This window comes from Enterobacter sp. E20, assembly GCF_000801755.2.
Lineage (GTDB): Bacteria > Pseudomonadota > Gammaproteobacteria > Enterobacterales > Enterobacteriaceae > Enterobacter > Enterobacter asburiae_B.
In genome coordinates, this window is sequence record NZ_CP012999.1 from 2,391,343 (window position 1) to 2,449,013 (window position 57,671).

49 protein-coding genes (2 of these 49 only partly in view) are annotated in these 57,671 nt (G+C 57.5%); 19 read left to right on the forward strand and 30 right to left on the reverse strand.

The annotated features are described in order from the left end of the window. The 4 genes in view from silA to NI40_RS11315 are tightly spaced (at most 28 nt apart) and all read right to left on the reverse strand, a layout consistent with a single transcriptional unit that may run on beyond the window. Positions 1-2,932, reverse strand: partial view of a Cu(+)/Ag(+) efflux RND transporter permease subunit SilA gene (gene silA / locus NI40_RS11300; protein WP_039262443.1) — the 5' portion only. 209 nt of this gene lie to the left of the window's left edge; 2,932 of the gene's 3,141 nt are visible here — the first part of the coding sequence; its start codon is at positions 2,930-2,932; its stop codon lies beyond the left edge, outside the window. Positions 2,933-2,942: 10 nt separating this feature from the next. After that, entirely contained in the window at positions 2,943-4,193 is a 1,251-nt protein-coding gene (locus NI40_RS11305; protein ID WP_039262442.1) for an efflux RND transporter periplasmic adaptor subunit, read from the reverse strand. 11 nt (positions 4,194-4,204) lie between these two features. Next, positions 4,205-4,546 (reverse strand): cation efflux system protein CusF, encoded by a 342-nt coding sequence (gene cusF / locus NI40_RS11310; protein ID WP_039262441.1) that lies wholly within the window; start codon positions 4,544-4,546, stop codon positions 4,205-4,207. A gap of 28 nt (positions 4,547-4,574) precedes the next feature. Then, positions 4,575-5,960 carry an efflux transporter outer membrane subunit gene (locus NI40_RS11315; protein WP_039262438.1) on the reverse strand — a complete coding sequence of 462 codons (1,386 nt, stop codon included), beginning with the start codon at positions 5,958-5,960 and terminating at the stop codon, positions 4,575-4,577. Between the two features lie 162 nt (positions 5,961-6,122). Between NI40_RS11315 and NI40_RS11320 the strand changes: the two genes are divergently transcribed. Together NI40_RS11320 and NI40_RS11325 are read left to right on the forward strand one after the other, a co-directional pair. After that, the gene (locus tag NI40_RS11320; protein WP_039262437.1) at positions 6,123-6,806 is read left to right on the forward strand and encodes a copper/silver response regulator transcription factor; all 684 of its coding nucleotides are present in this window, start codon (positions 6,123-6,125) and stop codon (positions 6,804-6,806) included. Further along, complete coding sequence (locus NI40_RS11325) at positions 6,796-8,250, forward strand: Cu(+)/Ag(+) sensor histidine kinase (RefSeq protein WP_039262436.1); 1,455 nt, start codon at positions 6,796-6,798, stop codon at positions 8,248-8,250. The genes NI40_RS11320 and NI40_RS11325 overlap by 11 nt, the downstream gene beginning before the upstream one ends. A gap of 3 nt (positions 8,251-8,253) precedes the next feature. Here the strand turns inward: NI40_RS11325 and NI40_RS11330 are convergent, their stop codons facing one another. Then, positions 8,254-9,159 (reverse strand): LysR family transcriptional regulator, encoded by a 906-nt coding sequence (locus tag NI40_RS11330; RefSeq protein WP_039262434.1) that lies wholly within the window; start codon positions 9,157-9,159, stop codon positions 8,254-8,256. Positions 9,160-9,276: 117 nt separating this feature from the next. Here NI40_RS11330 and NI40_RS11335 point away from each other — a divergent pair, with 117 nt between their 5' ends. After that, the gene (locus NI40_RS11335; protein ID WP_039262433.1) at positions 9,277-10,677 is read left to right on the forward strand and encodes an MFS transporter; all 1,401 of its coding nucleotides are present in this window, start codon (positions 9,277-9,279) and stop codon (positions 10,675-10,677) included. 34 nt (positions 10,678-10,711) lie between these two features. Here the strand turns inward: NI40_RS11335 and NI40_RS11340 are convergent, their stop codons facing one another. The 3 genes from NI40_RS11340 to NI40_RS11350 are packed head-to-tail and all read right to left on the reverse strand — an operon-like array spanning position 10,712 to position 13,422. Then, the gene (locus tag NI40_RS11340) at positions 10,712-11,707 is read right to left on the reverse strand and encodes a DUF2891 domain-containing protein (protein ID WP_039262432.1); all 996 of its coding nucleotides are present in this window, start codon (positions 11,705-11,707) and stop codon (positions 10,712-10,714) included. 9 nt (positions 11,708-11,716) lie between these two features. Next, positions 11,717-12,703, reverse strand: coding sequence for a DUF979 domain-containing protein (locus NI40_RS11345; RefSeq protein WP_039262431.1), 987 nt, complete (start codon positions 12,701-12,703; stop codon positions 11,717-11,719). Next, complete coding sequence (locus tag NI40_RS11350; RefSeq protein WP_039262430.1) at positions 12,700-13,422, reverse strand: DUF969 domain-containing protein; 723 nt, start codon at positions 13,420-13,422, stop codon at positions 12,700-12,702. The genes NI40_RS11345 and NI40_RS11350 overlap by 4 nt, the downstream gene beginning before the upstream one ends. 199 nt (positions 13,423-13,621) lie before the next feature. Here NI40_RS11350 and NI40_RS11355 point away from each other — a divergent pair, with 199 nt between their 5' ends. Next, positions 13,622-14,167 (forward strand): winged helix DNA-binding protein, encoded by a 546-nt coding sequence (locus NI40_RS11355; RefSeq protein ID WP_039262429.1) that lies wholly within the window; start codon positions 13,622-13,624, stop codon positions 14,165-14,167. 2 nt (positions 14,168-14,169) lie between these two features. On the opposite strand, the gene glgX is transcribed toward NI40_RS11355, so the two are convergent. Genes glgX through treZ form a run of 3 tightly spaced genes read right to left on the reverse strand, consistent with a single transcriptional unit; the run spans position 14,170 to position 20,513 of the window. After that, a complete protein-coding gene (gene glgX, locus NI40_RS11360) occupies positions 14,170-16,245 on the reverse strand; it encodes a glycogen debranching protein GlgX (RefSeq protein ID WP_039262427.1) in 2,076 nt (691 codons plus the stop codon). A 15-nt stretch (positions 16,246-16,260) separates the two neighbouring features. Further along, complete coding sequence (gene treY / locus NI40_RS11365) at positions 16,261-18,729, reverse strand: malto-oligosyltrehalose synthase (protein WP_039262426.1); 2,469 nt, start codon at positions 18,727-18,729, stop codon at positions 16,261-16,263. Then, positions 18,726-20,513: a malto-oligosyltrehalose trehalohydrolase gene (gene treZ / locus NI40_RS11370; protein WP_039262424.1), complete on the reverse strand. Its 1,788-nt coding sequence runs from the start codon at positions 20,511-20,513 to the stop codon at positions 18,726-18,728. The genes treY and treZ overlap by 4 nt, the downstream gene beginning before the upstream one ends. A 132-nt stretch (positions 20,514-20,645) precedes the next feature. Here treZ and NI40_RS11375 point away from each other — a divergent pair, with 132 nt between their 5' ends. The 4 genes from NI40_RS11375 to NI40_RS11390 all read left to right on the forward strand — a co-directional run bounded on the left by NI40_RS11375 (position 20,646) and on the right by NI40_RS11390 (position 24,050). Next, positions 20,646-21,173: a GNAT family N-acetyltransferase gene (locus NI40_RS11375; RefSeq protein WP_039262423.1), complete on the forward strand. Its 528-nt coding sequence runs from the start codon at positions 20,646-20,648 to the stop codon at positions 21,171-21,173. 86 nt (positions 21,174-21,259) lie between these two features. After that, positions 21,260-22,009, forward strand: coding sequence for a 5'-nucleotidase, lipoprotein e(P4) family (locus NI40_RS11380; protein ID WP_226852640.1), 750 nt, complete (start codon positions 21,260-21,262; stop codon positions 22,007-22,009). A 141-nt stretch (positions 22,010-22,150) separates the two neighbouring features. Further along, complete coding sequence (locus NI40_RS11385; protein ID WP_039262421.1) at positions 22,151-23,137, forward strand: MBL fold metallo-hydrolase; 987 nt, start codon at positions 22,151-22,153, stop codon at positions 23,135-23,137. Between the two features lies 1 nt (position 23,138). After that, a complete protein-coding gene (locus NI40_RS11390) occupies positions 23,139-24,050 on the forward strand; it encodes a LysR family transcriptional regulator (protein ID WP_039262419.1) in 912 nt (303 codons plus the stop codon). Here NI40_RS11390 and NI40_RS11395 read toward each other — a convergent pair. Next, positions 24,041-24,925, reverse strand: coding sequence for a LysR substrate-binding domain-containing protein (locus NI40_RS11395; protein ID WP_039262418.1), 885 nt, complete (start codon positions 24,923-24,925; stop codon positions 24,041-24,043). The two genes, NI40_RS11390 and NI40_RS11395, sit on opposite strands and share 10 nt — an antisense overlap. A gap of 113 nt (positions 24,926-25,038) precedes the next feature. Between NI40_RS11395 and NI40_RS11400 the strand changes: the two genes are divergently transcribed. Next, positions 25,039-26,526 (forward strand): UbiD family decarboxylase, encoded by a 1,488-nt coding sequence (locus NI40_RS11400; protein WP_039262417.1) that lies wholly within the window; start codon positions 25,039-25,041, stop codon positions 26,524-26,526. Between the two features lie 74 nt (positions 26,527-26,600). On the opposite strand, the gene NI40_RS11405 is transcribed toward NI40_RS11400, so the two are convergent. Beyond that, entirely contained in the window at positions 26,601-27,935 is a 1,335-nt protein-coding gene (locus NI40_RS11405; RefSeq protein ID WP_039262416.1) for a J domain-containing protein, read from the reverse strand. Next, positions 27,936-29,630, reverse strand: coding sequence for an Hsp70 family protein (locus tag NI40_RS11410; RefSeq protein ID WP_039262413.1), 1,695 nt, complete (start codon positions 29,628-29,630; stop codon positions 27,936-27,938). Positions 29,631-29,795: 165 nt separating this feature from the next. Between NI40_RS11410 and NI40_RS11415 the strand changes: the two genes are divergently transcribed. Then, entirely contained in the window at positions 29,796-30,083 is a 288-nt protein-coding gene (locus NI40_RS11415) for a VF530 family DNA-binding protein (RefSeq protein ID WP_033145603.1), read from the forward strand. A gap of 7 nt (positions 30,084-30,090) precedes the next feature. After that, on the forward strand, positions 30,091-31,383 hold the full coding sequence (locus NI40_RS11420; protein ID WP_039262622.1) for a glycoside hydrolase family 10 protein: 1,293 nt from the start codon (positions 30,091-30,093) through the stop codon (positions 31,381-31,383). Positions 31,384-31,424: 41 nt separating this feature from the next. On the opposite strand, the gene dsbG is transcribed toward NI40_RS11420, so the two are convergent. The 7 genes from dsbG to NI40_RS11460 all read right to left on the reverse strand — a co-directional run bounded on the left by dsbG (position 31,425) and on the right by NI40_RS11460 (position 37,662). After that, positions 31,425-32,183 (reverse strand): thiol:disulfide interchange protein DsbG, encoded by a 759-nt coding sequence (gene dsbG / locus NI40_RS11425; protein WP_039262411.1) that lies wholly within the window; start codon positions 32,181-32,183, stop codon positions 31,425-31,427. 41 nt (positions 32,184-32,224) lie between these two features. Then, the gene (locus NI40_RS11430) at positions 32,225-32,836 is read right to left on the reverse strand and encodes a DsbA family protein (RefSeq protein ID WP_039262410.1); all 612 of its coding nucleotides are present in this window, start codon (positions 32,834-32,836) and stop codon (positions 32,225-32,227) included. A 7-nt stretch (positions 32,837-32,843) separates the two neighbouring features. After that, on the reverse strand, positions 32,844-34,868 hold the full coding sequence (locus tag NI40_RS11435; protein WP_039262409.1) for a protein-disulfide reductase DsbD family protein: 2,025 nt from the start codon (positions 34,866-34,868) through the stop codon (positions 32,844-32,846). Positions 34,869-34,915: 47 nt separating this feature from the next. Further along, positions 34,916-35,287, reverse strand: coding sequence for a hypothetical protein (locus tag NI40_RS11440; protein ID WP_033145608.1), 372 nt, complete (start codon positions 35,285-35,287; stop codon positions 34,916-34,918). Between the two features lie 87 nt (positions 35,288-35,374). Continuing rightward, a complete protein-coding gene (locus NI40_RS11445; RefSeq protein ID WP_080277788.1) occupies positions 35,375-35,935 on the reverse strand; it encodes an RNA polymerase sigma factor in 561 nt (186 codons plus the stop codon). Positions 35,936-35,940: 5 nt separating this feature from the next. Then, positions 35,941-36,360, reverse strand: a complete 420-nt coding sequence (locus NI40_RS11450) for a hypothetical protein (protein WP_039262408.1) — start codon at positions 36,358-36,360, stop codon at positions 35,941-35,943. Between the two features lie 654 nt (positions 36,361-37,014). After that, positions 37,015-37,662, reverse strand: a complete 648-nt coding sequence (locus NI40_RS11460) for a hypothetical protein (protein ID WP_039262792.1) — start codon at positions 37,660-37,662, stop codon at positions 37,015-37,017. A gap of 667 nt (positions 37,663-38,329) precedes the next feature. Here NI40_RS11460 and NI40_RS11465 point away from each other — a divergent pair. After that, complete coding sequence (locus tag NI40_RS11465; RefSeq protein WP_039262794.1) at positions 38,330-39,091, forward strand: hypothetical protein; 762 nt, start codon at positions 38,330-38,332, stop codon at positions 39,089-39,091. 99 nt (positions 39,092-39,190) lie between these two features. Here NI40_RS11465 and NI40_RS11470 read toward each other — a convergent pair whose 3' ends face one another. The 8 genes from NI40_RS11470 to NI40_RS11505 form a co-directional block, all read right to left on the reverse strand. Then, on the reverse strand, positions 39,191-40,741 hold the full coding sequence (locus tag NI40_RS11470; RefSeq protein WP_039262795.1) for a methyl-accepting chemotaxis protein: 1,551 nt from the start codon (positions 40,739-40,741) through the stop codon (positions 39,191-39,193). 89 nt (positions 40,742-40,830) lie between these two features. Further along, positions 40,831-41,847, reverse strand: a complete 1,017-nt coding sequence (locus NI40_RS11475; RefSeq protein ID WP_039262797.1) for a LacI family DNA-binding transcriptional regulator — start codon at positions 41,845-41,847, stop codon at positions 40,831-40,833. A 28-nt stretch (positions 41,848-41,875) separates the two neighbouring features. Then, complete coding sequence (locus tag NI40_RS11480; protein ID WP_039262799.1) at positions 41,876-43,282, reverse strand: sucrose-6-phosphate hydrolase; 1,407 nt, start codon at positions 43,280-43,282, stop codon at positions 41,876-41,878. Then, positions 43,282-44,652 carry a sucrose-specific PTS transporter subunit IIBC gene (locus NI40_RS11485; protein WP_032656958.1) on the reverse strand — a complete coding sequence of 457 codons (1,371 nt, stop codon included), beginning with the start codon at positions 44,650-44,652 and terminating at the stop codon, positions 43,282-43,284. The genes NI40_RS11480 and NI40_RS11485 overlap by 1 nt, the downstream gene beginning before the upstream one ends. Positions 44,653-44,718: 66 nt before the next feature. Beyond that, positions 44,719-46,236, reverse strand: a complete 1,518-nt coding sequence (locus tag NI40_RS11490) for a carbohydrate porin (RefSeq protein WP_039262800.1) — start codon at positions 46,234-46,236, stop codon at positions 44,719-44,721. Between the two features lie 173 nt (positions 46,237-46,409). Further along, positions 46,410-47,300 carry an aminoimidazole riboside kinase gene (locus NI40_RS11495; RefSeq protein WP_039262801.1) on the reverse strand — a complete coding sequence of 297 codons (891 nt, stop codon included), beginning with the start codon at positions 47,298-47,300 and terminating at the stop codon, positions 46,410-46,412. Positions 47,301-47,388: 88 nt separating this feature from the next. Next, on the reverse strand, positions 47,389-48,600 hold the full coding sequence (locus tag NI40_RS11500) for a diguanylate phosphodiesterase (protein ID WP_039262802.1): 1,212 nt from the start codon (positions 48,598-48,600) through the stop codon (positions 47,389-47,391). Between the two features lie 95 nt (positions 48,601-48,695). Further along, on the reverse strand, positions 48,696-50,177 hold the full coding sequence (locus NI40_RS11505; RefSeq protein WP_039262803.1) for an alpha/beta hydrolase: 1,482 nt from the start codon (positions 50,175-50,177) through the stop codon (positions 48,696-48,698). A gap of 266 nt (positions 50,178-50,443) precedes the next feature. Here NI40_RS11505 and NI40_RS11510 point away from each other — a divergent pair, with 266 nt between their 5' ends. The 7 genes from NI40_RS11510 to NI40_RS11540 are packed head-to-tail and all read left to right on the forward strand — an operon-like array spanning position 50,444 to position 57,278. Then, positions 50,444-51,298, forward strand: a complete 855-nt coding sequence (locus NI40_RS11510; protein WP_039262804.1) for a MurR/RpiR family transcriptional regulator — start codon at positions 50,444-50,446, stop codon at positions 51,296-51,298. Positions 51,299-51,310: 12 nt separating this feature from the next. Then, positions 51,311-51,886: a D-alanyl-D-alanine dipeptidase gene (gene ddpX / locus NI40_RS11515; protein WP_039262805.1), complete on the forward strand. Its 576-nt coding sequence runs from the start codon at positions 51,311-51,313 to the stop codon at positions 51,884-51,886. 15 nt (positions 51,887-51,901) lie between these two features. After that, complete coding sequence (locus NI40_RS11520) at positions 51,902-53,434, forward strand: ABC transporter substrate-binding protein (protein ID WP_039262806.1); 1,533 nt, start codon at positions 51,902-51,904, stop codon at positions 53,432-53,434. Between the two features lie 23 nt (positions 53,435-53,457). Further along, the gene (locus NI40_RS11525) at positions 53,458-54,480 is read left to right on the forward strand and encodes an ABC transporter permease (protein WP_033145620.1); all 1,023 of its coding nucleotides are present in this window, start codon (positions 53,458-53,460) and stop codon (positions 54,478-54,480) included. Next, a complete protein-coding gene (gene ddpC, locus NI40_RS11530; RefSeq protein WP_039262807.1) occupies positions 54,477-55,370 on the forward strand; it encodes a D,D-dipeptide ABC transporter permease in 894 nt (297 codons plus the stop codon). The genes NI40_RS11525 and ddpC overlap by 4 nt, the downstream gene beginning before the upstream one ends. Continuing rightward, complete coding sequence (locus tag NI40_RS11535; RefSeq protein WP_033145622.1) at positions 55,370-56,356, forward strand: ABC transporter ATP-binding protein; 987 nt, start codon at positions 55,370-55,372, stop codon at positions 56,354-56,356. Before ddpC ends, NI40_RS11535 begins: the two co-directional genes overlap by 1 nt. Continuing rightward, on the forward strand, positions 56,349-57,278 hold the full coding sequence (locus tag NI40_RS11540; RefSeq protein WP_039262809.1) for an oligopeptide/dipeptide ABC transporter ATP-binding protein: 930 nt from the start codon (positions 56,349-56,351) through the stop codon (positions 57,276-57,278). The genes NI40_RS11535 and NI40_RS11540 overlap by 8 nt, the downstream gene beginning before the upstream one ends. Here NI40_RS11540 and NI40_RS11545 read toward each other — a convergent pair. Further along, positions 57,275-57,671, reverse strand: the 3' portion of a protein-coding gene (locus NI40_RS11545) for an SDR family NAD(P)-dependent oxidoreductase (protein WP_039262810.1). The gene runs 353 nt beyond the window's last position; only the last 397 of its 750 coding nucleotides appear in the window; its start codon lies off the right edge, out of view; it ends in the stop codon at positions 57,275-57,277. The genes NI40_RS11540 and NI40_RS11545 overlap by 4 nt on opposite strands.

The window sequence follows — 57,671 nt, forward strand, 5'->3', positions numbered from 1 at the left end:
CGGCGCCATGGTAAAGGGCGTCATCAAGCCCCTGTTCGGTGAACGTGTCCCGATGGGACAACGCCGGATGCGCCTCAACGGCATGACGCAAATACATCAGCATGACTACGCCAAATTCTGCCGCCACCCCGGCCAGGGCGATAAAGCCGGTGCCGGTTGCCACAGACATATGGAAGCCCTGCCAGTAGAGGAACCATATTCCCCCGACCAGGGCGAACGGCAGGCTCATCAGGATCAGCAGCGCTTCATCCACACGGCGGAACGCCAGATACAGCAGAATGAAGATGATCATCACCGTCATCGGCACCATCAGCTTCAGTTTCTTGTTGGCGTGTTCGAGCAGCTCAAACTGCCCGGAGAATGACACGCTGGTGCCCGGCCTCAGCTTTACGTTCTGACTGATGGCCGTCTTAATGTCGTTCACCACCGACACCATATCCCTGCCGCGAGCATCGATATAAATCCAGCTCGCAGGGCGGGCATTCTCCGTTTTCAGCATCGTGGGGCCGGAAACCACGTTGATATCCGCCACATCGCCCAGTGTGATCTGCTGTTTCATCGGCGTCAGGATCGGCATTTGCTTTAACGCGTTCGGGCTGTTCCGGTAGTCCTGGGGATAGCGGATATTAATCGGGTACCGGGCGACGCCTTCCACCGTTTCCCCCACCGTCGCCCCGCCGATGGCCGAGGAGACGAACAGCTGCACATCGCCCACCGTCATCCCGTAGCGCGAGGCTTTTTCCCGGTTGATATCGACGTCAATGTAGCGCCCGCCCTCCAGACGTTCAGCCAGGGCTGACACCACGCCCGGCACCGTTTTGGCTACCGCCTCGATGCTCTGCGCCGTGGCGTCGATATCCGACAGAACGGTACCTGATACCTTGATACCAATCGGGCTTTTGATCCCGGTGGAAAGCATATCGATGCGGTTACGAATGGGCGGAACCCAGAGGTTCGCCAGGCCGGGCAACCGAACGGTCTTATCGAGCTCGTCAACGATCTTGTCAATCGTCATGCCGGGCCGCCACTCATTCTCAGGCTTGAGCTGGATGGTGGTTTCCACCATTTCGAGCGGCGCGGAATCCGTAGCCGTTTCGGCCTTACCCGTCTTGCCGAAAACGGAGGCCACTTCAGGGACGGTTTTGATTAACTTGCCCGTGGTCTGCAGGAGCGCCGCCGCTTCTGCCGGAGAGACGCCCGGCAACGTTGACGGCATATACAGCAGATCGCCTTCGTTGATCTTCGGCAGGAACTCGCCGCCCACCTGGCTGAGAGGCCAGATCACCGTGAAGATGGATAAGGCCGCAACCAGCAGGGTTGTTTTTGGCCAGTGGAGCACCTTAATCAGTAGCGGATGGTAGGCTTTAATCAGTAGCCTGTTCAACGGGTTACTGGTCTCAGCGGGAATCTTACCCCGGATCCAGAACCCCATCAGGATGGGGATAACGATTATAGCCAGCGCAGCCGCACCCGCCATGGAGTACGTTTTGGTGAAGGCCAGCGGACCAAACAGCCGCCCTTCCTGCCCCTCAAGAGTAAAGATGGGAATGAAGGACAGGGTGATAATCAGCAGGCTGATAAACAGCGCGGGGCCAACCTCGACAGAGGCGTTGGTGATCACCTTCCAGCGCGTGGCGTTATCAATCTGCTCTACCGGATGCTGGTGATCCCACTCTTCGAGCCGTTTGTGCGCGTTTTCAATCATGACGATGGCGGCATCCACCATCGCTCCGACCGCAATGGCAATGCCGCCCAGCGACATGATATTGGCGTTCATCCCCTGGAAATGCATGACGATAAAGGCAATACACAGGCCAAGCGGCAGAGAGATAATCGCGACCAGCGCAGAGCGGACGTGCCACAGGAACAGTGCGCAGACGATGGCCACCACGATAAACTCTTCGAGCAGCTTGGAACTCAGGTTGTCGATTGCCCGATCGATGAGCTGGCTGCGATCGTAGGTGGTCACAATCTCAACGCCTTCCGGCAGGCTGGCCTTCAGCGTCTCCAGCTTATCTTTCACCGCCGTGATGACTTCACGCGCATTTTTACCCGAACGCAGGATCACCACGCCACCCGCAACTTCCCCCTGCCCGTTTAATTCGGCAATGCCGCGGCGCATTTCCGGCCCCGTTTGTACGCGGGCGACATCGCGAAGATAAATCGGTACCCCGTTCTCTCCGGCTTTCAGGACAATGTTATTGAAATCATCCATCGTCTGCAGATAGCCGCTGGCCCGGACCATATACTCCGCTTCCGCCATTTCAACTGACGATCCCCCCGCCTCCTGGTTAGACGACTCAAGGGCCTGCTTAACCTCCGGCAGGCTAATGCCGTACTGAGCCAGCTTTAACGGATTGACCTGGATCTGATACTGCTTCACCACGCCTCCGACGGAGGCCACTTCGGCCACGTTCGGGATGGTTTTCAATTCAAATTTCAGGAACCAGTCCTGCAGCGAGCGCAACTCCGCGAGATCGTGTTTTCCGCTGCGATCCACCAGCGCATACTCAAATATCCAGCCCACGCCGGTGGCATCAGGACCGATTTCAGAGCTCACGCCGGCAGGCAGCTTGCCCTGAACCTGGTTCAGATACTCCAGCACGCGCGAACGGGCCCAGTACAAATCAGTGCCGTCTTCAAAAATGACGTACACGTATGAATCGCCAAACTGCGAAAAACCGCGCACGTTTTTTGCGCCGGGAACCGACAGCATGGTGGTAGTCAGTGGATAGGTGACCTGGTTTTCAACAATCTGCGGGGCCTGGCCGGGATAGCTGGTTTTGATAATCACCTGAACGTCAGAGAGATCGGGCAAGGCATCGACTGGCGTGTTAATAATCGTCCATGTGCCCCAGACGCTGAGGAACAGCGCCCCCATCATGACCAGGAAACGGTTGGCGACCGACCGCCGGATAATCCATTCAATCATCATCGTCTCCTTAATGGCCAGAATGCGCGTCGTCAGCGGCTTCAGCGTGACGCATGCGCTCCAGCGCGCCGGTAATATTGGCCTCCGAGTCAATCAGGAACAGACCGCTGACCACTACCGACTCCCCCTCTTCCAGTCCGCTACCAATGCCGGACTGCTGCTGAGATTCATGCAGAACGTGGATCCTTTTAGGTACAAAATTCCCGTCCGCATCGACGGTAATCACGCGCTGTTCTTTACCGGTATCGATAACGGCCTGGGAAGGGATCAGCAGCATTTCCTGGCTTTGAGTATTCAGCTTCAGGTACGCGTTCATGCCCGGTTTCAGCAGCTCATCCCTGTTAGAGACCTGCAGGCGCACCTGCAGCGTACGGGTGGTTGGATCCACGCTCGGCAGAAGACTCCATTTATCAACCGGGAAGGATTTATCCGGATAAGCCGGTATCGAAACCGCAAACTGCGAGGTCTCTTTCAGCAGATAAGCAATGGATTCAGGCACTGCCGCGCCGATCCAGACCGGATCCATCCCCTGAATTTGCGCTACCACCTTATCTTTGGAAATATTCATGCCGGTACGCAGATCAAAGGCCGTGATCGCTCCGTCGATCGGCGCCCTGATGGTAAACCGGGTCTGAATAGTGCGGGTCGCACGCAGCCTCTGAATATCCTCATCCGGCATACCCGCCAGCCGAAGCCGTTCCAGAACCCCTTTGATTTGCGTCGGCGTTCCGCCGGTACCGGATAACAGCAGAAACTCGCTCTGCGCCTCTACCCAGTCAGGAATGGTTATATCAACGAGCGGCGTGCCTTTCTTCACCTTATCGCCCGTCGTCAGCGGGTACACTTTTTCCACAAAACCTTCCGCGCGGGCCTGCACAATGACAAACTGATAGTCGTTATAGCTGACGTTAGCCGGGATCGTCTGGGCATAATTAAGCGTTCCGCGCGTCACTTTTTGTGTTTTTAATCCCAAGTTCTGGACCTGCGTCGGGTCAATACGGATACCGGCACTGCTTTTATTGTCGTTTTCATCCGCATATTTCGGTACCAGATCCATATCCATAAACGGCGATTTGCCGGGCTTATCGAATTTAACGTCTGGCTTCATTGGGTCATACCAGAAAAGCACCTTTCTTTCTGGTGCGCTATTTTCTGTTTTTTCAAATGAATGAATCGCCTGCCGTGCCGTCACCGATATCAGCCCTCCCGCAATAAGGCTGCTGGCTATCACGGCGGCATATTTTATTTTTACTGAGGCCATGCCGCGTCTCGCTATTTAATGCTCTTGAGTAAAGAGAGATTGCCCTGCTGAACAAACGAGAAATTCACGTGGTTACCGATTTTTAAGGCATTGATACTCTCGTCAGCCTGAATAAAGGTAAAACGCATGGTCATCGCGGGCCAGCCAATTTCCGGGATCGCTTCATGGGAAATCGTGACTTTTTTATTTGTGAGATCAATGTCCTTCACGATGCCGATTCCCGTGATGACCTGCTCTGAGGTCCCTTCGCTGGCAGCACTCATCATATCGTGCTGATGAACTTCAGCCTGGAGGCCGGCAGAAAACACAATGGAGATTGCACCAAATACAACGGCCTTAAGTGAATTGCGCATGGTTATTTTCCTGTTTAATTAAATAAGATTATTCGACCCAACCGCCGCCGAGCGCGGTGAAGAGATTAATTTCATTAACCTGCCGGGCATAAATAAGGTCGAGAATATTTTGCTGGGTAGAGAAAAGAGAACGCTCCGCGTCAAGCACTTCGATATAGCTGACCGCGCCGCTGGAATATAACCCTCTGGCACGTTGAAGCGTGATGCGGAGCGAATCCAGATACCGCTGTTGTGCAGCAAGCTGCTGGTTAATGCTGTCCCGCAGCGCGAGCGCGTCGGCAACCTGTTTAAAGGCGGACTGAATTTTTTGCTCGTAATTAACCACCGACTGCTGCTGGCGAATTTCGGCCAGCTTCAGGTTGGCCTTATTTCTGCCCGCATTAAAAATGGGAATTTCGATTTTAGGAATAAAATTCCACATCCCGCTCCCGGACGTAAAGAGGCTGGACAACTCCGTGCTGCCCGTTGAAAGCCCGCTGGTCAGGGAAATAGACGGGAAAAAGGCGGCGCGCGCCGCGCCGATATTCGCATCGGCCGCTTTAAGCTGATACTCCGCCTCCATAATATCCGGACGCTGCAGCAGTATCGCGGAGGAAAGATGAGGAGGCAGTTTTACCGGCGCAACGTCGCTGGCGTTCATGCCGCCGTCACCCGGCAGCGCGCGATACGTGCCGAGGACCAGCTGCAGGGCGTTATTGGCCTGCGCCAGCTCCCCCTCTCTTTTGGCAATCTCTGCCTGCGTGCTTTCGATCTGTCCCCGGGCCTGTTCCAGCGCCAGGACGTTCGTACTGCCCGTCACCAGCTGCTGCTCAACGAATGCATAAGACTGCCGGTAATTGTTCAGCGTATCCTGCGCGATACGCAGCTGTTTATACGCCAGCTGCTGGTTGAAGTAGCTCTGGGAAACGTTAGAGACGAGAAGGATATGCACCGCGCGACGGGCCTCTTCGCTCGCGAAATAGTTTTGTCGGTCGGCATCGCTCATATTCTTCAGCTTGCCGAAGAAATCGAGTTCATAGCTAAGCGCAAGGCCCGCGTCGTACTGCTGCGCGGTGGGTTTGTCACTTTTCAGCCCGCCGCTGTACGTGATGCCCGAGGAGGCATTCAGCTGAGGGTAGCGATCCGCATCCGTCACGTTGAACTGCGCCCGGGCCTCTTCGACCTTCAGGGCGGCCATTTTCAGATCGCGATTATTCTTCAGGGCCTCCGTAATCAGCCCGGCAACCTGAGGATCAACGAAAAAGTTGCGCCAGCCGGTATCCTGATACCCTGCCGCCGCGGGCGTCAGGCCGTTACGGGAGAGCGAAAACTGCCGGGGGACAGGTGCTTCCGGCCGCTGGTACTCCGGGGCCAGCGAGACGCAGCCTGCCAGAATAAATACCGTACTGATGCTTAGTCGTTTTAACAGGAACATAACGGTTCAAATAAAGTCCAGAGTAGTTTTAGGGCTACTCTACGCAACGCATCCTGTTTGACGGGTGACAGGATAATGACAATGTTGTCATTTTTAGCGTAAGTCATTGTTAACGGCGGTACGCTCACTAGAATGTCATCAGCAGCCAGTCAGGGGAGCACGATGAAAATACTGATCGTCGAAGACGAAATGAAAACCGGTGAGTACCTGAGTAAGGGGCTGACTGAAGCGGGGTTTGTGGTGGACCACGCGGATAATGGCCTGAACGGCTACCATCTCGCCATGACCGCTGAATACGATCTGCTGATTCTGGATATCATGCTGCCCGATGTGAACGGCTGGGACATTGTCCGCATGCTCCGCTCTGCGGGAAAAGGGATGCCCATCCTGTTACTCACGGCTCTCGGCACGATTGAACACCGGGTTAAAGGGCTTGAGCTGGGCGCGGATGACTATCTGATTAAGCCATTCGCTTTTGCCGAGCTGCTCGCCCGGGTGAGGACGCTGTTGAGACGCGGAAATACGGTGATCGCGGAAAGCCAGCTTCAGGTGGCGGACCTGACGGTTGACCTCGTGTCGAGAAAAGTAAGCCGGGCCGGAAGCCGCATCTCGTTAACCAGCAAAGAGTTCAGCCTGCTGGAGTTTTTCCTGCGTCATCAGGGAGAGGTGCTTCCCCGCTCCCTGATTGCCTCCCAGGTATGGGACATGAATTTTGACAGCGACACAAACGCAATTGACGTGGCGGTAAAGCGGCTTCGGGCGAAAATCGATAACGATTTTGAACCGAAGCTGATCCAGACGGTGCGCGGCGTGGGCTATATGCTGGAGGTGCCGGATGCGCGTTAAGCTTCCCGGGCGCCCTTTTTCGCTTGCCCTGCGGCTGACCTTTTTTATCAGTCTCTCCACGATACTGGCCTTTTTCGCCTTTACCTGGTTTATGCTGCATTCCGTTGAAAAGCACTTCGCCGAGCAGGATGTCAGCGACCTGCAGCAAATCAGCACCGCGATGCACCGCATCCTGCAGTCTCCGGTCGATCCTGACCAAAAGAAAATCAGTAAAATCAAAGAGTCTATCGCCAGCTACCGCAACGTGGCCGTCCTGCTCCTGGATCCGCAGGGCAATATCCTGTTCAGCTCGGCGCAAGGGGCAGCACTGCGCCCTGCGATGAACGCGGCGGACTTCAGCGAACACCGCCGCGCGCAGGATGTGTTTCTCTGGACGGTTGAAGACCCTGCCGCAAACATGCACGCCGGGTCCGACATGAAAATGGAAACGTACCGGATTATCGCCTCTTCAGGCACGGCGACGCTGCAGGGCAAAACGCAGGGCTACGTGATGCTGATCGGGCTCTCCATCAATTTTCATCTGCACTACCTTGAGGCGCTGAAAAAGAATCTCCTGGCGATTGCCGCGGCGATCAGCCTGCTGATTATTCTTGTCATTCGCATCGCGGTTCGTCAGGGACATTTGCCCCTGCGTAACGTCAGCAACGCCATTAAAAATATCACTTCAGAAAACCTCGACGCGCGGCTGGAGCCGTCCCGCGTGCCCGTTGAGCTGGAACAGCTGGTCATCTCCTTCAACCATATGATCGAAAAGATTGAAGATGTCTTTACCCGTCAGGCGAATTTTTCCGCCGATATCGCGCATGAAATCAGAACCCCCATCACCAACCTGGTGACGCAAACGGAAATCGCGCTGAGCCAGAATCGCTCGCAGAAAGAGCTGGAGGATGTTCTGTACTCCAGCCTTGAAGAGTACAACCGGATGACCCGCATGGTCAGCGACATGCTTTTCCTGGCGCAGGCGGATAATAACCAGCTCGTCCCTGACCGGGTGGTGTTTGATTTAAGTGCGGAGGTCATGAAAGTCTTCGATTTCTTCGAAGCCTGGGCGGAAGAACGCAACGTTACGCTGAAATTTAACGGGATGCCCTGCCTGATAGAAGGCGATCCGCAGATGTTCAGAAGAGCAGTAAATAATCTGCTCTCCAATGCCCTGCGCTATACGCCAGCCGGGAAAGCGGTGACGGTCTCCATCAGAGAACAGGATAACGACGTTGAACTGATGATAGAAAATCCCGGTACGCCGATCCCGCAAGAGCATCTGCCAAAGCTGTTTGACCGTTTCTATCGCGTCGATCCGTCAAGGCAGCGCAAAGGCGAAGGCAGCGGGATCGGGCTTTCCATCGTGAAGTCCATCGTCTCCGCGCATCACGGGAAAGTCCGGGTGGAATCGGATGCGGTATCGACGCGCTTCATCCTCATCGTGCCGGGAAAAGTGGCCTGAGCGTCAGCGCACGGCCCGACACACTTCCAGTACTTTTTCCCTGAGCCATCGATGTCCCGGGTCCCTTTCCATGCGCGGATGCCACATCTGTGACACCGTAATGGTCCGGGTTTTAAACGGCAGTTCAAAGACGTGTACGCGCTCGTTCATCGGCTGATTGAGCAGGTACAGCGCCGGCACCATGGCAATCAGATCGGACGCCAGCGCCACGGATAGCGCCGTTGGAAATCCGGGCACCACGCTGGCGACCTTGCGTTTCATCCCCCGTTCCGCCAGCGCGTCATCGACAAACCCGTGTAGCGATCCGTCCGGTGAGGCCACCACGTGGCCCCACGCGACATAATCGTCAAGACTGACGTCAGGCCGTAATGACAGCGGATGTCCCTTACGCACCGCGCCAACAAACCGATCCTCAAAGAGCCGTTGCAGCCGTATTTCAGGCCCCATATTGCTCTGCACGCCGATCTCCAGGTCGACCAGCCCTTCGCGCAAATAGCGCGACGTTTTTTCAGGTTTTGGCGAGAAGCGGATGCACACCCCGGGCGCAACGCTCGCCACCGCCGCAATCAGCAGTGGCCCAAACGCCACCACAAAACCGTCGTTGGCTCTGATGGTGAACAGCCGCTCGAGACTTTCAACCTTCAGCGCGTCGGTGGAGGGCTGCAGCACCGCCCTCGCCTCATGCACGGCAGTTCTGGCGCGGTCCCGCGTGGCTTCTCCCCAGGGCGTCAGCACCATATGACGCCCGGCCCGCACAAGAATAGGATCGCCGGTCACCTCCCGCAGCCTGCTCAGGGTGCGGCTCATGGCGGAGGTGCTGAGGTTCAAACGTCGCGCCGCGCCCGCCACGCTGGCTTCGGCCAGCAGAACGTCGAGCGCAACCAGAAGGTTAAAGTCAGGATCGGACACGGTGACTCCTAAGATAAGGCGTTATACGCAATGATTCAGTGCAGCTGATGCGTCTTCCGCCCTGTATACCGCATGCTTATAGTTTCGTCATCACTATTCTTATGCGGAGTAACGACGATGACGCTTTTTTCAAACCTGCCCGGTGATGAAGGCTTACCCGGTCATGAACGCGCCCGGGTCATGGCCGCCGTCATGACCACCACGCTGATGGGCGTCTTTGACGGCACCATGATCAACATCGCGCTGCCCTCCATGGCAAGGGAGATGCAGGTACCCGCAAACGTTGCGGTCTGGTTCGCCAACGGTTACCTGCTGTCAGCGGCAATGACGCTAGCCATCTTCGCCGCGCTGGCGGCGCGCGTGGGCTATCGCCCGGTGTTTCTTGCCGGGCTTGCCACCTTTACGCTCACCTCGCTCGGCTGCGCGCTGGCAGCGACGCCGGAAATGTTAACCGGCATGCGTATTCTGCAGGGCATCGGCGGCGCGGCCACCCTGAGTATCGCCCCGGCAATCCTGCGATCCGTTTTTCCAGGTCGACTGCTTGGCCGTATTCTGGGGCTGCACGCCCTGCTTATCGCCTCCAGCACGGCGATTGCCCCCGTGCTGGGCGGAACCATACTGGACGCGCTGAGCTGGCAGTGGCTGTTCGCCATTAACATTGTTCCGGGCAGCGTCGCCCTGCTGCTGGCATGGCGGGCCTTGCCGCGGGAAACGGCCGTTGACCGCTCGCCCTTTGACGCGCCGGGCGCCGTGCTCTCCGCCGCGCTGTTAGGTTCAGCAATCATGCTGGCCGACAGCCTTCAGCACGTGACGCAAAACATCAACCAGGCGGCCACAGGCTGGGGGCTGCTCGCGCTGGTCAGCGCCCTCGCCTTTATCTGGCGGATTCGGCGCGCGCGAAGTCCCATCCTGCCGCCCGTCATGTTTAAAAACGGACGCTTTACCCTCGCAGCCCTGACCTCGCTGGCCTCGTTTGTCAGTCAGGGCATCACCTTTGTCGCGCTGCCGTTTCTGTTTCAGAGCGTGTATGGCTACAGCCCGGTGGTCTCCGCGCTGCTGTTCACCCCGTGGCCGATTGGCATCGTGCTGATCGCGCCGCACGCGGGGCGATGGGCAGATACGATTTCCGCGCCGCTGATCTCGACAATCGGGCTGATGATTTTTGTCTGTGGGCTGGTCCTGCTGGCGACGTTGCCGGAAAATCCTTCCGCATGGAATATCTGCTTGCGCAGTCTGGTTTGCGGGATTGGGTTTGGCTGCTTCCAGAGCCCCAATAACCGGGAGATGCTCTCTAACGTGGCGCGAGAATATGCCAGCTACGCCTCCGGCGTGTTGTCGATTGTAAGGACATTCGGCCAGTGTCTCGGCGCCGCCGCGGTGGGCGTGCTGCTTGCAACGACCGAATCAGACCATGACCGGGCCGTGCATCTGGCGCTATGGATAGCCGTGATAGCCTCGACGGGATCGGTGTTGTTTAGCGTGAGCAGGCTGAGCCCTGCGGTTCGGGCGTCAGCCTAGACTGATGCAGCACCTTGCAGCGCAGCGCGTTCTTTTACTTCAGCGCCAGCAGCGCAAAGCTCGCCAGCCAGTGCCCGCCGCTGTAGTGGCTGCCGACCACATGCTCAACGCTTGCCGTCAGGTGTTTCGTCACCGCCTCGCGCAGCGCCTGCTGCGCCGGATGGTTTGCGGGAAGCGCTCTGGCAATATGCTTTATGCACCAGGCGCGGCTGAGGTTTAACCCATCGAGATGGGCAATTTTCGGGTCGGTACGGTCGCTCACTTCCGCCGGGTTCATCAGCGCCGCAATGGTGCTCGCCTCCGGGAGAAACGCGTCAAACCAGGCCGGGAAGTCCTCCAACACTTTGCTCATCAGCAGCGCTTCCGTCAGCGCGCCGGAAATATACTCATCACCGCCGGGCTCGTAGTGGGCCGGATAGCGCGTGTCGGCGAGATAAAACCGCTCCGCCGCCGTGACAATCGCCTGCTCAAGCGCGCTATCTTCTACTGCTCGGGCGTAGTCCAACCCAAGCGCGAGGGCAAACGCCGTGTTGTAGTGCGTCCCGACGCGGATCGGATAGGTGAGCTTGCTGAGGTAATCCACCAGCCGGTTACGAATATCCTGGGTTAACGGCTCAAGCGTCCGGTACCAGACTGCGGCCTGCGGCAGCGACGACTGCTTTAGCTCCTGGGCCAGCGCCAGCAGCCAGCCGTAGCCATACGGGCGCTCAAACGAGGCGCGGAACGGCGCGGTGAAATAGGCCAGCTCCTTCGCCACGTTCTCTTCCGTCAGGTGCTCGTCCACAAGCGCGACGATCGCGTCACGGCTCGGCAGATCCGGGTAGATACGCACGCAGCGCAGCAGCAGCCAGTAGCCGTGCACCGCCGAGTGCCAGTCGAAACAGCCGTAGAAAATGGGGTGCAGTTCGCGCGGCGGCAGAACGTCACCATCATCATTCAGCAGGTGCATGATGTGGTTCGGGTATTCCTGGCGCAAATAGGTCAAAGGCATGCGGGCAAACGCGTCAGCCTGATGTTGCGTTAATTCCATAACAGCTCCTTAGCGAAACACGAGGAAATACATGAGGAACACGTTCACCACCAGCAGGGTTAACGCGGTCGGGATCTGGATCTTGATCACCTGATATTTGTCTTTCAGCTCCAGCAGCGCGGCGGGAACAATATTGAAATTCGCGGCCATCGGCGTCATCAGCGTGCCGCAGTAGCCCGCGTACATGCCAATCGCCAGCAGCGGCGCCGGGTTGCCGTGATGCACGTTGATCAGAAACGGCAACGCTATCCCCGCGCTCAGCACCGGGAAGGCCGCAAACGCATTCCCCATGATCATGGTAAACAGCGCCATCCCCACGCAGTAAATCACCACCAGCATAAAGCGGTTATCCGGGTTAACGAACAGGCTCACCACCTTCTGCACCGAGTCACCGGTATTGGCCGCCACGAACACGCCGCCGAGCATGGCCAGCATCTGCGGCAGGATCACCGCCCAGCCGATGGTGTCGACAAGACGGCGAGACTGACGAATGGCGTGCAGCGGCGTGCCTTTGGTTAGCCACCAGCCGGTGAGGATCGCCGCGACGCAGGCTACGCACAGCGCCGCCAGGGTAAGCTGTTTCTGATCGAGCAGGAACACGCCGCCAACCGACACGCCCTTCAGGAACAGGGTGCCTATAACCGTCACCACCGGGATCATCAGCGCGGGCAGGAACAGCCAGTTTTTGAGGCGGTTTGACGAGGCGAGACGTTCGTCTTCGGTCGACATTTTATAGTGCCCTTTTCCGACCAGACCAAAACCCGCCAGCAGTGCGATAGCGATAACGCCGCCGCCAACGATCCGGTACGCCAGCGATTTACCCAGCTCCTGCACCATCAGGTCACCGAACAGGAAGATCCCGCCGAATAAGAACCAGAACAGCGCGGTGGTAAAACGCTTCGGATTGGCGCGATCGCGCAGGGTCATCACAACCAGCAGCATCACGACGAAGCCGATCAGGTAGTACACGCGGTTAATGGTGATAAGCGTCATCATTGCGCGGCCTCCCGCGTGCTCTGCTCCGCGCGCCAGGCCATGACGTCGCGACGGATGCTGGCATCCAGGCGCAGCAGGCGCGTCATATGAATAACTAATGCCGCAATGGCGGTTGGGATGGCCCACAGGCCGATATGCAGCGGTTCGATGCCCTGAATGCCATTCTCTTTCAGGAACGCGTCGATCAGCAGCACCGCGCCGAAGGCAATGAAGATATCTTCCCCAAAGAAGACCGCAATGTTGTCACACGCGGCGGCATGGGCTTTGATTTTGTCGCGGATGTGCTGCGGCAGCTCGCCGTATTCGTTTAGCGCCGCCCCTTCGGCCATCGGCGCCAGCAGCGGACGCACCGTCTGGGCATGACCGCCCAGCGACATCAGCCCCAGCGCGGCGGTGCCTTCACGGGCGACAAAATAGAGCATCAGAATACGCGCCGAGGTCGCGCTGGCGATCTTCGCCACCCAGGCCTGGGCACGCTCCTTGAGCCCGTAATATTCCAGCAGACCAATCACCGGCAGGATCAGAATGAAGGTCGCCAGCGATCGGCTATTCACGAACTTTTCGCCAAAGGTCTCCAGCAGCATCCCGAAATCCATACCGACCAGCAGACCCGTCGCCAGCCCCGCCACCACGACCACCAGCAGCGGGTTGAAGCGCAGTGCAAAACCAATAACCACGATCGGTATCCCGATCAGCGGCAACAGCGTAGTACCGTCCATAACGTTTACCCTATCCAAAGTGAGCGTTGCGCGCCGACGGCTATTTTTTTATTTTGCGGCGAGCGATGTTGTGTTTTTCGACAGGTTTCGGAAAACCTGCGCTAAAAAGCTATATCTGAACCTCAAAAACATGTAAACAAATTATCAATAAAATGTTCTTATTTTATCGATGAGTTTACATTTCTGGCTAAGGAACGTTATGACCTCGGAAAAGAGTGCTACACCCCCTCACGACGATATCAACGACGGCCGAATCGTCTCGTCCCGCCACCTGGTGTCCGAGCGCTGCGCGGAACTGTCAGAGCTGGAGTACGCGCTGATCATGACCAGTAACGCGTTCAATAAATGGATGGTGCGCTGCATGACCGCAGCCGGCGAGCCCGATATGGGCGCATTTGACGTCTCGCTGCTGCATCACGTGAACCACCGCGACCGCAAGAAAAAGCTGGCCGATATCTGTTTCGTTCTTAACGTGGAAGATACCCACGTGGTGACCTACGCCCTGAAAAAGCTGGTCAAAGCGGGCTACGTGACGAGCGAGAAAGCGGGCAAAGAGCTCTTTTTCTCGACTACCGAGGAAGGGAAAGCGTTGTGCATGAAGTACCGGGACGTGCGGGAGGCGTGTCTGATCGCAATCCACGCGGAGAGCGGCATTGCCGGGAAGTCGATTGGCGAGACCGCGCAGCTGTTACGCACGATCTCCTCCCTGTATGACACCGCCGCCCGCGCGGCGGCATCACTCTGAAGCTAAGGACGTCTGAAGAGGGTAATACTGCGTCCGGCCAGTTCGTACTCTACGGTGTCGGTGAACGCTGTCCCGGCGGCAGCGTCCTCTGCCGTAGACAGCTCCAGCACCCATCCCCCTTCGCCAAACTGCGGGATCTGGAACGGCACGGTGCCTTCAAACGGGTTGAACAGCATCAGCACGTCGTGCCAGATGCCGTCCTCCTGCCTGAGATCTGGCCTGCTGATGGAGACGCCGAGCGTCGAGCCTTCATCCCACTGCTCGGCCTGCTGCGGGCCGCCGCCGGCATTGAACCAGCGGATCTCCAGCCCGTCGCGCCAGCTTTCACGGCGCAGCAGCGGCTGTTGCGCGCGAAGGGCAATGAGCCGTCGGGTAAACTCGCGCAGCGCAGCGTCGTTTTCGGTTATCCCGTTCCAGTCGATCCACGAGATCTCGCTGTCCTGGCAGTAACCGTTGTTATTACCCTTCTGCGTGCGGCCAAACTCGTCCCCCGCCAGCAGCATCGGCGTGCCGTGGGAAAACAGCAGCGTGGTCAGGAAATTCCGCTTCTGCCGTTCGCGGGTAGCAATAATATCCGGGTTCTCCGTCGGCCCTTCTTCGCCATAGTTGTACGAGCGATTATCGTTATGCCCGTCGTTATTGTCCTCGCCGTTGTCGGCGTTGTGCTTCTCGTTGTACGACACCAGGTCATTCAGCGTAAAGCCGTCGTGAGCGGTGATGAAGTTGACGCTGGCCCACGGACGACGCCCGCGCAGGTCGTACAGATCCCCGGATCCCAGCAGCCGTGCGGCAAAGTCGTTGGAGACGTTATCGCCCTTCCAGTACTCGCGTACGGTATCGCGGTATTTGTCGTTCCACTCACCCCAGCCCGGCGGGAAACCGCCAACCTGATACCCGCCGGGACCGATGTCCCAGGGTTCACCAATCAGCTTAAGTCTTGATAACACCGGATCCTGAGTCATGGCGTCGAAGAAACCGCCGCGCGGGTCAAACCCTTCAGGCTCGCGGCCAAGAATCGTCCCCAGGTCGAAACGAAAACCGTCAATATGCATCGACTCCGCCCAGTAGCGCAGGGAGTCCATCACCATCTGCAGCACGCGCGGGTGCGAGGTGTTGACCGTATTTCCCGTCCCGGTGTCGTTGATGTAGTACCGGTGCTGGTCCGGCAGGGTGCGGTAATAGCTGTAGTTATCAATCCCCTTAAACGAGAGCGTAGGGCCAAGCTCATTTCCTTCCGCAGTATGGTTGTACACCACGTCCAGAATCACCTCGATGCCCGCATCGTGATACGCGCGCACCATGTCGCGAAAGCCCTGGATCCCCGCCGGGCCGTAGTAGCGCGACGCCGGAGCAAAAAAGCCGAGGGTGTTATAGCCCCAGAAGTTCTTCAGGCCGCGATCGAGCAGATGCTGGTCGTCCGGGAACCAGTGAACCGGCAGAAGCTCCACCGAGGTGATGCCAAGACTCTTGATGTAGTCGACCGAGGCTTTGTGTCCCATCCCCTCAAACGTGCCGCGCAGCTCCTGCGGGATGGCCGGGTTCATCTGGGTAAAGCCCTTCACGTGGCTCTCATAGACGACGGTATGCGGCCAGGGCACGTTTGGCCGGCTGTTGTCCTGCCAGTCAAAGGCGTTCGGGTCGATGACCTTGCACTTCGGCGTGAACGGCGCGCTGTCGCGCGTGTCAAAGCTGAGATCCAGTTCATCATTTCTCAGCTCATAGCCGAAATGGGCGTCGTTCCAGTCGATATCGCCCACCAGTTCGCGGGCGTAGGGGTCGATAAGCAGCTTGTGTGGGTTAAAGCGGTGACCGTTTTCCGGATCGTAAGGGCCGTAGACGCGATAGCCGTACAGCGCGCCGGGCTTCAGGTCCGGCACATAGCCGTGCCAGACCTCATGGGTATATTCCGGCAGTTCCAGCCGGGCGATTTCGTTTTTCCCGGACGGATCAAACAGACAGAGCTCCACCCGCTCGGCGTGAGCGGAGAACAGCGCGAAGTTGACGCCCTTCCCGTCATAATTCGCCCCCAACTGCTGGCCATGACCGGCCCGAATTTCAAACGTAGTATCCTTTGCCATTTTCGTTCTCCACGATTATTCGCAGGTAAGCAGAACCAGTACACATCCCTTTTCTGACGTTAAATTCAGCGTCTCTTGTAGAATGCGGCTCTCACCGCTGAACAGATCCCGATAGCGTTTCCCGGCCAGTTCTTCCGGTATCGCGACCCTGGTATTGACCCACAGCTGATGATTATCGGTGACATCAAAAACCAGACGCGGCACGGCGACAATCAGCGCCTCCTCGTCCTTAACGCGGGCATAGACAATCAGGTTCTCCTCGCGCTCGCCGGAGACCTTAAGCGGCAGCCAGTCGCCGTAGCGGAAAAGCGCGTCGTAATGCGGACGCAGCCGCAGCAGCGTGGCGGTGACGAACTGCTTAACGCGCCCGTCTCGCCAGCAGGCCGGGTTATCAAACACCGTGGCATCCGCCGCGCTGAGGTTGTGCACCAGCGCGTTGAAGTCCGGCTCCCGTCGGTTATCCGGGTCGACGAGGCTAAAGTTGAGCGCCTCGCTGCCCTGATAGATATCCGGCACGCCGGGAGCCGTCAGCTTGATTACCGTCTGGCTGAGGCTGTTCATCAGCCCGGCGCGGATAAAGGGCTGCATCGCCTCGCTAAAATCCTGCAGGAACAGCGCGTTGTCCGGCGAAAGCAGATGCCGCGCGTAGCTCAGCACCACGCTCTCATAGCTCTCGTTGCTGTCGATCCAGTCGGTGCGCTGTTTTGCCTCGCGCAGCGCTTTCTCGAGGAAGCCGATGAATCGCGCGTCGAGTGCTTTAAGCCCTTCGGCGTCTTCCGGTGACTGCGTGGCGGGCCAGACGCCCGCCAGCGCCTGATAGATCATCCAGGTATCGGCAGCGTTCGGCGCGGTACCGTCATTGAGAAAACGCACCTGAGTCTGGTTCATCTGTCGCCAGCGGGCCAGATTTTCCCCCCAGCGTTCCGGCGCTTCCGTCAGGGTGTAGAGACGCGCCCGGGCGTCTTCCCCGCGCTTGGTATCGTGCGTGGAGGTGCCCAGCAGCGCGTCGGGCTGTCGGGCGAGACGAATGCGCATCTCCTGGTGGAAGCGGGATAATGAAAACGCGCGCGGCGTCGGGTCGGCGCCCACTTCATTGAGCGCCAGCTCGAGGTTGTGGCGAAAGAACAGCGTGTCTTCAACGGACTTCGCCATCAGCGGCCCGGTAAGCTGCTGGAAGCGGGTTCTGAAAAGCGCGGCGGACCCGCGGCAATCTTCCGGCAGGTCGCCGGTAAGAATGCGCACAATCAGGCTCAGCGGCGCTTCAGACGTCTCCACGCTGGCGATCACGCGGTTAAGCAGCGCCACGTCCGGCGGGGTTAATCCTTCCCGGGTGCCGTAGGTGCGGTAGACCGGAAAGGCGATAAGCAGCTCGCGCAGCGCGTGGCGGATCTCCTCGCGCGGTAGCGCAATCTCATTGCGGCGTGCCAGATCGTCAGCAAGGTTAAGCAGCGTGGTGAATTCACCCTCAAAATTGCGATCGGTCATCAGGCCCTTGGCATCGCGCAGTTCCGCGTGGCGATCGACCGTTATCCCCAGCGTTTCGTCGTGGATGGTCTCCAGGCGCGACAGGTTATCGTCGTCGACCAGCACTTCCGCCAGCGAGGCGATAAACTCGTAGCCGGTGGTGCCGGATACCGGCCAGTCGGCGGGGAGCTGTTCTCCCTTCGCGAGGATTTTTTCAACCGTGATGTAGCAGTCGGGCCCGGTTTTCTCCCGCAGGCGCTGCAGATACCCCAGCGGATCGGCCAGGCCGTCGACGTGGTCAATGCGCAGGCCGTCCACCACGCCCGCGTGAACCAGCTCCAGGATCAGCCGGTGCGTATCGTCGAAGACCGCGTCGTCTTCAACCCGAACGCCGACCAGCCCGGTGATCTCAAAGAAGCGCCGCCACGAGAGCTGCTTCGGCGCTTCCCGCCAGGACATCAGCCGCCAGCTTTGCGCTTCATGCAGCTCAGCTATGCTCTTATCCTCGCTGTACGTGCCGGGGTTGAGCGGATACTCGGCGTCGTAGTAAACCAGCGCGACCTTGTTCGTGACAGGGTCACGTTTAAGGGCGATCGCACCCTTCTCCAGCTCCGCCTCAAAGGTGTCGCCGAGGAACGGCAGCGTCAGCGGGCGCGACCCGTCGATATCGAAATAGCGGAAATAGCGGCTCTGCTGGCCGTATTCAATCACGTCCCGCCACCAGGCATTTTCCAGCGAGGTGGACATATGGTTCGGGACAATATCCAGAATCAGCCCCATGCCGGCCTGCTTAAGCGCTGCCGACATGCGGTCGAAACCGTCTCGTCCGCCGATCGCGGGGTCAATTTCATTCGGGTTGGTCACGTCATAGCCGTGGGTGGAACCCGCTGTGGCGGTAAATACGGGCGATGCGTAGAGATGGCTGATGCCGAGATCTTTCAGGTAAGGCACCAGCGCCGCAACGCGGTCGAAGGTCATGCCATTACGGAACTGAATACGGTACGTGGCGGAAGGGATCATAACGATGCTTCTCCATCAGCAAAGCGAACGACAATACCGTTCGGCGGTAAAACGTCAGCGACTTCCGGCCAGGCAAAGCGCGTCTCACCCGCGAGATCGGGCAGCACGACGGGCTTACTACCGATATTCAGCGCCAGAGAGAGCGTCCCCGACGGGAAATGCCAGCTCACCGCCACCATGCCGGGCGCGGTCTTGATTACCTTGCTCTCAACGGCGCCGCCATGACGCAGAAGCGGAACGATATGGCGATGACGCAGCGTCAGCAGGTGGCGCGTGAAGCGCAGCCACGTTTTGCCTTCGTCGGAGGCAATCTTATTCCAGTCGAGTTTTGAACGGATAAACGTGTTCAGGTCGTTCGGATCCGGGACGGTTTCATCGTGCCCGGCATGGCCGGTAAACTCTTTTGCGCGCCCTTCCCGCACCGCCTTTGCCAGATCGCCGTGAAAATCGGTGAAAAACAGGAACGGGTGCGTTTCCCCAAACTCCTCGCCCATAAACAGCAGCGGGATATGGGGAGAAAGCAGCAGCGCGGCAAGCAGCACCCGCGTCTTGTCGGCTCCGGCCAGGGTGATAAGCCGTTCGCCCTGGGCGCGATTCCCGGTCTGATCGTGGTTCTGAATAAAATCGACGAAGAACTGCGGCGGCTGCGTCTGGCACTCCACCCCGCGGGATTCGCCGGTTTGCAGCGAAATCTCGCCCTGGTAGACAAAGCCTTCCGCCAGCGCCCGGGCGAACTTTTTCTCCGGCTCAAAGGCAAAATCCTGGTAGTACGCGTGGGTCTCGCCGGTGGCAAACACGTGGGCAGCGTTGTGGAAGTCATCATTCCACTCGGCGGTGAACAGCGGCGTATTGCCCTGTTCATCGCGCGGATGCAGGAAAATCACGTTGCGGCTGTCTTCCGTGGTCAGGTGAACGTGACGGTGCGGGATCGCGTCGCGGATTTTTGCGGCAATCTCCTCCAGAATGTGCGTCTCCGAGGAGTCTTTAATCTGGTCGATGGCATCAAAGCGCAGGCCGTCCAGACGGTACTCCGTCAGCCAGTAGAGGGGCGCATCGGTGATGTACTGCCTCACCGGCTCGCGTTCGTAAGCGATGCCGTTGCCCCACGGCGTCATCCGCTGTGCATCAAAAAACGCGGGCGACAGCAGCGGCAGATAGTTCCCCTCCGGGCCGAAGTGGTTGAGCACGATATCCAGCACCACGGAGAGTCCCAGCCCGTGCGCGGCGTCGATAAACGCGTGGAAATCCTCCGGCGTACCGTAGGCAGAGTGCGGGGCGTACAGCAGCACGCCGTCATACCCCCAGCCGCGTGTTCCGCCAAACTGAGAGACGGGCATCACTTCAAGCTGGGTAATACCAAGCTCTGCCAGATACGGTAGCTTGTCGATGGCGGCCCGGAAGGTGCCCTCCGGGGTAAACGTGCCGATGTGCAGCTCGTAGATAACCGTGTCTTCCCACGGCCGCCCTGCCCAGTCCCGGTTGACAGGCTGATAGCGTTGGGGATCGATAACGATGGAGGGGCCGTTAACGTCGCCTCTTTGCGCGCGCGAGGCGGGATCGGGCACCGTCATGCCGTCCTGCAGAACAAATTGATATTCTGCACCGTGCGTGACGCCGGATACGTCTGCCTGAAACCAGCCGTCGCCAGCTGCCGTCATCGGCACGTCGGCGGCGGCCAGACGTAGCGTAAGTTCTTTCTGTCCTTCTGCCCAGACGCGAAAACGTACAACGTCATCGGAAATAAACTCAGCACCCCACTGCTTTTGAAATGTCCTGAATTCCATTCATTGTCCTCGAATGACCCACATTTTACGCGGAACGAAGTACAAGCTTAGTTCAGGATTAAAAGTGTGTTAGGCCAGCGGATTTAACCGCTTCGTCTATTCTTTATGAAATAACTCACTACCGGGAATACTATGCAGATTCGAAAAGGACTCAATACCGACCTCGCTCGCCTTGAATGCTGTGACTTTTCTTTCACCATTAGCCACATTGCGCGAGAGCCCTTTATCCACTGCGATTTGCATATCGAAGCCGTCGCTGAGCCCTGGATTAAAACCTACGAGCTCGATATCCAAACCCTTGAAAACCACTGCGTTAATCCGGACGCCATATTTCTTATTGCCGAAACGGATGACGGGGAAATTGCCGGATTTATTACCGCGTCTATCGGCTGGAATAAGTTTATCTCGGTGGATTACATTGCCGTGGAGCGCACGAAACGCAGAACCGGCGCCGCGCAAAAATTAATGGCCGCCGCGCACGTCTGGGCCCGCAGCGTAAACGCGCCGGGATTACGGCTTGAAACACAAAATGTGAACGTCTCTGCCTGTCTGTTTTACCGCAACTACGGGTTTACCCTGGGCGGATACGATCGTTATCTCTACAACGCCTTACCGGAAAAGGACGAAGTCGCCCTGTTCTGGTATTACATGCTGGTCTAACGGCGCGGCCTTCATATTTCTGTCATTGAATTTCATTACGCTTTCGGGATTTTAACCAGGGTGTTGAGGAAAAAAGTGTGAATTCAATGGCTAAGGCATTACTGCTGGCATTACCTGTTTTGAGTGCAACGGCAGCGGCGACGGCCGCCGGGGGCGAGCTGTGTGAACCCAAAGCGTACGAAATGGCGCTGCGCTATCAGCAGAAATCGGCAGAGATCGTGGCTCTTCAGCTGCAGACGTATCGGTTTGCCACCGAGCGTTTCAACGAAAAGTTAAAAGAGCTGAAAACGCCTGAAAATTACGCCGTGGTAATGGACCTGGATGAAACGGTGCTGGATAACACCCCTTTGCTGGTGCGCGACACCGAGCAGTGTCACGACTATACAAAATGGGACACCTGGAGCGACTGGGAAAAACAGGGAAAACCCGGCTTAATTCCGGGCGCGAAGGCGTTTCTTGACCATGTGAATCAAAGCAAGGTCCGTATCTATTATGTCTCGGACCGCATGCAGGAAAATAAAGCCGATACGCTCAGGACGTTAAAAGCCCTGGGACTTCCGCAGGTGTCCGATGAAAGCGTGCTTCTGGACACGGTCAGCAAGGAAGAGCGTCGCCAGAGCATCCTCAAAAAGCAGCAGATCGTAATGCTGTTTGGCGACAGCCTGCCGGATTTCGCCGTGCAGTTTAAAAATAAAAAGCCGAGCGAGCAGCAGCGCGAGCTGGTTGAAGCCAGCGCGGAACACTTCGGAAACGACTGGATTGTGCTGCCAAATGCCGCTTATGGCTCCTGGTCCAAAGCCACGCCGGACAGCTGGAACGCGCCGCTGAAAAAATAAGGTCTTACGGGCCGGGAAAGGCAGCATCGCCACCCGGCTTCTGCGTTGTGCTATCCACCGCGTTTATAGGTCCTATCATTTCTGGGCAGGTTCTTATAATTTTACGAAGAAGTAAGATGAGCGCTTTCAAAGGAGACTCGTATGCTTACCGTGAAAAAACTTGCCCTGTCCACGCTGATTTCCAGTTCATTGCTTTTCTACCCTGCGCTGCAGGCGTTAGCAGAGACGCCCCAGCACGTCGTTAAACAACCGGCGGGCGGATACAGCGTTCAGGTCGGCGACGTTCTGGTCACCTCGTTTACGGACGGGACCGTCGCGCAGGATCTGCACAAGCTGCTGCGCCGGACAACGCCGCAAAAAATCGATGCGCTGCTCGCGAAAAATTTCCAGACCAACCCGCCTGAGGTATCCATCAACGCGTTCCTGATTGCGATGCCCGGACATAAAATCCTGGTCGATACGGGCTCAGGCCAGCTCTTTGGCCCCGGCAACGGCGGACGTCTGATTGAGAGCCTCGCCACCCAGGGGATTAAACCCGAGGACATTACTGAAGTCCTGCTGACCCACGCCCACTCCGATCACGCGGGCGGCCTGGTGAAAGACGGCAAGGTGGTGTTCAGCAACGCGCGCGTTTTCGTTGGCAAACCGGACGTCGACTTTTTCTTTAACGACGAGAATCAGAAAAAAACCGGCTACGGCAAGAACTACTTTGACGTCGCGCAGAAAACCTTAAAACCCTATCTTGACGCCGGTAAAGTGGTGCCGTTTAGCGGCACATCTGAGATTCTCCCGGGGCTGACCGGCACGGTTCATCCCGGCCATACGCCGGGTTCAGCCTTCTACACGCTGACAAGCAACGGCGAGAAGATCACCTTTGTCGGCGACATCATTCATGCCGCGGCGGTTCAGTTCCCGCAGCCTGACGTGACCATTACCTACGATGAAGATCAGAACAAAGCGGCAGGCGTGCGCGAACACGCGTTTGCCGACTTTGTGAAAAATAAAGACCTGGTTGCCGCGCCACATCTGCCGTTCCCGGGTATCGGGTATGTCACCAAAGGCGAAAACGGCGGCTATGCCTGGGTCCCTGTGACCTATACCAACCGGGACGCCGGCAGCGCGAAATAAAATGACGCCCGTCTCTGACATGGACATCGACCTGATCCTGACCCTGGACGCCCTGCTTCAGGACAGGAATATCACCCATGCGGCCGCGCGGCTGGGCATCAGCCAGCCCGCGCTATCCGCCCGTCTCGCGCGTCTGCGAACGCTGTTTGGCGAACCGCTGTTTATTCCCTCCCCACATGGACGTGGGGTGCTACCGACGCCGCGAGCGGAAGCGCTTAAGCCGCAGGTAGAGAGCGTGCTGCGCGGCATCAGCGCGATGTTTTCTCCCACCACGTTTGATGCCCAGACCAGCACCCGAACCTTTGTTATCGCGCTGCACGAAAACCCGGCGCTGATGCTGGGCACCGGGCTGCTTAACCAGGTGGGTACCGAAGCTCCAGGTATTCGCCTGCGCTTCGCCCTGCCACAGATGTCCGAACTGCCGCAGCAGCTTGAAAACGGTGATGTGGATATCTACATCGGCGTGAGCGCGGGTGCTCATGACGGCTGGGTGAGACGCAAACTGCTCGACGATACGTTTGCCACCGCCCAGCGCAAAGGCCATCCGCGCGGGACCGGAGAGTTAGACCTGGAAAGCTACTGCGCGCTTTCTCATCTGGTGGTGTCATCGGCGGGGGATCCGTTTACCGGCTTTGTCGATCAAACCCTGGCCGGGCTGGGCTACCAGCGGCACGTCGCGATGTCCACGCAGAGCTACGCCATGGCGCCTGCGCTTGTTGCCGGTACCGACCTGGTGTGCACCCTGCCGGAACGGATGCTGAAACAGTTTGCCGGCACGCTGGATCTCTTTGCGCCGCCGCTGCCGCTCCAGCCGATTACCATCTACATGTACTGGCACCCGAAAAACAGCCAGGATCCGGCGAATGCCTGGCTGCGCGAGCAGCTGCTGCAGGCCGCCGGGCGTCAGGTATGATCGAGGGTAATCAGGAATTTTTTAAGCACTTCTGAGCGAATAATCCGGTGGCAAACCAGCGTCAGCTCGCTTTCCCGGAGCCGGTCGAGGATGTCCACGTAAACCACATTCTCGAGGCTCACCGCCTTTGCCGACGCGGGCAGCAGCGCCAGCCCAAACCCCGCCGAGACCAGGCTTATCACCGTGGGCACGTCGGTCGCGTTTTGCACCACGTCCGGCTGAAAGCCCGCCCCGCTGCAGGCGTCATAAAAGTACTGTTCCAGCCCCATTCCCTCCGGGTCGCGCAGGGAGATCCATTTTTCGTCCTTCACCGACGAAAGCGTCAGCGCGGAAGATCCCGCCAGCGGGTGCTGACGATACAGCGCCAGGACCGTTTTCTCTGACGTGAACGGGCGGCTTTGCAGATCGTCAGGCAGCGACGGCAGCGGCGCCCGGATAATAGCCACATCGAGCTGGTTGCTCTGCACGGCCGCGTAGAGCGTCTGCACGTTTCCCGTCACCAGCGACATGGTAATGGCCGGCCAGCGCGTATGCATCTGGCGCAGCGCGGCGGGCAGCCTGCCGTCGAACATCGCGCTCGACACGCACCCCAGGTTTAATACCCCCTGCTCGCCCCGTGCCGTTTGCCTGGCGTCCAGAACCGCCTGCTCGGTCAGGGAGATGGCGAGCCTGGCTTTAACCAGAAACGCTTCACCCGCGGGCGTCAGGGTTAAGCGGCGGTTCGCCCGGCTAAAGAGCGTGACGCCTAAACGTTCTTCCAGCGCCTTTATCTGCTGGCTCAGGGCCGGTTGCGCCATGTTCAGACGCTCAGCGGCCCGGTGCATGTGGAGCTCTTCGGCCACCACGATGAAATGGCGCATCTGACGAAACTGCACGGAACGCTTCCTTTTTTGATATGAGTTTACTTATCAATTTAGCAGTAATGATGCAATTGATGCTATTGGTCATTGCCATAAAAATGGAGGTATTCAAAACGAGGGAGGAAATTATGGAAAACCCGATCAACGATCTCCGCAGCGCCATCGCCCTGCTTCAGCGCCACGAAGGGCAGTATCTTGAAACCGATCATCCGGTCGATCCCAACGCGGAGCTGGCGGGAGTCTACCGCCATATCGGCGCGGGAGGCACGGTAAAACGTCCAACGCGTACAGGCCCGGCCATGATGTTCAACAGCGTGAAGGGCTATCCGGGCTCCCGCATCCTGGTGGGCATGCACGCCAGCCGCGAGCGCGCGGCGCTGCTTCTGGGCTGCGAACCCTCTGAACTTGCAAAACACGTCGGCCAGGCGGTGAAAAAGCCGGTTGCGCCGGTTGTCGTTCCGGCCTCGCAGGCGCCCTGCCAGGAACAGGTTTTCTACGCAGACGACCCTGACTTCGACCTGCGCAAGCTGCTTCCGGCCCCCACAAACACGCCGATTGATGCCGGCCCGTTCTTCTGTCTGGGGCTGGTGCTGGCAAGCGATCCGGAAGACAGCTCGCTGACGGACGTCACCATTCACCGCCTCTGCGTACAGGAGCGCGACGAGCTTTCCATGTTCCTTGCCGCCGGGCGCCATATCGAAGTTTTCCGCAAAAAAGCCGAAGAGGCCGGAAAACCGCTGCCGGTGACGATCAACATGGGGCTCGATCCCGCCATCTATATCGGCGCGTGCTTTGAGGCCCCCACCACGCCGTTTGGCTACAACGAGCTGGGCGTCGCCGGGGCGCTGCGCCAGCAGCCGGTCGAACTGGTGCAGGGCGTGGCGGTAAAAGAGAAAGCGATCGCGCGGGCGGAAATCATCATCGAGGGCGAACTGCTTCCGGGCGTGCGCGTAAGAGAAGATCAGCACACCAATACCGGCCACGCGATGCCGGAGTTCCCGGGCTACTGCGGCGAGGCGAACCCGTCCCTGCCCGTGATCAAAGTGAAAGCCGTGACCATGCGAAACCACGCGATCCTGCAAACGCTGGTGGGACCGGGGGAAGAGCATACCACCCTGGCCGGTTTGCCGACGGAGGCCAGCATCCGCAATGCCGTTGAAGAGGCGATTCCGGGCTTCCTGCAAAACGTCTATGCGCATACCGCGGGCGGCGGTAAATTCCTCGGGATCCTGCAGGTGAAAAAACGCCAGCCGTCAGACGAAGGACGTCAGGGACAGGCGGCGCTCATTGCCTTAGCCACCTATTCGGAGCTGAAGAACATCATTCTTGTCGACGAAGACGTGGATATTTTCGACAGCGACGACATCCTGTGGGCGATGACCACCCGCATGCAGGGCGATGTCAGCATCACCAATATTCCGGGGATCCGCGGCCACCAGCTGGATCCGTCCCAGTCGCCGGATTACAGCACCTCAATTCGCGCAAACGGCATCTCCTGCAAGACCATCTTCGACTGCACGGTGCCGTGGGCGCTGAAGGACCGCTTCGAGCGCGCGCCGTTTATGGAGGTGGATCCGCGTCCGTGGGCGCCGGAGCTGTTCGCGGATAAGAAATAAATAGCTGAAAAATTTAATAAGGTCACTCTGGCTTAAGCCGGGTGACCTTTTATTATTAGAGCGCCATATTTAATTCATCTCTCACTAAACTGATTAATCAGCGCCGCCATAACCGCAGCACAAATAAAGTAATGAATGAAAAGCCAGATAAAGCTATACCAGGCGAAATTCATCACCTCAAGGATCCGCCATGGACTGGAAAAGAGCCTGCTCATGATAATTCCGGGCAAGCGGATCGCCGGTACTTTTCGATTCGGCCACACTGCCCATACGGCTATCGCCGACAGCAGCAAAAAGATCGCCGTCATCAGGAGTGGTGGCCCCAGACCGGGTGTAGTAATGGCCGAAAGAGCAGCAAAATAGAGTCCGCCAAAGAACCACTGAATAATAATGAGTGAAAGCAGGAACTCAATGCCTAAAAAAGCGCTGAGCAATCTGGGTCTGGAATGGGCGCTTATCAACACCATATCGCTGACGTAAAGGTAGAAAATAAGCGTTGCAATTGTAATGGTACTGACGAGGGTAATACCCCCAATGGAGGGTAAAATAGCGCTGAAAAGAAAACCCCAGAATGCCAATAAGAAAAGACCCGCCGATGTGAGGCCTAATCGTGCTCTCTGCAGGAACTGCAGAATAAAAGGATTGAGCCGGGGGAGGATTTCCGGAAAAGATTGCAGTACGTATTGATATCGTGTTGCCATAGTTTCAATCAAACCCGGCAATAATCGTATCCAAAAAGGTACGTTCGGTCGTTCACTTCTGAGCAGCTTAATAGCCAGCCTCTCCCGCCATGATCCCTGCTTCCCTTCCGCCTCCATTTTCTGCCAGGCTCGGAGGATTTCAGTTTGGCGGATCTGATGATTAATGGCGTGTTGAAGGTAAAGCGGGATGATATGGCTAAAGTCGTAATCATGTATCCGCCAGTTCAGCATTTCCGCCACGATATCAAGTTGCGCTTCAGTTAATCCAGGCTGTTCAGCCAGTGCAGCGGCAAGACGTTGACTGAAAAGCCGTTGTTGTTCAAGACTTCCTCGCCCGTTAATGCGGGCGGAGAGATGCTTGAGAGAAGCAATGCCGGATATTTCTTCGTTGACGAGCTTATAAGCCAGAGCAGATATTTCCTGTTCCGTATATAACGCTTCGCGCTCTGGTAAGAAAACGGTCACGCGTTCATCAGTTTCTTCCTGACGATCAACCATTGCCGCTGGTTCATCGACTAAAACACGTTGTGGATCCTTCTCTTTGCCTTCCTTTGCTAAGCGTTTTGCATCGTCAAAGGCTTCCCGTAGGCGTTGGTAACCAGTGGGGTCGGTATCAGGACGATTCTTTTTTAACTGGCGTGCGTAGGCTCGCCGAATTTCCGATTCATCCTCTGTAGGAGCAATATCAAGAGTTTGCCAGATGCTCATCTACCTGACCCCTTCGTAGCTATTGAGAAAAAGTTCAACCTCTCGTGCAGAACGTTCAATCCGCTGCGGCTCCTGACTCTCAAGAGCCCACTCAAATTCTGTTGTAAGCCGGTCAATGCAGGCTCGCTCGTCCCCCAGCAGCCGTTCATAGAGTCGCGAACAGCGAGCCAACAGCGCGACGTTTTCCTTACGATCGCGAGGGTGGATTTTGAGTGCGGCGAGCTTTTGCAGACTCTCGGCAATTTGTTCATCGCTCATCTGCCCCGGCACTTTTTCAATAATCCGTCTTGAGATGGCGGGGTTTCCCTGACACTGACATTCGACTTCCAGCAAACCATCGAGGGTATAGGTAAAGCGAACATCCAGAGAGACCTCTCCCGCCGGTGCAGGTGGGACATCAATACTCATTTCACCCAGAAAAATATTATCGCGAACTTTGCGCGCCTCCCCCTGGTAGATCTTCAGCAATACAGTGCGTTGATTATCTTCAACGGTATTGACTGTCTCCATCTTACTCACGGGTAGAAAGGTATTTCGTTCGATGAGTGGCAGGAAAAATCCCGTCTCAAGACGCTCCGAACTCCGCCTGGCAACTTCAACACCCAGAGAAAAAGGCATCACGTCCGTGAGAATGATATCCTCCACGGCGACATCAGACATGACCATACCGGCCTGAACGCCAGCACCAAGGGCTACGGCTTCGTCGGGATGAAGATCGTGACGTGGGAAGCGACCAAAAAGTCGCGCGACAGTCTGGCGGACGAGTGGCATGCGCGTCGCCCCTCCCACCAGAAGGATATGGTCCAGATCGCGCACTGAGAAACGCGCATCATTGAGCGCCTGCTGAACAGGATGTTGAAGCCGATTTAAAAGCGGTTTGCAGCACTGGGCAAATTGCTCTTCATTCATTAACCATCGCCACTCCGTATCATTCCAGCATAGAGTGACCTCGGCCTGTGCATGCTGGCTAAGCGTCAGTTTCATGCTTTCGGCTTTCGCCAGCAGCTCGGCCCTCACCGTATCGGGGGCTGCTTTTAGAGCCGGGTGTTGTTGCAACATCCATTGCAGAATGGCATCCGAAAAATCATCTCCACCTAAGCGTACGTCTCCGCTGCTGGCACGGACTTCCACCACGCCCTCAAACATATCAATAATGGATACATCGAATGTCCCACCGCCAAGATCGAAAGTGAGATATTTTTGTTCTCTGTTTTCCAGTAACCCAAAAGCAAGAGAAGCTGCGGTAGGTTCGTTTAAAAGGCGGATGGCATTCAGGCCGGCCAGGCTGGCAGCATTTTTTACCGCCCGTCGTTGTACATCATTAAAATAAGCCGGAACGGTGATGATCGCATCGGATATAGCCTGGCCAAGCCAGGCTTCAGCATCCTCTTTCAACTGGCGAAGCAGCAGAGCAGATAACTCCTCCGCACGAAATTGCCTTAGCCCAAGCGGAAGCTGGATGTCTGTCCCCATGAAACGCTTAAAGCTCGCCTGCGTGAGATGCGGGTGAGTTTGTAAACGATCCCGGGCAGGATGGCCTGTCAGGATATTGCCGTCATCATCAAGACCCACGACTGAAGGGGTCAGAACCTCACCAAATTTATTCGTAACCAGCACTGGCCGCCCCTCAAGCCAAACGCTGACCGCGCTGTTCGTTGTCCCGAGATCGATTCCCAGCACCTGATTATGCGTCATCGGTATACCTGTTTTTCATTGTTACTCTATTGATTATACAAATAGTTAGAAGAGAACTAATGCCCAAAAAAAGGGGGATCTTGATATTATTGCCGCTTCCCCTGCTTTCTTGTACCCTTTCACCGGAAACCCTGCCCCCACAAACATTGAGACATCCGGACACCTATGACTGCACATATTTCCAAAGATCCTTTGCATGGCGTAACGCTGGAGATGATGGTCAATGCCCTGGTGGCAAAATACGGCTGGAGCGAACTGGGCGACCGAATCAAAATTAACTGTTTCAGAAAAGATCCCAGCGTTAAATCGAGCCTGAAATTTCTGCGCCGTACCCCGTGGGCGCGCGCGGAAGTGGAAGCCCTGTATCTGGACTCCCTCAACGATGAGGTAAGCACAGAACAGGCGGCGCCCGCCTTTAATCCCTGGGCCAACAGTCGGATTATCAAGAGCTAATATGCAAATGACGCGACACGTAAAACGGATTGGTGCGCTGGCTGCCTGCGCGCTTTTACTTGTGAGCTGCTCCTCCAAACCGCCGAAATCACTGGTTACCCCTCTTCCCACCGCGAGCAAACCGACGCCGCAGGCAAACGAGCCGATGCGCGGGATCTGGCTGGCGACCGTCTCGCGTCTCGACTGGCCGCCGGTGGCCTCGGTGAACGGCCGCAGCGCGGACCAGCGCATCGCGATGCAGAAGCAGGCGCTGACAAGCAAGCTCGACAACCTTAAGCGCCTCGGCATTAACACGGTGTTTTTCCAGGTGAAACCGGACAGCACGGCCCTCTGGTCATCCAAAATTTTGCCGTGGTCGGATATGCTGACGGGCAACATCGGCGAGTATCCGGGATACGATCCGCTGCAGTTTATGCTGGATGAAGCGCACAAGCGCGGCATGAAGGTGCATGCCTGGTTCAACCCGTACCGCGTGTCGACCAACACCAAACCGTCCACCATCGCCGCCCTGAACCGGACCGCCTATCAGACCCCGTCCAGCGTCTATGTCCAGCATCCGGAGTGGGTGCGCATCTCGGGCGACCGTTTTGTGCTCGACCCCGGCATTCCGGAAGTGCGCGACTGGATAACCAAAGTGGTGACCGAAGTGGTGGCGAACTACGCGGTAGACGGCGTGCAGTTCGATGATTATTTTTACGCCGAATCGCCGGGGTCCGCGCTCAATGATTCGCAGACCTGGCGGCAGTACGGCCAGGGATTTGCCTCAAAGGCCGACTGGCGTAGACACAACACGCAGCAGCTGATCGTCCAGGTTTCCCGCGCGATTAAACAGACCAGGCCCGACGTTGAGTTTGGCGTCAGCCCGGCGGGCGTGTGGCGTAACCGTTCGTTTGACCCGGCAGGCTCGGACACCCGCGGCGCCGCGGCCTACGATGAATCCTACGCCGATACGCGTCAGTGGGTGCAGCAGGGCCTGCTCGACTACATCGCTCCGCAAATTTACTGGCCCTTCTCCCGGGACGCCGCACGCTACGACGTGCTGACCAAATGGTGGGCCGACGTCGTGAAGCCGACCCACACTCGCCTGTATATCGGCATTGCGTTCTACAAGGTGGGCGAGCCGTCGAGAAACGAGCCGGACTGGACGGTTCAGGGCGGCGTGCCGGAGCTGAAAAAGCAGCTCGATCTCAACGATTCGCTGCCCAACGTGAACGGCACCATCCTGTTCCGGGAAGATTACCTGAACCAGCCGCAGACCCAGCAGGCGGTCAACTACCTGAAAGGACGCTGGGGAAGCTAAGTCACTATCAGGCAGAAACGCCCCGTTTCTGCCTGTTTTTTTTACGGCTTCGGCCCGAACATCGCCTCAAGCTGCTGCGCATCCGGCATACCGACCACCTGCTGCAGCTCATTTTCCGCATTCAGATAGTAAATGGCCGGCGTGGCGTTAGCGCCCAGGCTGTCCATCAGCGTCTGGTGCTTCTGCAGGATCGCTACCGTTTCGCGGGAAGCCTCGCCCTCTGGCTTCGGTAATTTTTTGCCACCTGAAAGCTCGTATTCGCGCCAGGCCGAAACCGGATCTTTCGCATTCAGAATCGCCGAGGCGTTACGTCCGCTTTTGGGGTTGAGAAACGCCACCAGCAGCGTGTTGAGCTGCACCTTGCCCGCCTTCACCCACGGCTGCGCCTCGGCCCAGAACTGCTTGCAGTACGGACAGAACGGATCGGCGAAAACAAAGACTTTACGCGGGGCGTTATCCGCCCCTTCCTTCAGGGGATGCGCCGCGTTGAGGTTCTTCCACATCTCGCGGCCCATCGGGGCGTAGATCTCTTTCTGGAAATAGCCTTCGCTGATGTTTTTACCTTTGTCATCGTACAGATAGCCTGAAATGACGTGCTTGCCGTCCGGCGTTAAAAATAGCGTCACGCCCATATCCTGATACTGCCCAAGCCAGGCGGGCGCGCCGCCGGGCGCATCCAGCTTCTTGATGATTTTAATGTTCTGCTGCTCGCTGAAGTGCTTCACCACGTCCGGTATGGCTTCAGCCGCCTGCGCCAGCCCTGAGGTCGCCAGCGCTGAAAGTAACAGTATTTTTTTCATTTCCCTCTCCGGTTTGTCGGGGGCATTCCGCCCCCTTCAGGTTAGCGGTTTTTCAGTGCGTCACTGACCATTTCGTCAAACTGTTCAAACGGCACCCAGCCGGGCAACAGTCCCTCGCCGATGAGCGTGGCGGGCGTGCCCTGGATCCCCATTTTTTCCGCGACGATCAGGCTACGCTTGATCGTCATCAGGCTCTCCTCATCCGGCGTCGTGACGCTCACGCCCGCCCGCTTCTGCGCCTCCTGAATGCTGGCGTCATCGTGGTAGCCCTTCTTCGCCATCAGGGTGTGGTTCAGCTTCATAAACTGCCCGGGCTCCTGACGCCAGAGCGTTAACGCATCGCGCGCGGCGGTTAGCGAACTTTCCGAGCGGAAAGGTAAAAACTTAAAGACCACCGCCACGTCCGGGTGTTTTTCGACGATCTTCTCCAGGTACGGATCGAATTTTTTACAGTACGGACAGTTGTAGTCGGTAAACACCACCAGGGTGAGCTTTGGGTTTTTCGCGCCGATGCGCGGGGAGTTTGGATCGTTAAACAGAAAATCATACACCATCTTCTGCGCACGCTGCTCCTGGTCCGGCGTTAGCGGCTGGGCAGCGAACACCTGAACCGGCGCCAGCAGGAACAGAAGCGTAATAAGGAATTTTTTCATAACACAGTTAGCCTTTTGCGTTGTTCAGGGTGGCGATCAGAGTGCGCTTGTCCAGCAGCGGCGAGAGGATTTCCCCCTCAGGCAGACCGGGGCCATACGCTGCGTTAAACGGAATGGCGTAACGGTTTCGCTTCGCCAGAAAATCGGCGATAAACGCGGACGGCTGGCTCCAGTCTCCGCGCAGGGCCACCACGTCCGGCTGGCGCAGCGCGGCAATAACGTCCGGCTGATTCAGTACCCGATGCTCGTTAACTTTGCAGGTCACGCACCAGTCCGCCGAGATATCCACAAACACCCGCTTCCCCTGAGCCAGCGCCTGCTGGATAGCCTCCTCGCTGAGCGGCTGCCACGGGATGGTCTGCGCAGCATTTTGTGCCGGAGCGGCAGGCGGCGCGTTAAGCAGCCCGCGCGCCTGATACCCACCAAACGCCGACAGCGCGATAACCACGAGCCAGAACAGCGGTGAGGATTTTTGCCCCTTCAGCGCGAACAGCGCCAGCGCGACGGCGATGAGCACCAGCATCACAATCTGGCTGACCGCCTCGCCCAGATGCACGCTCAGTAATGTTGCCAGCCAGAGGCTGGAGGCGAGCATCATCAGGCCCAGAACGACTTTTAGCGTGTTCATCCAGCGGCCGGGTTTCGGCAGCAGCATGGCCGTTTTCGGCACCAGGGCGACAAACAGCCACGGCAGGCTCATGCCCACGCCGAGCATCAGGAAGATCAGCCACAGGGAGTGTAGCGGCGCGCCAAGGGCAAAGGCGACCGCCGTACCGAGGAACGGCGCGGAGCACGGCGTGGCAAGCAGCGTGGCGAACATCCCTTCGCAAAAGCTGCCGCCAATCCCGGATCCTCCTGCCGTAGCCAGCCGTCCCGTGGCGGCTGAAGGTAGCAGCATCTCAAACGCGCCAAACAGGTTCAGCGCAAACAGGAAGGTGACGGCGACCATCAGGCCGATAAACCACGGGTTCTGGAACTGAATGCCCCACCCCAGCGACGCCCCGGCCAGCTTCAGTGCGGTCACCATCCCCGCCAGCAGCATAAAGGAGGTGAGGATCCCGGCGCTGGTGGCCAGAAAGCGCAGCCTGATGGCGCGCCTGTCCGAACCCGCCTGCAGGATGCTGTTAAGCTTCATGCCCATGACCGGCAGCACGCAGGGCATCAGGTTGAGGATAAGCCCGCCCAGCAGCGCAAAAAGCACCATTTTTCCCGTCCCTTCAGGCGCGGAGGACGCTGCGGGCGTCGCGCCAACGGTCATGGTGGTTTGCTGCGCATTGCCGCCGCTGGTCAGCACAAACGACAGCCTCTTGCCCTCCAGCGAGGCGGGCTTGTCTCCCCATTCGTCGGTCACGGGTACCGTCACCCGAAGGGTATTGCCGTCGTGTTTGATGACCGGCTCGCCGGGAAGAATGTCACCTTCCAGCGGGTCAAAGTAGATCCCCGGATTATCCCACTTCCCGTCCGTCGTGCCGGTAATCACCAGCTTGTCGCCAGCGAGCCATGCGGAGAGATCCCTGGATACGCCTGACGTACCGGGCACGGCGCGCATCGCCTGCTCGAACTCGCTGCTGAAGCCCTCATCTACCGGCTGGGTAAAATCGAGGTGCAAAGGGTAGTCCGTCAGCAGACAGACGTTACTGCACGTGGAAAGCGTGAGCGTCCCGTCGAGCGTGTCGCCCTTCACTCCGTCGAGCGTAATCGGGATAGTGACCTTGTCGTGATAGCCCTGCGTGGTCATGCCGGAGATATCGAAGCGCGACGGGACCGGCCAGGACCAGCTATCCGTTACGCCCTCCGGCCAGCTGATTTTTGGCGCGACGCCGCCCTCGCCCGGCGATCGCCAGTAGGTTTTCCAGCCGGGCTTCAGCTCAACGGTGAGCAGGCCTTTAACGTGCGTTTGCTCCCTCTCCGCCTGAAAGCGGATGCGGGCGTGATCGTTTTGGGGGGAAACCAGCCAGCCGGTGTCCGCCGCATGGACAATGCCGATGCAGGACAGCCACAGGAAGACGAATCCCCTGAAGAGGTTAACCATGTTTTACTCCGTGAACAGTGAAAATTATCGTGTGAGGACGATGATTTTCATTCACGGAAAACGCAGTTTTTAAGGTGTATTCGGGGAGGCGGTGCCTGAACGGGCTGCTCTGCGGGAGCCAATGCCCGCCCTTGCGTAAACAGCTGCAGCAGCGCGAAGAAGATAATAATGGCCGGTAGCGCGCCGTCGAAGAACAGCGGCTGGGCGCAAAGCAGCGAGTGTGCGCCCAGCTGGCAGGGCGACGGGCCGGGCTGTTCGGTATTGCTGCTTTGAGCCGGGGCATCTGCACTCAGTGAAATTTGCGGATCCAGTCCCTGTAAAAAATGGTTGAGCATCACCGCACGCTGCACGAGGCAAAGCGCCATCGCGAGACAGGTGACGATCAAAAGCCATTTTCCGAGGAGCTGACGGTTGCGCATAACGTTCCAGAGTAACAAGACGCCCCGATCATAAACGATAGTGATGAATCTACAAGTGCCGGAAGTGTAAGGTTTTGTCTGTCGCCGCTATTCGCCTGTCAGCGCGTCGTAGACGTCCCGCAGCCGCGTGCGCAGAAACAGCACCGCCTTGTGCTTGCGGGATAACAAAGCCTGTTCGCTGGCGCCGGTCTCCTCTGCCAGCATTTTAATGCTGTAGCCGTGGAGTTCGGTCTTTTCAAACACCTCGCGCTGCGGCGGTGGCAGTTCAGACAGCGCCTGCCCCAGCTCTTCCCACAGCAGCGTTTTGAGGTACTCCTCTTCCGGCGTGTGCGGTACGCCGAACAGGGTTTCGGCCAGCTCGTCCTCGGGGAAACCCTCTTCGTCTTCGCCCGTAAAATAGCCGGAGAGCGACACCTCGCGCTTTTTACGCGCCCGGTCGGTCATCTCGTTACGCGCCGCGCGGAACAGCCAGGCGGCGACGTTTTCGACCGGCTGCTCCACTTTCATCAGCTGATACGTCACTTCCTGCAAAATATCGTCGGCATCATCGCGGACGGACGTCCGTCCGCGAATGAAGGCTGTCAGCCGGGCGCGGCAGGCATTGAGCGCCGACATTAGCATGGATCCGCCCGCCTCCCCGGCTTTCATTTCGCTCACTCTGCTTCCGGCGCTTTTGGCGTGGCGTCGTCGCGCTTATCGTCACGATGACCGTGCCAGCCGCAGTGGCCGCGTCCGTGGCGACCAAAACCTTCGCGGCGCTGCTGAATAAACGCTTCGCGCTGTTCGGGCGTCATGTTCATCCAGCGCTCGTGCATCCGGCGGTGCGCACCAAACATCCCCGGACGGAAACCTAATCCGCCAAACAGAATGCGGCTCAGCACCAGAATGCCCAGCGCCTGCCAGAAGCCAATGGCCTTCACGCCGAGAATCGCCGGGAGCAAGGCATTCCACAGGGTCATCACCACCAGGCCGAGCACGATGAAAATCACCGCGCCGATGACTAAGCCCTTGCCCATACGGTGGCGACCGAATCCGCGCCCGTGACCTCTGTCGTGCAGTTCAAAATCTCTCATGGTGTTTACCCCGTTTACAGTAACTGATTATGGCTTGTGATGAGGTAGACGGATGAGGGATGGAAATATTGCTAAAAATTTTTCGGAAATATTTTTTAAATGTAGTTTGGACGTTTCAGAAGAATACACTCATTCCTACACTGGCCGACGAAACAGCAACCGAGACTCAATGTAAACCATTTGTGAAAGTACTGACGATAAAAAAAGCGAAGCAGATCTGCTGGAAAGACTCGTGCCATCAGATGCATGCAGCTATATCTGTGAACGCACAAATTCCCAAGGCAATTAGCATCCATGGTGGTTGGACCAGCTGGTAGATGCCTGAAGAAAAGAGGATGTTATATAGAGAGAGCGGTTGTGTTTCCGATCATCACCAGAAAACCGTTTCTGATAATACTCTCCGTAGAAATGGCTATTGGTTCCACCGTTTTTATAGCTGAAGAGGATTACTCTAGGGCATTTTAGATTACTACAATGTATTGACTCCACTGATACAAAAAACTTCGCCTTGGCGAAGCTTTTTTGAATTACCCTAAGCGAAAGTATTTCAGTTCATAAGCAATCTATAATATTTATAATTATTAAATTAAAGTGGCAATCTAACGTACTAATATTTAGTACTGCATTGCCTTTTTTGGGGTTTTTAACACTAGGTTATCTGTTCCTGGAATGATTTTTCCGGGAATAATTCCCATCAATTAATTTTTGTATTTTTTTTATTCTTTTCCCGGAACCAAAAATGATTACAAATTGCCAAGAAAACCCAAATGTCATCAACATGAAAAAGATCAGCCCGATTGATTTAAAAATCACATCGCCAGCCTCAACACCAACACTCCCCATAGAATTCATCTGATTAAGCGAGAACATTATTTCAATCATGAAATAAACAGATGCCGAGTAACACACCAATAAAGATAGAAGACAAACAAGCATGCTCATCAATCTACTGGTGAATGTATTGTATGCCTGTGAATATCCAACCAAAATACGATTACCATCCTCTGAAAACTTAAAAATATCCAGAACCTTCCTTCCATATGAAAAAAGCTGAATGATTTCCAACGCGTCATTATAATTAAGAAGTTTCTTCAAAATACTAAACTGTATAGGCCTACTATTATGTATTCTTGACACACACACCTGAACTACATAAGGCGTAACTCTCTTACTGCTTAATTCTTTAGAGAGATTATCAATAATACCTGTTTTATTCTTGTTACTACCATGAATAAAACTAACCAACAACGAAGCGAACGAGATTAGTATAGGTAGAAAAGCAAAAAAATATGGCATATTCATCAGAATCCTTGAATCTCATAAAATTTGATAAGATAGAATCAATAAGATAACTCCTAACCACCAGAGAAAACCATGATAATTTGTTTATCCCACCAATATTAGGTAGGTTGACGGTCATAATTTTGAAAAGAATGATCTGGTATTTTGTTGAGCGCGTGTCGCTCATATCAACATACAACCAGCCATTAGTTCCCGATCATTCATTGTCTATCGTCACCAGACTGGCGCAGGACTCTTCCTTGTGATTCGATGGATGGTCGATGCTTTGGCTAGAGGATCAATGTCATAGCGGTACTAATGGAATCTGATACAGCGCTGCTTGCAGTATTGATAACATGTACTATAAGCATCCATTTTCGAGTTCGTACTTAATAACCACCTACAGAAAAATTGACGTTAAACGTATCTGAAGAGGCAGATGAATCGGAACGATCGCCAAAATAAATGCAAGGTTGTGCAAAGACCGTGTCGAGTTCGACACAATTACCAGCAAAACACCTCACTTGCAGACGGAGCTCAACATTTAAAATGCGCTCGGCATGAAAATTGAGTCAGTTAAAATAAATAGCTCGCATGCTTACTTGGGTCGAAAATCATACGGACGTATTGAAGTAATTTTATACTCATGTAGTATAGGCCTATAACAATTGAAGCTATATGAGGATTTATGAAAATCAACCTTAGCGAAGAAGATTTTAGGCCTTTAGACATTTATGAGCAGTGGGCTGAGTTACGTCGTTCCGAAGCTAATTCCTTATATGAGGATCTTTACTCTTCAATTTTCATGAGTCATGTAAATGAAATAAACTACCAAAAGCTAACAACTACACTTCATAAATATGAATCTTTTGACATAGTTTACAGGCATTTAATCGGCGAAAAAGTCCCAAAAGATCAGTTTATAATGATTACAGGATTGTTTATAAACTACATTGCCTCTGCAATATCGTTACGTGATAGCACACGAAATATATATAATAACAAAAAATTATTCCCCGATAAACTAAAACAGCTAGCCGAGTCAAAATTACACAAAGAAATAATTGCAAACACCAATATAAAGCTTGTGGAGGACATAAGGAACATCATCACACATCAATCATTAATTGTCCCTGTATTATCCTTCGCAGTTACGGAGGGGAGAACTGAATCAGGTTATTCATATATGACAAAACAGTTACTTAATTATAAAAGATTAACAGCAACCTCAAGAGAACACTTGTTGCAAATCAAGCACGGGAATTTATACTTAAAACCACTTATTGATGATTACCATCAAGCAACAGCAAGTTATCAAAACTGGCTCATATGTGAGTCTTTAGAGAAACATAAATGTGAATATCCCATTTACTGGACCGTCCGTAACCAAATATCATCTGAGTGGGATGGTGATTTAGAACCTTCATTTATCTCACTACTATCGAATTGAAAAAAATGAATTTATCTGTATATTTATGAGTCACTGATCCGCTTGCTTTTATTAAGTGAATCATTAAAAAAGGCTCCCTCAGGAGCCTCCCACTATCAATCAGGCCTGCACCGGCAAACTAAAACTCGAAATACTCCGTGAAAGCTGCTGCGCCTGCTCTTCCAGCGATGCCGCTGCCGCAGCGGACTGCTGCACCAGCGCGGCGTTCTGCTGGGTCACGCCATCCATCTCGGTCACCGCCTGGCCGACCTGGCTGATCCCGCGGCTCTGCTCTTCGGAGGCGACGGAGATCTGCTCCATCAGCGTATTCACTTTATTCACCGACGAAATAATCGAGTCAATCACCTCGCCCGAGCGGCTGACCAGCTCCGCGCCGTTTTTCACGCTGGAGACCGACTGCGCAATCAGGCTCTCGATGTCCTTGGCCGCCACCGCGCTTTTCTGCGCCAGGGTGCGTACCTCGCTGGCCACGACCGCAAAGCCGCGACCTTGCGTACCGGCGCGCGCCGCTTCAACCGCCGCGTTCAGCGCCAGAATATTGGTCTGGAAGGCGATGCTGTTAATCACGCTAGTAATGTCTTCGATGCGCTTCGAGTTCGCCGCGATGGTGTTCATCGTGTCGATCACTTCGCGGGTTACCGCTTCACCTGTGTGGGCATTTTTCACCGCGTCCTGCACCAGTTTCCCGGCCTGATAAACGTTGTCGGTATTGTTCGCCACCGTCGCGCTCAGCTCTTCCATGCTCGCTGCCGTCTGGGTCAACGCGGAAGCCTGCTGCTCGGTACGTGACGCCAGGTCGATATTTCCGGAGGCAATCTCCTGCGCCGCGTGCGTTACGGTATGGCTCGCGTCGCGCACCTGGGCGATGGTCGCCAGCAGCGCCTGACGCATCTGCTCCATTGAGCTCATAAGATGATCGATTTCGTTATGTGCGCTCCCCTTGACCGGCACCGGTATGTCCAGCTTGCCCGCCGCAATCTGGCTGCAGTGCTCGCGCGCCAGGTTGACCGGCGCAAAGACAAAGCGCTTCATCAGCAGGCTGACGGCGACAATCACCACCACAAACAGGCTGGCGATAGCGGCAATGATCGCCAGGCCTGAGACGAAATTGCTGCTCGCATCTTCGTTCAGGCTTTTGGCGTATTTCTGGTGGACGGAAAGAACCTGGTCGAGAACGATCTCGTACTGGCGGTCGAGGCGGGAGACTTCCGGGATCAGCGCGTTAAATTTGGCCACATCGTGCACCTCGGCGGCATCGATCATCGGCGCCAGCCCCTGGTTGCGGTAGTTTTGCCAGGCGTCCTGATAGGCAGTCACCAGCGGCGCTTCATCCGTCAGACGCGGCGAAGCCATAAAGGCCGCAAAGGCGTGATCCGCTTTGGTCAGCGCCTCTTTCACGGCGGTTAGCTTTGCAGCCCCGTCCGCCGAGTTGCCCGCTTCCACCATCTTCACATACTCCATCACCCGCACGCGCAGCGTACGGCTGTGGTTGATGGGGTCAATAATGGACAGCACAACCTGGATCTCTTTGTTGACGTTATCCAGGGAATTATTACTTTTAATGATGAGGCCAACGCTGGTCACAGTGCTGACAACAAAGAAGAAAAGCAGCGAGAACAGGACGATCAGGGACGACTTTTTCAACGACATAAACCAATACCTCAAGGAGAATTATTCCTTATGGTTATCGGCCATTCCAAAACTTAAATTAATTAAAGTTATTGAAGTATCGAACCGGGCTATTTCGCTGGCTTATAGCGTCGCTGCAGGGTGGCATTGAGCTTGCGCTGCAACGGCTGCGGCGTCTCCCCTTCGATCAATTTGCTAATCAAATCAAAGCAATGCCACGCCAGCTGGCGGTTATCCTGACGAATGGTATCCACCGGGATCGTCAGCGAATCGTAGAGATAATGATCGTCAAAACTGGCTAACCTGATATCACTTTGCAACAGGTTGTGCTGGCCCATATAGCGCAGCACCCCTTCCAGCAGCCCGCAGGCGGCGGCGAACAGCGCTTTCGGCGGACGCCCCAGACGGGCGCAGAGTTCAGCAAACATCTCGTAACCGGAGCTCGGGTGATAGTTGCCGTGAATGATCCACTCGGGGCGCAGCTCCACGCCCGCCTCTCGCAGACCTTGCTTAAACCCTTCCAGGCGGTCGCGCGTCGGAGAAAGGCGCGGCTGGCCGCCGAGGAAGTAGAATTCATCAGGATGCTGGCGCGCAATGTCGGCCACCAGTTCCGCCGTCGGGGTAATGGAGTCGGTGATCACCAGCGGCAGCGCGCTGTCGTTGATGTGGCGGTCAAACAGGACAACGGGCAGCTGCTCGCTCAGCTTGTGGTAGTCCGCATCGTTAAGCATGCTGGAGGCCACAATCAGCCCGTCCACCTGACGCGCCACCATGTTGTTCACCACCACCGTCTCCTGGCCCGGGTTTTCATCGCTGCAGGAGATCAGCAGCTGAACGCCCGCCTCGCGGCACAGCGTCTCAAGCTCGTGAGAAAACACGGCAAAACCGTAGTTGGTGATCTCCGGAACCACCAGACCAATGGTGTGGCTGCGGTTATCGCGCAGCGACCGGGCGTGAATGCTGGGCTGATAGTGGTGCTCTTTTGCAATCGCCAGCACGCGCTCGCGCGTCTCTTCCGCCACGCGAAACTCTTTGCTGCGCCCGTTCAGGACCAGACTGGCGGTGGCTTTTGACACACCCGCCAGCTCCGCGATGTCTTTAATGGTGACGCGTTTTGTTTTTCTCACAACGACTTAGATCCGGCTGCCAAAACCCTCATTCTATCATGCAGGCGCGCAGCGACCAGTAGCGTAATGTGATATCGGACGCACCTTCGAATCGCACCCGGGCCGGATGGTCAGGAAAATAGCGGCTGCTCATCACCCCTTCACCGTGATTGATGAAAATTTCAACGCTGGAGCGGTCGCACAGAACGCGCAAATGAGTGACGTCGCCCCGCCAGTAGCGGGTCAGCGTTTCACCGGTTTTCAGGCTCGCGCGCTCAAGACGTATGCCCTGCTCATCAACCGTTAGACGCAGCGCGCCGCCAAAATCGACATTCACCTGCGATGCGCTCAGCTCAAACTCCAGGCGCGTCGCGTCCAGGTCCGGCGCCTCGCTGGCGCGCCCCTGCCAGCGCTGCTCATCTTCACGCAGCGCCGCCAGCTCGCGCGCCGGGGTCTGCCAGAGCCTGCCTTGGCGATAGCGTAATTCGCGCGGGCAGGTCATCTGGTGCATCCAGCCGTGCGCCCGGGTTGGCTGAAGCATCTCTTCCCCGTCCGGTACGCCCATCCAGCCGATCAGAATGCGTCGGCCGTCTTCCGCCAGCGTCGTTTGCGGAGCGTAAAACTCAAAGCCCGCGTCCAGCTCGTGCAGGTCGCCGTGATCGAACGCGGCATTCGAATAATCAAACGCCCCGCTCGTCCAGGTCGCCGGATAGGTGTTGAGATAGCGATGCGGCTCGCGCGCCAGCCCCTGCGGACAGCTAATCAGGATGTGCGTTCCGTCGAGCGCGAACAGGTCCGGACACTCCCACATATAACCCGCGTCCGTCAGGCCGTTAACCCCGTGACCGGCGATTTCCCCGCAGGACGCCCAGGCGTGCAAATCGGCTGATTTAAACAGCAGCACCTTGCCGCGCTTTTGCAGATCCTGCGCGCCGAGCACCATGTACCACATCCCGTCGTGCTGCCACACCTTCGGGTCGCGCACGTGTCCGGTGTAGCCTTCCGGCAGCGCCAGCACCGCCCCCAGCTTCGTAAAGGTCCCGTCCGGCTGTTCCACGGCGAGGCACTGCCAGGCCGTGCGGCTGCCGTCATCAAACTTAACGTTGCCGGTGTAGCACAAGGTCAGGACGCCCTGGTTATCCACGGCGCTACCGGAGTAGCAGCCGTTGCGGTCATACTCTTCATCCGGCATCAGCGCCAGCGGCTCATGCTGCCAGTGCACCAGGTCCGCAGAGCTCCAGTGCCCCCAGCATTTAAACCGATGCTCGCAGTCCAGCGGGTTCCACTGATAGAACAGGTGGTAGCGGCCGGCAAACCAGAGAAACCCGTTGGGATCGTTCATCAGCCCCGTCACCGGCGCGGGGTGCCACTGCGGATAGTGGCTATCCGCCAGCGCCCGCGGCTGACCTTTCATAACGGCCTGCAGGATCGCAGGCCAGCGGGAAGGTAACGTCATTATTCAGAGTCCGTTTTATACTTCAGCAGCAGTGAGACGGTAAACGCCACGCCGAAGGCAATCACCATACCGATAATATAGTTGAGCAGCGAGCTGGCCTGCACGATGGCCATGCCCGGAATAGCGGTCAACCCAACGGCGGTCATGTAAACATGGACTGAGACCACCCAGGCCCCGCCCACCGCGCCGCCGATCAGCGCGGCGATAAACGGCTTCACGAAGCGCAGGTTGATACCAAAAATGGCCGCTTCGGTGATGCCCAGCATCGCAGAGAACGCCGACGGTAAGGTAATGGCTTTGATTTTGGCATCTTTGGTTTTGAACCACACCGCCAGACAGGCGCCGCCCTGCGCCACGTTCGCCATGGCCCAAATCGGCAGCAGGAAGTTAACGCCAATCGACGGGTTGCCCAGCAGCCCGGCTTCGATCGCGTGGAAGCTGTGGTGAATACCGGTGATCACAATCACCGAGTAAAGCCCGCCGAACAGCAGCCCGGCCAGCCAGCCCGCGTGTTCAATTAACGTACTCAGGATAAAGGAGATGCCGTCGCCCAGCGCGCGCCCCGCCGGGCCGATAATCAGCAAGGCGATAAAGCCGGAGATAACGACGGTGAGGAACGGCGTCAGGATCAGGTCTAACGCGTCCGGGATCGCGCGGCGCAGGTTTTTCTCGACGATGCTCATAAACCAGACGGCCAGCAGCACCGGGAACACCGTGCCCTGATAGCCAATCATCGCAATCTCAAGGCCGAAGAAGTTCATGGTGTGGAAGCCGGAGGCCACGCCCCAGGCGTTGGTCAGCGCCGGGTGGGTCAGAATGCCGCCCAGCGTCGCACCGAGATACGGGTTACCGCCAAATTCCCGCGCGGCGGTAAAGCCGATCAGAATAGGCAGAATGATAAACGCCGCGGAGCTGCACATGTCCAGCATGATGTAGAGAGCGTTATCCGCATTGACCCAGCCGTAGGTTTTCACCATGCCGAGCAGGCCCATCAGCAGGCCGGATGCCACAATCGCGGGAATGATCGGGACAAAGATGTTGGAGAGCAGACGGGCAATGCGCTGGAACGGGTTCAGCTTGCGCGCCGCCAGATCCGCGGCCTCAGATTTACTGGATTCGCTAATCCCCGCCGCCTGAATAAACGCGGCGTAGACCTTGTTGACCACGCCCGTGCCAAAAATCACCTGCATCTGTCCGGCGTTACGAAAACAGCCTTTTACGCCGTCGACCTTGCCGATCGCCTGCTGATCGGCAAGCGCGTCATCGACCAGCACCAGACGAAGACGCGTTGCGCAGTGCGCCGCGCTGGCGATATTTTCCTTGCCACCGAGCAGCGGAATAAGCTCGCGGGCGATTTGATTAAAATCCATAGATACCTCTGCCTGACTTCTTTTTATGATGTGCGAAACGCTCCCGCCGGGCGGGAGCGTGATGGGTTAAAACCAGGTTTCCATCTGGACCCCAAAGTTCCATTCCCCGCCGGCGTTGAAGCCGCTGCTGCCAAAGGCATCATCGCTGGCGTAATGATCCAGTTTGCTGCTCCAGTCCATCCAGGTGGCAAACAGACGAAGCTCTGGACGGCTGAAGAAATCGCCGATTTTGCTCGCTTTTAACGTCGGCGCAAAGGTCAGCTTGTAGAAACTGCCGTTAACAGCGTTGCGGTCCTTATAGCCTTCCGGATTTAAATCCATGTACTGATAGCTTCCCTCAAACGCCAGGGCGAAGTTCTGCGTCACCTCTTTAATCAGGCGGGTGTTGAGCGTTACCCACTCATAGCTATCGCCCTTGACGTAGCGATCTTTACTGCTCTGCGCCAGCACGGCGGGCGCAACGCTCCAGCCACCGCCAATTGGCGTGACACCGTAACTTGCAAAACGCCAGGTATCCGCTTCAGGCAGCAGCGCGCCGTCGGAGCCGATGCTTTTCACTTCCGCACCCAGCCCGTGGCCGTACAACAGCGCCGTTTTGGCGGTCCCCTCCCGCAGGCCGTAGAAGCTCTCGTTATGCAACCCGACCAGGGCATGAACGCCGGTATTGGCGGCGTCAGTTTTGATGAGATCGCCGTTGGTGTCTTTACGGTCGTCGTTATCCTTCGCACGCAGGCCGCTCACCATCAGCTGGAACGGTCCGGCGAAGTGGTTCATGCTGAGGATATAGTTCTGAACGTTATTGTCGGTCTGCTCCACGCTGCCGAAGTTGCGGCCGTAGATCGAGAAGTTGCTGCGCAGCGAATCGTTCCATTTCACGTCGTAGACGCCGCCGCCGGTACCGGCCAGGAACACCACGTCGGAGTCCAGCCAGTGAATGTCAAAGTTGTCGCGGTCGAAGCGTTTACCCGCCCAGAAGGTGCTGCCCTTCAGCGCGCCGGTAAAATCAGGCAGGTTGCCCAGCTCCGCGAAGGCCTGCCGAATATTGAGATCGCTGGTATCGGCTGACCAGTCGTTATAGGTTCGCTGACCGTCGGCCAGCATCGCTTTAAAGCGCGTAGTCGCCCCGTTATCCAGAGTTTGCTTGTGCTCCAGGTTCAGCTCGACGTAGGTGTCGGCTTCGTTACCCAGACGCCCTACCGCGCCGCCGGTTTCACCGGCCGGGGTCAGATAAGGACCGCTTTTACTGCTGGAGGCCGCATCGTTCATCAGAAGGCCCGAACGGGCGTAGCCGTGGAACTCAAACCCGCTGCTTTGATCCGCCTTCTTCTCCAGCGCGGTGGTGCGCTGCGCCACCGCCTGGGCTGTCGTTTGCGTCTGCTGCTGCGCGGCAACCAGCTGCTGCGTTTTTTGTTCCGCATCTGTGGCGCGTTTCTCAGCCACCTGCGCACGCGTTTCCGCCGCCTGGAGGCGCTGCTCCATCGCGGCAAGACGCGCTTCGATACTTGTCATATCCGTCTGGGCAAAAACAGAGGTACTTCCGGCCAGCATGCCTATCATCACGGCAAGTCTGCGTTTTTTATACATTTTGTCGCATCCCTAAAAGAAGTCATTAAACGTGCTAAATTGCTAAACCGGTTTAGGTTGCTGATACTAAACCTCTGAATTTTGGATCGGCAATCTTTTTTGCTAAACCGTTTTAGTAAGTGTGATCGAGGCGACAATTCAGGCCGCCGGATGGCGGCCAGTGAAGGAGGGAATTACAGATCGTGCTGCCAGGGCAATGCGGTCATTGCCCCTTTGGCCGTGGTGGCTAATGCGCCGCAGCGCTGGGCTAAGGCGATGACCGGCGTCAGGTCCTGCCCGGCGGCCAGTCCGTAGAGCAGCCCCGCCACAAAGGCATCGCCCGCGCCGGTGGTATCGACACACTCGACGGGCGTTGCCGGATAGTGTTTTACGGTGCCATCATGCCAGGCGATCACCCCCTCTTTTCCCTGGGTGACCAGCACCAGACGCACCGGGCAGCGCGCCATCAGCGCGTCCAGACCGACGTTTACCTCGACATCTCCGGTTAGAAACGCCAGCTCTTCGACGGAGAGTTTCACCACGTCGGCGCTCTGCAGGGCCAGCTCCAGGCAGCGGCGCAGCTCGTTCTCATCCGGCCATAGATCCGGGCGAATATTGGGGTCGAAGCTGATGTAACCGCCCGCCTCGCGAATGGCGGCCATCGCCTCAAACGTCGCGGAACGGCTCGGCTCTGCGCTTAATGCGATGGAACAGACGTGCAGCCACTCCCCGGCGCTGAACATCGGCAGATCGGCGGATTCGAGAAACAGATCGGCGCTCGGACGCACCATAAAGGTAAACGAGCGTTCGCCGTGGTCGTCGAGATCGACCACCACCGTTGAGGTGCGGTGCGCCGGGTCAAGGCGCAAAAACTTCACATCGACCCGCTCGTCAGCGAGAGTTTTCGCCATAAAGCACCCGAAGGGATCGTCGCCAACCCTGCCGATAAAGGCGCTCTGGCCGCCCAGCCGGGCAATACCGACCGCAACGTTTGCCGGTGCGCCGCCGGGACACTGCAGCAATCTGCCTTCTCCATCGGGCAGCAAATCCACCACCGCATCGCCAAGTACCCAGATTTTTTTCATGTGATCCTCGTAGCTAAACTATGTTAAACCGTTTTAGCTATTTAAGCACAGGCAGGGCGAAGGGGAAATAACGCGGGAGGAAAATTGGCTAACGCACCAGATGCGGCCAGTGAATATCACCGACGCCATTAAGCTGCAGGCGGGCAAACAGAAAGCCCTGGAAACGCCGGATCCCGGCAGACTCGAGCCAGCACCACTCCTCTATCTTCTCGATCCCTTCCGCTACCAGGGTAATTTCGAGATCGGAGCAACAGCTGACGATGGAGCGCACAATCGCCTGCTTCGGGCCGCTGAGGTGGATATCGCTGACTATCTCCCGGTCGATCTTAATTTTGTCCGGCTGGAAGCGGGTCAGCAGCGAAAGACCGGCATAGCCGGAACCGAAATCATCGATCGCCAGGCCAATCCCCTCACCGCGAAGCTGCTTGATGGCGCTATTGAACTGGTTGAAGCCGGAGATCATCTCGTTTTCCGTCACTTCAATGACTACCTGCTCCGGCTGCAGCCCATGTTTTTTTATCTCGCTGACCAGGAATTCCACGGCGTTGGGAACATTCACCAGCGACATCGGCAGCAGGTTTACCGCAATCTTATGGCTGCCAATTCCCAGTTTTTCCGCCAGCGCAAAGGCATACGCCTTCGTCTGGAGATCGACTTCATAGATTTTGTCCGGATCGAGGGTGCTGAAGAAATGCTCCGGGCTGCCGCCGTCGTTGCCGCGGATAAGGGCTTCAAGCGAACTGATCTTCCCTTCCGAGGGCTCAACGATGGGCTGAAGCGCAAACTGACAGGTTTGGTTGGCCATCAGCCCCAGATGTTCGCCAAAGGGCAACACCTCGGGTGAAAGCGTCCATTTTTCAGGTACGTAGCGTGCACCCGACAGGACCGGACGTTTACCCGTGATAAACGTCTGGATAAATTTGAACACCCGGTCATCGGATGTGAGATAGCTGTCCAGCTTGCTGTAATTCAGAACCGACTGCAGCACCTCTTTCGGTGACTGCGTCTGCAGATCGAACAGCAGCATACCGACGTTTTCGAAGCGTCTGCGCGGGCCATAGTCCCGCATCAGCTCTACCACTCCACTGTGACGCTTGTCGTCACGGATTTTATGGAACAGCTTAAGCACGCTCTCTTCCGACCCTTCGAGTATTTGCAGCACATCGCTGCCTTTTGCAAGCAGAACCCCGGTGATATTCAGACTGGCATTGCGGATCCGGGCGCGCTCCACCAGTTCCCGCAGCTCGGTGGAGGGGCGGGATAAATTCAACTGGCTTCGGTAAATCAGAGTCGTCAGCACAAAAATGGGTTCCGATGAGAAAGAGAGGTGCCTTGAAGCTACTATTTAACATACTTAATCAATGCGACCTAACATATTCACACCACAGGGGAACGTTACTTTCCCCCGTTGCCAATTCGGCTGTCTATCCTCTCCTGCATGTAGTCGTAAAACGGGTTCGAGGTGACCCTCATCAGCGCCTCTTTTCCGACGCTCAACACGGAGGTTTCGCCCCAGAGCGCAATCGTCCCCAGGCTGATGCCGTAGCGGTTTTTCACCCGAGGCTCACGACCATAGAGATCGTCATCCGGCGGGAACGGCACCGCAACGTGCGACAGGGAATAGACATCCTGCGGCCAGGCCTGCGCGAGCGGCACGACCGTCTCCCGGGTGCTGCCTGCCGGAGTGATTTTCGCCACCGTCGAGAAGCTGTGCTCGCTGGCATTGGTAATAATTGTGACACCGTAACGCCTCTGCGCAACCGGCAGGAGCGCCGAGGTTGCCGTCCACGACGACGGTTTGAACAGCGGACGGAAGCTGGCTGCCTGATTGATGTCAAACACCACCAGCTCGCTGCCGTTTGCCGGAAGCTGGTCAAACAGGCCGGTCACCACCGCGCGGGTGCTGACCGTGGAATCCATGACCGACTGGAACGCCAGGATCGGCGGCAAATTCGCCAGCCTGTTCTCCCGCGCCTCGCGGCCGATTTGCTCCTGCAGGGCCTTCGTCAAAAGCCATGACTGGCGGGCGGCGTTCACCGGGAACGAGTTATATTTGTACGGGTTATATTCCGGAGAGATATTCAGCCACGCCGCTTTGGCAAACGCCGGCAGCAGCGCCGGTAGCCCGGCGAAACCGGCAAACCGCGCAAAGGCCGTCACGCCGATCATCGGTGAGAGCAGTATCACCTGCTGCGGTTTACGCAGCGCAGGCGCATCCAGCGCATCAAGGGCGTATTTCATCGCCAGCGCCCCGCCGTTGGAGTAGCCCACCAGATGCAGAGGCGCAGCCTCGCCCGCCAGACGCGTGGCTTCCCGCACCGCAAGACGCGTCGCCGCGAGCCACATCTCCCAGTCAACGTCCGTCAGCGCGCCGGGCGCGGTGCCGTGCCCGGGCAGGCGCGGGACCACGGCCACAAAGCCGTGCTGTTGATAGTTCACGGCAAGGCGCCGGACGCTGTAGGGCGAGTCCGTCAGACCGTGCAGCAGCACTACCGCGCCGCGCGGCTTGCCGGCAGGCATCAGCACAAAGGAGCGGTTGGCATCGGGCGTAAACTGTCCCGGCCATACCAGGCTCTGGCGATAATAGCGGTTTAACGGCGTGCGTTCCTCGCCCTCTGTTTTCGCCGTCACCGCATGATCAAGATCGGCGAAAATGGCGTTTTCCCGGGCGATATACCGGGCAAAATCGGCGTTATCCATCTCGCGCACGGACATCTCATCGGCCCGCCAGGTATGCCACAGGTGCAGTTCCGGCCCCTGCTGCGAGAGATAGACCCGAACCGCCAGCAGGACGACCAGTACGATCCCGACGACCATCCCTATTTTCTTTGCAAGCGCCATCAGGCGCACGCTGACTCGCCAGGGCAGATTTACCATGCCGGGATCCCTTTTATATTCACAGTACATCTATCTTATCAAAAATGTGAACGGACTGACGTATTCACCAAATTCATACCTGCCGCGTCAGACAGTGCACCAAAAGTGAACTACGCTGCACAAATGTTGATCATTGGTTAAGCAAATATTGCATGAAGTTTACTGCACAGCGGGTTTCACCCGCCCTGTGAACATGGCACGCGTCATGCATTGTTAACCAGGTAACAAAAATTCGGCCATTGACAGCCTGTTAACAGCGAGGCGGTATGACGACGAAACCTGAGATGTTGAGCCGTATCGAAGCGACGTTCAGCCAGCTCACGCCCAGCGAAAAGCGGGTCGGAAGCTGGCTGCTGGCGCACGCGGCGCAAATCCCGTTTGAAACGGCGGAGAGCATCGGTCAGGCGAGCGGGACCAGCGGAATTACCGTCGGACGCTTCCTGCGCAAGCTGGGGTATCGCAACCTGGAAGATGCCAAAAAGAGCCTGCGCGATCCGTATCAGCCCTGGGGTATGAACGAGCGGCTGGACTCCTGGCAGCAGCAGCGCCCCCTTTCCAGCCGCCTTCAGCACGCCCTGTCGCTGGAAGTGGATGCCATCACGCAGGTGTACCAGCTGGCGCAAACGGACGCCTTCCGTCAGGTGGTGCACAACCTCGCCCACGCCGACGCGGTGTTCGTGCTGGGGATCCAGTCCACGCGCGGGATTGCCAACGCCTTCTTCAGCCACCTCGAGTACCTCCGCCCGCGCGTGAGCTATTCGGAGGGCGCTTCCGGCAGCTGGGTGGAATCCCTCAACTCGGGGTTTTCGCACCCGTACGTCGTGCTGACCGATACGCGCACCTACTCCGCGATGGCCCGCCAGTACTGCCGCGTCGCCAGCGAGAAAGGCATTCCGATGGCCTTAATCACCGACATCTGGTGCCCGTGGGCGCGGGATTACCCGATGGATTTACTGCAGGTGAAAACCGATACCGGTCACTTCTGGGATTCACTTGCCCCCGTGAGCTGTCTGTTCAACCTGCTGCTGTCGGGCGTGGTGGAGGCGCTGGGTGAGGCGCTCCCGGCGCGTCTGGCGGTAAACCGGCAATTACAACAAGAGTTTGGTCAATTCGAACGCTAAAGGAGCGGAGCTATGCCCGAAGAGAGTGAACTGATTGATGTGGCGAAGACGTTTCCCACGCTGCATATCGATCTGAAGTACGCCACCGCCGACAACATCACCGGCCGCCCGATTTATCAGGAGTCGCTGTGCCTGCTGCATACCGACGCGGCCACCGCGCTGGCAAAAGCCATCAGCATTGCCTCGCTGGCCGGGCTGAAGCTGGTGGTGTACGACGCCTATCGGCCGCAGCAGGCGCAGGCTCAGCTGTGGGATGCCTGCCCTAACCCGGAATACGTGGTCGACGTGGCGATTGGCTCCAATCACAGCCGCGGTACGGCCATCGACGTCACCCTGATGGATGAACATAACGCCGTGCTGGATATGGGTGCCGGTTTTGACGAAATGCACGACCGCTCGCATCCGTATCACCCCTCCGTGCCGCCGCACGCCCAGCGCAACCGTCTGCTGTTGAACGCCATCATGTTCGGCGGTGGTTTTGTGGGTATCAGCAGCGAATGGTGGCACTTCGAACTGCCGAACGCCGCCAGCTACCCGCTGCTTGACGACCGTTTTGCCTGTTTTCCCCTGACGCACACTTCTCTCTAAACCTGGAGCACTGCCATGAAAACATCGCTTCTCTCGACGCTGATCGCCGCCACGCTGGCCCTGAGCGCACCGCTGGCGCTGGCTGCCGTCCCGAAAGACATGCTGGCGATCGGTAAAGCCGCCGACCCGCAAACGCTCGATCCTGCCATCACCATTGATAACAACGACTGGACCGTCACCTATCCGTCCTACCAGCGTCTGGTCAAGTACAAGCCAGGCTCTACCGAGGTGGAAGGCGATCTGTCGACGGGCTGGAAGGCGTCTGAAGACCAGAAAGAGTGGACCTTTACCCTGGCGGATAACGCGAAATTCTCCGACGGCACGCCGGTCACCGCCGAGGCGGTAAAACTCTCCTTTGAGCGCCTGCTGAAGCTCGGCCAGGGGCCGTCTGAAGCCTTCCCGAAAGACCTGAAAATTGATGCCGTCGATGACCATACGGTGAAGTTCACCCTCAGCCAGCCTTTCGCGCCTTTCCTCTACACGCTGGCAAACGACGGGGCGTCCATCATTAACCCGGCGGTGCTGAAGGCCAACGCGGCAGACGATGCTCGCGGTTTTCTGGCGCAAAACACCGCCGGTTCCGGGCCGTTTATGCTGAAAAGCTGGCAGAAAGGCCAGCAGCTGATCCTGGTGCCTAACCCCCACTGGCAGGGTGAAAAGCCGCACTTTAAGCGCGTATCGGTGAAAATTATCGGTGAGAGCGCCTCGCGCCGACTGCAGCTTTCCCGCGGCGATCTGGACATTGCCGACTCCCTGCCGGTCGATCAGCTTGCGGCCCTGAAGCAGGAAGGTAAAGTCGCCGTCGCAGAATACCCGTCCCTGCGCGTGACTTACCTCTATCTCAACAACAGCAAAGCGCCGCTCAATCAGGTGGATTTACGCCGGGCCATCTCCTGGGCGACGGATTACCAGGGGATGGTGAAAGGCATTCTGAGCGGCAACGGCAAGCAGATGCGCGGCCCGATCCCGGAAGGCATGTGGGGCTTTGACGCCACGGCAATGCAGTACAGCTTTGACGAGGCCAAAGCCAAAGCGGCGCTGGAGAAGGTCAAAGACAAACCCGCCAGCCTGACCTTCCTCTACTCGGACAACGATCCGAACTGGGAGCCTATCGCCCTCTCCACTCAGGCCAGCCTCGGCAAGATCGGCATTAGCGTCAAGCTGGAAAAACTGGCCAATGCCACCATGCGCGACCGCGTCGGAAAAGGCGATTACGACATTGCCATCGGCAACTGGAGCCCGGATTTTGCCGACCCGTACATGTTCATGAACTACTGGTTCGAATCGGACAAAAAAGGGCTACCGGGCAACCGCTCGTTCTATGAGAACAAAGAGGTTGATTCGCTCCTGCAGGCCGCGCTGAAAACCACCGACCAGGCGGAACGCACCAAAGATTACCAGCAGGCGCAAAAGGTGGTTATCGACGAGGCGGCCTACGTTTATCTGTTCCAGAAAAACTACCAGCTGGCGATGAACAAAGAGGTAAAAGGCTTCACCTTTAATCCGATGCTCGAGCAGGTGTTCAACATCGCCACCATGAGCAAATAACGGTTCTCGCCGGGGGAAAGCGTATGACGTTCTGGAGCATAGTGCGCCAGCGCTGCTGGGGGTTAATCCTGGTGGTGGCCGGTGTCTGTATTATCACTTTTATTATTTCACACCTGATCCCCGGCGATCCGGCCCGTCTGCTGGCCGGCGACCGCGCCAGCGACGAAATCGTGCAGAACATCCGCCAGCAGCTAGGGCTGGACCAGCCCCTGTATGTTCAGTTTGGCCGCTACGTGGACGCTCTGGCGCACGGTGATTTAGGCACGTCCATCCGCACCGGACGCCCGGTCGCGGAAGACCTGAAGGCCTTTTTCCCCGCCACGCTTGAGCTGGCCTTTTGTTCTCTGCTGCTGGCGCTGGTCATCGGCGTGCCGCTGGGGATTTTGTCGGCGGTATACCGCAACCGCTGGCTGGATCACCTGGTGCGTTTAATGGCGATGACCGGGATCTCCACGCCGGCCTTCTGGCTCGGTCTGGGCGTCATCGTGCTGTTCTACGGGCACCTGCAGATCCTGCCGGGCGGCGGCAGGCTGGACGACTGGCTCGATCCGCCGACGCACGTCACCGGATTTTATCTGCTGGACGCGCTGCTGGAGGGCAACGGTGAGGTGTTCTTCAACGCGCTTCAGCACCTGATTTTACCCTCGCTGACGCTGGCGTTTGTTCACCTGGGGATCGTGGCGCGCCAGGTTCGCTCGGCGATGCTGGAGCAGCTTAGCGAGGATTACATCCGCACCGCGCGCGCCAGCGGCCTGCCCGGCTGGTACATCGTCCTGCGCTACGCCCTGCCGAATGCGATGATCCCGTCCATTACCGTGCTCGGGCTGGCGCTGGGCGATCTGCTTTACGGCGCCGTGCTAACCGAAACCGTCTTTGCCTGGCCGGGCATGGGCGCCTGGGTGGTGACGTCCATTCAGGCGCTCGATTTCCCTGCCGTAATGGGCTTTGCTGTCGTCGTTTCGCTGGCCTACGTGCTGGTTAATCTGGTGGTCGATCTGCTTTACCTGTGGATTGACCCGCGAATCGGGCGCGGAGGTGCCGAATGATGTTAACGCAGGAAACGCCCGCCCCGGCTAAAACCGCCGGACAACGCATCAACTGGGCAAAGCTGTTCTGGATGCTGCGTCAAAGCCCGCTCACGATCGTTGGCGGCGTCATTATGATTGCGATGCTCTTCCTGATGGTGGCTTCGCCGTGGATTGTGCCGCATGACCCGAACGCGCTGGATTTGACCGCCCGCCTGCAGGCGCCGTCTGCGCAACACTGGTTTGGTACCGATGAGGTGGGACGCGACCTGTTCAGCCGCGTGCTGACGGGCAGCCAGCAGTCGATTACCGCCGGGCTGGCGGTCGTGGTGATTGCGGGCGGTATTGGCTCGCTGCTGGGCTGTTTGTCCGGCGTACTGGGCGGGCGCGGCGACGCCATCATCATGCGGGTGATGGACATCATGCTCTCCATTCCTTCCCTGGTGCTGACCATGGCGCTGGCCGCCGCGCTCGGTCCGAGCCTGTTCAACGCCATGCTGGCGATTGCGATTGTCCGCATCCCGTTTTACGTCCGCCTGGCGCGCGGGCAAACCCTGGTGGTGCGCCAGTTTACCTACGTCCAGGCCGCCCGCACCTTTGGCGCGTCCCGCTGGCATTTGATCCGCTGGCATATCCTGCGCAACGCCCTGCCGCCGCTGATTGTGCAGGCTTCGCTGGATATCGGCAGCGCCATTCTGATGGCCGCCACGCTGGGGTTTATTGGCCTGGGCGCGCAGCAGCCGACCGCCGAATGGGGGGCGATGGTAGCCGTTGGCCGTAACTACGTCCTGGACCAGTGGTGGTACTGCGCCTTTCCCGGTGCGGCGATTTTAATTACCGCCGTGGGCTTTAACCTGTTTGGCGACGGCATCCGCGATCTGCTGGATCCGAAATCGGGAGGAAAACAGTGATGACCGAACCGGTATTACGTATTGAAGACCTGCACCTGAGCTTCCCGATTTTCCGCGGAGAGGTCCACGCGCTGAACCACGTTTCGCTGGAGATCGGCAGGGGCGAAATTGTCGGCGTGGTGGGCGAGTCGGGTTCGGGCAAATCCGTGACCGCCATGCTCGCCATGCGGCTGCTGCCGGAAGGAAGCTACCGCATTCATCACGGTCAGGTGAAGTTACTCGGTGAAAACGTCCTGACGGCGTCCGAGAAGCAGCTTCGCCAGTGGCGCGGTGCACGAGTGGCGATGATTTTTCAGGAGCCCATGACCGCCCTCAACCCGACGCGGCGGATTGGCAAACAGATGGTGGAGGTGATCCGCCAGCATCAGCCGCTTTCGCGGCGCGAGGCGCAGCAGAAGGCGATTACCCTGCTGGAAGAGATGCAAATCCCGGACGCGAAGCAGGTCATGGAGCGTTATCCGTTTGAACTCTCCGGCGGCATGCGCCAGCGGGTGATGATCGCCCTTGCCTTCTCCTGCGAGCCGGAGCTGATTATCGCCGACGAACCGACCACCGCGCTGGACGTTACCGTCCAGCTCCAGGTGCTGCGCCTCCTGAAGCACAAGGCGCGGGCCAGCGGGACCTCGGTGCTGTTTATCAGCCACGATATGGCCGTGGTGTCGCAGCTCTGCGACAGAATGTACGTGATGTATGCCGGGAGCGTGATCGAGAGCGGTGCCACGCAAACGCTGATCCACCGACCCGTGCATCCCTACTCCATCGGCCTTCTGCGGTGCGCGCCGGAAAACGGCCAGCCGCGCGACCTGCTTCCCGCCATCCCCGGCACGGTGCCCAACCTCAGCCAGCTTCCGCAGGGTTGCGCCTTCCGCGAGCGCTGCTTTGCCGCCGGGGCGAAATGCAGCGAAACGCCGCGCTTACAGCCCAACGGTGCAGAGGGCCAACAGGCCGCCTGCTGGTATCCGCAACGGGAGAAACACCATGTCTGATGTACTGCTGGAACTGGATAGCGTGCACGTGAACTTTGCGGCGCGCAAAAACTGGCTGGGGCGCGTAACGGAACAGGTCCATGCCCTCAACGGGCTCGATCTTCAGATCCGTCGCGGGGAAACGCTGGGCATTGTCGGGGAATCCGGCTGCGGGAAAAGCACGCTGGCCCAGCTGCTGATGGGCATGCTTAAGCCCAGCACAGGCGCGTGCCAGCGGGCGCACCACGCGGGCGGCATGCAGATGGTGTTTCAGGATCCGCTCTCCTCGCTCGATCCGCGATTGCCGGTCTGGCGCATCATCACCGAGCCGGTGTGGGTGCAAAAACGCAGCAGCGAGCGCGAGCGCCGTCAGCTGGCGGAGGATCTGGCGCTGCAGGTGGGCATTCGCCCGGAATACCTCGACAGGCTTCCCCACGCCTTCTCCGGCGGCCAGCGCCAGCGCATCGCCATCGCCCGGGCGCTCTCGTCCGACCCCGATATTATCGTGCTTGATGAACCCACCAGCGCGCTGGATATCTCCGTGCAGGCGCAAATCCTCAACCTGCTGGTGAACCTGCAACAGCAGCGTAATCTGACCTACGTGTTAATTTCGCATAACGTCTCGGTGGTCAGACACATGAGCGACCGGGTGGCGGTAATGTACCTCGGGCAGATTGTGGAGCTGGGCAGCGCCGCGCAGGTGCTTGGCGAGCCGCGCCATCCCTATACCCGTCTGCTGCTCGACTCGGTTCCCCGCACCGGTGAACCGCTCGATGAAAATCTGGCGTTACGCAAAACGGAGCTTCCCGGCAATCGTCATCTGCCCGAAGGCTGTTTTTTCCGCGACCGTTGTCCGATGGCAGCGCAGGGGTGTGAACAGCCTCAGCCGCTACAGCCCTCACGCGAGGGCCGTAACGTCCGATGCTGGCGCAGTCTGGGTTAAATTTGGGCCATCCCGCCGTCCACAAACAGCTCGGTGGCGTTAATAAAGCTGGCCGCGTCGGAGGCCAGAAACGCCACCGCTTTCCCCACCTCACCCGGCGCGCCTAAACGCCCCAGCGGTACCTGCGCGGCCAGCGCGTCGTACAGCCCCTGACGGTGCTCTTCCGGCACCAGATCGCCGAGACCTGGCGTTTTGATCGGACCCGGGCTCACCACGTTGACGCGGATCCCGCGGCCCTGCAAATCCAGCGCCCAGGAGCGGGCAAAGTTGCGCACGGCGGCCTTGCTGGCGCTGTAGACGCTGAAGTTTGCCGTCCCTTTAATGGACACCGTCGAGCCGGTCAGAATAATCGACGATCCGGCGGAGAGCAGCGGCAGCGCCTTCTGCACCGTA

Excerpts from the sequence above, each read along its gene's own strand:
- NI40_RS11450 (WP_039262408.1), bottom strand. The coding sequence starts at position 36,360 with ATGAGAGATTTTGAACTGCACGACAGAGGTCACGGGCGCGGATTCGGT.
- NI40_RS11525 (WP_033145620.1), top strand. The coding sequence starts at position 53,458 with ATGACGTTCTGGAGCATAGTGCGCCAGCGCTGCTGGGGGTTAATCCTG.
- NI40_RS11495 (WP_039262801.1), bottom strand. The coding sequence starts at position 47,300 with ATGAAAAAAATCTGGGTACTTGGCGATGCGGTGGTGGATTTGCTGCCC.
- dsbG (WP_039262411.1), bottom strand. The coding sequence starts at position 32,183 with ATGAAAAAAATACTGTTACTTTCAGCGCTGGCGACCTCAGGGCTGGCG.
- NI40_RS11435 (WP_039262409.1), bottom strand. The coding sequence starts at position 34,868 with ATGGTTAACCTCTTCAGGGGATTCGTCTTCCTGTGGCTGTCCTGCATC.
- NI40_RS11390 (WP_039262419.1), top strand. The coding sequence starts at position 23,139 with ATGACGCCCGTCTCTGACATGGACATCGACCTGATCCTGACCCTGGAC.
- NI40_RS11540 (WP_039262809.1), top strand. The coding sequence starts at position 56,349 with ATGTCTGATGTACTGCTGGAACTGGATAGCGTGCACGTGAACTTTGCG.
- NI40_RS11315 (WP_039262438.1), bottom strand. The coding sequence starts at position 5,960 with ATGTTCCTGTTAAAACGACTAAGCATCAGTACGGTATTTATTCTGGCA.
- NI40_RS11385 (WP_039262421.1), top strand. The coding sequence starts at position 22,151 with ATGCTTACCGTGAAAAAACTTGCCCTGTCCACGCTGATTTCCAGTTCA.
- NI40_RS11460 (WP_039262792.1), bottom strand. The coding sequence starts at position 37,662 with ATGAATATGCCATATTTTTTTGCTTTTCTACCTATACTAATCTCGTTC.
- NI40_RS11485 (WP_032656958.1), bottom strand. The coding sequence starts at position 44,652 with ATGGATTTTAATCAAATCGCCCGCGAGCTTATTCCGCTGCTCGGTGGC.
- NI40_RS11380 (WP_226852640.1), top strand. The coding sequence starts at position 21,260 with ATGGCTAAGGCATTACTGCTGGCATTACCTGTTTTGAGTGCAACGGCA.
- NI40_RS11345 (WP_039262431.1), bottom strand. The coding sequence starts at position 12,703 with ATGATGACGCTTATCACCATTAACCGCGTGTACTACCTGATCGGCTTC.
- NI40_RS11465 (WP_039262794.1), top strand. The coding sequence starts at position 38,330 with ATGAAAATCAACCTTAGCGAAGAAGATTTTAGGCCTTTAGACATTTAT.
- NI40_RS11505 (WP_039262803.1), bottom strand. The coding sequence starts at position 50,177 with ATGGTAAATCTGCCCTGGCGAGTCAGCGTGCGCCTGATGGCGCTTGCA.
- NI40_RS11350 (WP_039262430.1), bottom strand. The coding sequence starts at position 13,422 with ATGGACGGTACTACGCTGTTGCCGCTGATCGGGATACCGATCGTGGTT.
- cusF (WP_039262441.1), bottom strand. The coding sequence starts at position 4,546 with ATGCGCAATTCACTTAAGGCCGTTGTATTTGGTGCAATCTCCATTGTG.
- NI40_RS11325 (WP_039262436.1), top strand. The coding sequence starts at position 6,796 with ATGCGCGTTAAGCTTCCCGGGCGCCCTTTTTCGCTTGCCCTGCGGCTG.
- NI40_RS11510 (WP_039262804.1), top strand. The coding sequence starts at position 50,444 with ATGACGACGAAACCTGAGATGTTGAGCCGTATCGAAGCGACGTTCAGC.
- NI40_RS11400 (WP_039262417.1), top strand. The coding sequence starts at position 25,039 with ATGGAAAACCCGATCAACGATCTCCGCAGCGCCATCGCCCTGCTTCAG.
- ddpX (WP_039262805.1), top strand. The coding sequence starts at position 51,311 with ATGCCCGAAGAGAGTGAACTGATTGATGTGGCGAAGACGTTTCCCACG.
- NI40_RS11335 (WP_039262433.1), top strand. The coding sequence starts at position 9,277 with ATGACGCTTTTTTCAAACCTGCCCGGTGATGAAGGCTTACCCGGTCAT.
- treY (WP_039262426.1), bottom strand. The coding sequence starts at position 18,729 with ATGATCCCTTCCGCCACGTACCGTATTCAGTTCCGTAATGGCATGACC.
- NI40_RS11445 (WP_080277788.1), bottom strand. The coding sequence starts at position 35,935 with ATGAAAGCCGGGGAGGCGGGCGGATCCATGCTAATGTCGGCGCTCAAT.
- NI40_RS11415 (WP_033145603.1), top strand. The coding sequence starts at position 29,796 with ATGACTGCACATATTTCCAAAGATCCTTTGCATGGCGTAACGCTGGAG.
- NI40_RS11355 (WP_039262429.1), top strand. The coding sequence starts at position 13,622 with ATGACCTCGGAAAAGAGTGCTACACCCCCTCACGACGATATCAACGAC.
- NI40_RS11480 (WP_039262799.1), bottom strand. The coding sequence starts at position 43,282 with ATGACGTTACCTTCCCGCTGGCCTGCGATCCTGCAGGCCGTTATGAAA.
- NI40_RS11375 (WP_039262423.1), top strand. The coding sequence starts at position 20,646 with ATGCAGATTCGAAAAGGACTCAATACCGACCTCGCTCGCCTTGAATGC.
- NI40_RS11535 (WP_033145622.1), top strand. The coding sequence starts at position 55,370 with ATGACCGAACCGGTATTACGTATTGAAGACCTGCACCTGAGCTTCCCG.
- treZ (WP_039262424.1), bottom strand. The coding sequence starts at position 20,513 with ATGGAATTCAGGACATTTCAAAAGCAGTGGGGTGCTGAGTTTATTTCC.
- glgX (WP_039262427.1), bottom strand. The coding sequence starts at position 16,245 with ATGGCAAAGGATACTACGTTTGAAATTCGGGCCGGTCATGGCCAGCAG.
- NI40_RS11405 (WP_039262416.1), bottom strand. The coding sequence starts at position 27,935 with ATGAGCATCTGGCAAACTCTTGATATTGCTCCTACAGAGGATGAATCG.
- NI40_RS11440 (WP_033145608.1), bottom strand. The coding sequence starts at position 35,287 with ATGCGCAACCGTCAGCTCCTCGGAAAATGGCTTTTGATCGTCACCTGT.
- NI40_RS11340 (WP_039262432.1), bottom strand. The coding sequence starts at position 11,707 with ATGGAATTAACGCAACATCAGGCTGACGCGTTTGCCCGCATGCCTTTG.
- NI40_RS11520 (WP_039262806.1), top strand. The coding sequence starts at position 51,902 with ATGAAAACATCGCTTCTCTCGACGCTGATCGCCGCCACGCTGGCCCTG.
- NI40_RS11430 (WP_039262410.1), bottom strand. The coding sequence starts at position 32,836 with ATGAAAAAATTCCTTATTACGCTTCTGTTCCTGCTGGCGCCGGTTCAG.
- NI40_RS11410 (WP_039262413.1), bottom strand. The coding sequence starts at position 29,630 with ATGACGCATAATCAGGTGCTGGGAATCGATCTCGGGACAACGAACAGC.
- NI40_RS11420 (WP_039262622.1), top strand. The coding sequence starts at position 30,091 with ATGACGCGACACGTAAAACGGATTGGTGCGCTGGCTGCCTGCGCGCTT.
- NI40_RS11320 (WP_039262437.1), top strand. The coding sequence starts at position 6,123 with ATGAAAATACTGATCGTCGAAGACGAAATGAAAACCGGTGAGTACCTG.
- NI40_RS11305 (WP_039262442.1), bottom strand. The coding sequence starts at position 4,193 with ATGGCCTCAGTAAAAATAAAATATGCCGCCGTGATAGCCAGCAGCCTT.
- NI40_RS11470 (WP_039262795.1), bottom strand. The coding sequence starts at position 40,741 with ATGTCGTTGAAAAAGTCGTCCCTGATCGTCCTGTTCTCGCTGCTTTTC.
- NI40_RS11490 (WP_039262800.1), bottom strand. The coding sequence starts at position 46,236 with ATGTATAAAAAACGCAGACTTGCCGTGATGATAGGCATGCTGGCCGGA.
- ddpC (WP_039262807.1), top strand. The coding sequence starts at position 54,477 with ATGATGTTAACGCAGGAAACGCCCGCCCCGGCTAAAACCGCCGGACAA.